Here is a 55700-nt window from a genome sequence, read left to right as displayed (position 1 = left end):
GGCTGGCGTGAAGTACTATCAGCGACCAGCTCGATACCCCATAACAGGCCTGTGCCACGCACATGACCGACCCAGTCGTAGCGCTCGGCAAGCTGCCGCAACCCGGCTTCCAACTGCGCACCGCGCTGGCGGGTATTTTGCAGTAGGTTGTCGCGTATAATGGCCTCGATCACTGCCAGACCGGTGGCACAGGCCAATGGATTGCCAGCATAGGTGTGGCCGTGTAGGAAGCCTCCGCTGGCCATAACTGCCGCGACGATAGAGCTACGGGCGAGCATCGCGCCAATCGGGTAGTAGCCAGCGCCCAATCCTTTCGCAGTGACCAGAATGTCCGGCACCACATCGTAATGCTGGCAGGCGAACCAAGTGCCTGTACGACCAATGCCAGTGAGGACTTCATCGGCAATCAGCAGGCAACCAAATTCATCGCACAGGGCACGGATGCCCTGCAGGTAACGCTTTCCTAACAACCGTGCGCCCGTGCTGGCACCACCTATCGGCTCCAGTACAAAACCAATCAGAGATTCAGGCCCGGCGGATTCCATGGCTGCGCGGGTTTCTGCCAGCACACGGTCGACGTGGGTATCGTCATTACTATCCTGATGACGATAGTAATCTGGTCCCGGCACTTTGATGGAAGCGTGTGTCATGCTGGTGAAAGGCGCTTCCAAGGGGTGATAGCCGGTCATGCCCAGTGCTCCCATGGTGCTGCCGTGGTAAGAAGGGCGCAGCGAAACGAACCGCTGGCGCTGGGGCTGGCCCAAAGCGAAAAAGTATTGCCGCGCCAGTTTGATAGCAGACTCCACCGCCTCGGAGCCGCTGGAGATGAAAAACACTTTGCCCAGTTCAGCGTCAAACAGCTCGACCAGTTGGTTGCCAAGCGCAATGGCGGGGGGGCTCTCAAACTGAGTGCGATAGGTGAAGGCTACCTTGCCCATCTGGGCGAGCATGGCATCACGAATATCCTGACGGCCATGACCCAGGTTGCAAGAGATGGCCCCGGAACAGCCATCCAGATAATCGTTGCCCTGGGTATCCCAGAGCATGACGCCATCAGCATGGCTGACCTCCGGCAGGACAGGGCCTGCCTGGTAGAACAGCGGAGAGTCGGTCATCAGGTTTTCCGTCTTTATGGTGTGGTGAAAAATCGCTCTTGCAGTCTAGGTAGGCTTGTTACTATATTTCAATATATGATCGTTTTTCTAATATCAATGAGTAAAAATCATGCCTGAGGTAACCATTAACTCGTTGAAAGCATTAGCAACTTTTAAGACACTGTACGAAGTGGGGAGCGCTTCAGGTACTGCACGCCTTCTCGGCATGACGCAATCGGGGGTGAGTCGCTCGCTGGCACAGCTTGAAGAGAATCTGGGGATTCAACTCTTTCTGCGTGAAAAGAACCGTTTGCTAGCAACGCCTGAAGCACGCGAGCTATACGATGAAATTCTAAGGCTGATGGGAAATATTGAAGAGTTGCGCCATAGCGTGCTGGCGCTTAAGGAGTTCGGCACATCACGTTTGAGGATTGCAGCGATTCCTGGGCTATGTTTCGGTTTTGTGCCTCAGGTGGTGGCAGCATTACTGGCTGACAATAGCCGGATAAGTATTAGCCTGGATATGATGTCGAGCCACGATGTGCAGAGCGCGGTGGAGTCAAGCCATGCTGATATTGGCTTTATCACGTTGCCAGCCACTTCGCCCCAGCTGTTCACAGAAACGCTGCTGGTAACAGAAGCGGTGGCGCTAGTGCCAGAAAAGCTTGAGTTAGCCAAACATGACATCATTGAAGTCAGCGACTTGCGTGGTCAGCATTTGGTTATCAGCAATCAGCCAAGTATCAGCACGAATCCGCTGCTGGAACTGGTGGCCGAGCACGGTGTAAAAATTGCCGGTAAAACGGAAGCCAATATCGGTACTATCAGTGCGTTGGTGGCCAACGATGTCGGCGTAACAGTGATTAACCCCATTACTGCGAAAGATCAGCTTTCTCAATACAGCCGTGTCAAGGTGCTTCCGTTCGTTCCTGCATTGTCGTTTGGTTTTGGAATTGTGTATCGCCCAGAGTGGCATGAGTCTAAAGTGTTGGCTTCTCTTAAGCGAAAAGCGAAAGAGACGCTGATGAATTACTGACGTTTAAAAATCATTTTAAGCGATTAGCAGGTATAGTATGAGCTAGGCGTTTCGGTGCAGCGCAGCTGGCAAAAGGTGACAGTTATCTCAAAATCGGGCAGTCTTACGTCCTTTTCGCTTAGTGTCACCCTCGGGTGCGCTCGCTCAATTATTAACCGCTCAGCATGGAGTGCAGTTTGGCCGTTTACGGCGGTATTCAGGCGCATGAATTGGAGCGTTGGTTAAATGCATTAACCAACGCGGCCTACGATCGACGCTGTCCACTTTCCAAGGTGCACGGTGGGAATGCCCGTGCTCGCACCGCCCGCCAGAATTTATTACTGCTCGCCCACGACTTTCGTGGTGGCCAGCTAACCCGTGAAGAGAGCGCCGCTGCCCTTGGCCACTGGTGCCAGCACTGTCTCACAGAAGCGGAATGGTATCTGCTGGCTGGCACGCGTCAAGTGCCCGTTCAGCCTCAAAATGAAGAAGAAAGGGGCTTTACCGTGCTAAAGCAGCATCGGGTGGGATAGGTGATGGGGTTACTTCGATAGTCAGTCATCGTCATGAAATAGCGGAATAAAAAAACTCCCTTCCCTATAGGGAGTTTTTTGTGTCCAGCATAATTGCCCGTGCGTCAAAAACTATATCGGCAGTAGAGATGAGTGGGCGCTGATTAATGATGGGTTGACAAAAGTCGAACATGATAAGTAGTTTGAATCGACCCGCTATACAACACGACTAATGGTTTAGGCAGGCTCTAGGCAGCAAGCTTCAAGCATAAAGAGAACGCTGCCCATAAGTAGGGAGCATGGCAACTTGTGACAACGACACCCGCGCTATCAGTTCGCTCCTTGAGCGTTAACTTTGGTTCCAATCGAGTGGTTAAGAACCTCAGTTTTGAGGTTTATCCGGGAAAAACAACGGCTATTGTCGGTGAGTCCGGTTCGGGTAAATCGGTGACTTCTCTGGCCATCATGCGCTTGGTTGAGTACATGAACGCTGAGATTACCGAGGGATCAATTCTTTTCCACCGCGATGCCCATGGCGATGTGCAAGATCTTACCCAGCTTTCTGATAAGGCGATGCGCAAGATACGTGGTAAGGATATTGCCATGATCTTTCAGGAGCCGATGACCTCGCTAAATCCCGTTTATACGATCGGCGATCAGATCACTGAAGTGCTGGTGTTACACGAAAAGCACACTCAGGCTTCGGCCCGAGCTGAAGCAGTAAAACTGTTGAAGCTGGTGCGCCTGGCCGATGCTGAAGCGCTATTAAAACGCTACCCTCACCAGTTGTCAGGCGGCATGCGCCAGCGGGTGATGATTGCCATGGCGCTGGCGTGCCGTCCTAAGGTGCTAGTAGCGGATGAGCCCACGACGGCGCTCGACGTAACAATCCAGGCCCAAATTCTCACCATCATGCGCGACCTGCAGCAGGAACTGGGGATGGCGGTTATCTTCATCACCCATGATATGGGGGTGGTAGCCGAAATGGCTGATCAAGTGGTAGTCATGCGCCATGGCGAAAAGGTTGAGGAAGCAGCGGTAGAGGAGATATTCGCCCGCCCCCAGCATCCCTATACTCAAGCGCTGTTAGCGGCGGTGCCTAAGCTTGGGAGTATGCAGGGTGAAGATCTGCCTCGTATGGAGCCTTTAGTCGAACTGAAGGGTGATATTACACATACGCGTGGTGAAAGCCGACGGCAGGATACCGCCAAACTTGATGTCACTCCCGTTGTAGAAGTAGAAAACCTGGTCACTCGTTTCGATATCCGTAAAGGCTTTTTTGGCGGCATCAGTCATCGCGTACATGCGGTTGAGAACGTTAGTTTTACTATTTTTCCCGGTGAAACCTTGGCGCTGGTGGGGGAGTCCGGCTCTGGAAAATCAACTATTGGACGCACCATTCAACAGCTTCAGGAAAGCACCAGCGGTACGGTACGTTTTGGTGGTAAGGCTGTTGCTGATATGTCGCGGGCAGAAAAGATGCGCCTGCGTCAAGAGATTCAGTACATCTTTCAAGACCCGTTTGCCTCGCTGGATCCACGCAAGACGGTCGGGTTTTCGATAGCTGAGCCTATCCGCACGCATGGTCTGCTGCACGGTTCCAAGGCGATACGGCAACGTATTGATCAACTGTTGGAGCGTGTTGGCTTAAGCGCGGATCAGGCTGAACGTTACCCCCATGAGTTTTCCGGAGGCCAGCGCCAGCGCATCTGTATCGCTCGCGCTTTGGCATCTAAGCCCAAGTTAATCATTGCCGATGAAGCGTTATCGGCACTTGATGTCTCTATTCAGGCACAGATCATTCATCTATTGATGGAGCTGCAACAGGACGAAGGTTTAGCCTATCTGTTCATTAGCCACGACATGGCAGTAGTGGAAAAAATGAGCCACCGCGTGGCGGTTTTACACCTTGGCCAAGTGGTAGAGCTGGGCTCGCGTCGAGCGGTGTTTGATACTCCTCACCATGCTTACACCCGGAAGCTTTTGAGTGCGGTGCCCGTGGCTGACCCCTCCCAGCGGCGAGAGCGTGTATTGCTACAGGGCGATATTCTTAGCCCCATTCGTAAAGTGGGTGACGAGCCCGAGCATTTGTTGTTAAAGCAGGTGGCTGAAGGGCATTTTGCCGCCCAAGAGGCCAGCGGGCATCGTTTGGTGTCGTAACCGATTGCCTAACCAATAGCACTATGTGACTCAAAAGCGCCTTGCTCATCATCCGATAGCAAGGCTGGTGATAAAAAACAGGAGTGAACACCCATGCAAAGAACCAAACGTGTGCTCAGTGGTGCCATCGCAGGGTTGGCTCTGAGCGTTGCCTTCTCCACCTCCGCCCAGGCTGGTTCGTTAACGATCGCCTCACCCCAGGACCCGGGTAGCTGGGACCCTATCGATACGTTCCTGGTCAACTGGGCTGCCGTGGCCACCAATATTTTTGATGGCTTGACCTATCGCGGCCCTGATATGGAGTTGGTGCCCGGTCTTGCCACTGAGTGGGAGGAGTTGGATGACGGTACGCGGATTCGTTTTATCCTGCGCGAGGGGGTTACCTTTCACAACGGAGAGGCTTTTAATGCCGAGGCGGTCAAGTTCACGTTTGATCGGTTGTTAGGTGATGCTGGTGCCCAAGGTCCGCAGCGCTCAAACTACACGGCTATCGACAGTGTCGAAGTCATTGATGATTATACTGTCGATTTCCATCTTAGCGAGCCTGACCCGGTGCTACTGACAAAGCTGGCGGGTTATGGTGCGATGATTGTGCCGCCGGAGTATCTGGCCGAGCATGGCGATGAACACTTCAATACGCATCCGGTAGGCACTGGACCCTTCAGAGTAGTGGCCTATACTCCTCGTGAGAATGTAAAGCTGGAAGCATATGCTGACCATTGGGGAGGCGCGCCAAAGCTTGACGAAGTCACGTACCGCTTTATCTCCGAACCCTCCACCGCGGTGGCTGAATTGCAGGCTGGGCGTGTCGATATCGTTATCCCTCCGACGATTCCCATTGGCATGATCGACACGATTAATAATCACGCCCATGCTAGCGTTGTTAGTGTGCCTTCCCCGACCGTTGAAGCGATTCGCTTTAACACCCAGTCAGGCATTACCGCCGATGAGCGGGTCAGAAAAGCACTGATTATGGCGGTGGATCGCCAAGCCATTATCGACTCCATTCTGGCTGGAGAGGGCGAAATGATCGCCAGCTTCCAGGGAGCCCAGTCGTTTGGCAATGACCCGGATATGCAACCGTTGCCCTTTGATCCTCAGCAGGCTCGCCAATTGCTGGACGAGGCTGGTATTGGGCCAGGAGCCACGGTACAGATTGATGTGCGCGGCAATGATTCCACCTTCGGTGAAGTCGCCCAGGTAGTCGCGTCTTACCTGCAAGGGGTCGGTATTACGGTCTCTATCCAGCCTTATGAAACCAATGTGCTGCTCAATGACATCATTCCGGCGGGGCGTACCGGGGAGATGTTTCAGCAGAAATGGGGAGGCTGGACATTTGATTTCGATAATACCGCCTATCTGATGTATCACACTGGCGAACGCTGGAATCCCTACGACAGTGATGCAGAGCTTGATGAGATGCTCCAGGCCCAGCGTAGCATTACCGATCCAGATGAGCGCGAAGCGCTGCTCCAGGCCATTGCGCGTTATACCCAGGATCGCGCTCTGGAAATGCCGCTATATAGCATTAATGCCCTGTATGGTGTACGTGACCGAGTGCAGAACTTTGAGCCCGCCCCGGATAACCGGATGCGCTTAACCGACGTGGATGTTACTGACTGACAGCCGTGTAATCCGGCCGCTTGAACACATAGCGGCTGGAGCTTCATATCAGCGTTACAGGCTGAAGAGCGAAGAGGTCATCGTGGCAAAGTTTCTTCTATATCGAGTTCTGCAAGCCATCTTTGTGGTGATAGCCGTAACGCTGATTGTCTCCTTTGCGATCCGGCTAACCGGTGATCCCGCGGTGATGCTTGCTCAAGGAGCGGGCAGTATTACTGAAGCGGATCTAAACAGGATTCGTGAAGCGCTAGGCTTGAATCAATCGTTTTTGGCCCAGTACATCGGCTTCCTGCGTGGCTTGGTGGTAGGTGATTTTGGCCGTAGTTTTATGGGTGGTACTCCGGTGAGCGATCTGATTGGACGCGCTTTACCAGCCACCTTGGCGTTAGCTTTCGCCTCGCTATTTGTATCTATCGTCGTATCGATACCACTGGGTATTAAGGCGGCCGTATCGCGGGGCAGGTGGCCAGATCAAATGATTAGGGTTTTTTCTCTGATTGGCCTCTCTTTTCCTAATTTTTGGCTGGCTATTATGCTGGTGCTGCTACTTTCAATCACTTTCAATTTATTGCCGCCGAGTGGTATGGAGGGGTTCTCCAGCTTTATTATGCCCGCCGCCACAATGGGGATTATCCTAACCGCGACGAACGTGCGCTTAGTGCGAACCACCATGTTGGACACCTTACGCTCGCAGTACATTATGGTGGCACGAGCAAAAGGTCTTTCCAACACTGTTGTACTTTACAAGCACGCACTGCGTAACTGCTCTATTCCATTGATTACTTATTTCGGTTTGCAGTTTGGTGGATTGCTTGGCGGCATCGTCGTTGTGGAGCGAGTATTTAATTGGCCTGGTTTAGGCACCTTGGCGTTTGAAGCCGTGTCGGCACGGGACTATCCCGTCTTGCAGGGCGTTATCACCGTGCTCTCGTTAATGATCATCTCTATCAACCTTCTCGTTGATATCGCTTATGGCTTGGTCGACCCCAGAGTGCGCAAGGAATAACCATGACGGCAGCTATCAAAACCAATAAGTTGAAACGCTTCAAAAACCTGGAATTCATCCTGGGTGTACTGCTCATCGGCGGTATCGGCCTGGCCGTCATCTTCTCTGGCTGGCTGTTTCCTGGCGGTGGGTCTGAGCTGAACTTGGCCTACCGGCTAACGCCACCCCTGGTAGAGCCCAGTTTTCCACTGGGGACTGATCCGCTGGGCCGCGATGTTCTGGCCCGGGTCATTATTGGCGGGGAGATCTCATTAAAAGTGGGGGTTTACTCAGCCCTGGGAGCGGTCGTCATTGGCATCTTTATGGGCTTGGTGGCCGGCTATTATGGTGGATTCCTGGATATGATCGTTATGCGTTTTGCCGATGTGCAGCTCGCGCTCCCCTTTATCCTGCTGGCCATCACCTTTATCGCTGTGATTGGTGGCGGCCTGACCAATATGATTATCCTGCTGATTATTTCCCAGTGGGTGCAGTACGCACGATTGGTCAGGGGGTCGGTACTTTCATTGCGTGATCGTGAGTTCATTCTGGCGGCCAAAGCGATCGGGGTAAAGGATGTGCGTATCCTCTTCCAACACCTGTTGCCTAACTTAATTGGTCCGGTCATCGTGCTAATGACCTTGAATGTGGCCAACAATATTCTATTGGAAAGCAGTCTGACGTTTCTGGGGCTTGGCGTAGATCCTGTGATTCCCAGCTGGGGTGGTATGCTGGCAGAGGGGCGGACTTATCTGCAAACAGCATGGTGGGTCAGTGTCTTTCCTGGCCTGGCCATTCTATTAACCGTGCTGGGGTTGAACCTGCTCGGTGACTGGTTACGCGATGTTCTTGATCCTACTGGACGCACTTCCTTATGAGTATCATGAACCCTTCCCAAGGTGAGACGCTGCTAGAGCGCTCCTTCCCGCGCACCACCCGCACCCTACTGGATACCTACGCCACCTCGAACTATCAGGGCTACCAGTTGGAGGCGTGGGTATTTGATGATCAAGCCGAGCGCCAGGCAACGGAAGTGGCCTTCGAAGCCGTGGGTATCAGCGCGCGCATACGCAGTGCCTATAAGCCTCTGGTGCATTTCTTCTTAGAGGAGTTTGACTGGACCTCTTTGCAGTCGTTGGTGATTGAGTACCCGGTGCCACCGCTGGCGCCGCGCCGTTTTCTCCTTGAGGCTTATCCGCTGGCGGCGCTGCTGCCCGAAGGCGTGACGCTTCACTGGGAGGGCATCGCGTCTCCTACCTTCGAGCCTAGCCATGATCCCTGCCACTATCGCGTCCGGGTGGAGCGCAGTACAGGGCAGAGGGAGAACTATGTCGTGGTGGCGCCTAACCGACATCACCAGGATCATGTGGGCGAGGCACAGTTCTCACCCTGCGGTTGGCTGAGGCTGATCTCCACCCAGGGGGAGGTCAGTGAGTCGAAGGTCGAGACGGACTATGAAGCGCTTTTCCAGGCTGCCATGGACACAGTATCTTCAGCGTCGTGGCCGCCAGCATCGCCCTATTTTGAAGAGCTCAATGTCAGTGTCACTCTGCCTTGCGCTGATCGCCGCTTGGCATGGGATGACGAGCACATCAGCCTTGCCGAAGCGCTCCATGAGGAACTCTATTTCTCCACCCTGGAGTATTTCCAGCACCGTGAGGGTTTAGCGCTGGGTGATCGTTCGATTCAGCCGGGGCAGATTGTGCCGGAAGTGTTAACCCAGGGCGATGAGCCACATATCAAAATAGGCATGCGGGCTTTGAGTGTGCAGCAGCCTCAACGCGCACAGGTTACCCTGGATGCCGCCCAACAGGCGATAGATGTTGCGCAAATAGAGCAGTTGCTGGCCCAACTGGGCGGGCAAGCGCTACACGCCACCACCCGGGCGGGAAGAGTGGTAGAGGCACGCTATCTGAGCGGCTGTGATCGTGCAGTGATTATCAGCGCCGGCCAGCATGCCAACGAAACATCGGGTGTGGTCGGTGCCCTGCGCGCTGCCCAAACACTCAGCTGCCAGCCAGAAGCTCACTTTGTCATCTCACCGCTTGAGAACCCGGATGGCTACGCGCTGCAGGGTAGACTAGTCACTACTCAGCCGCGACATATGCATCATGCGGCACGCTATACCGCCTTTGGCAATGACCTGCAGAGTCAGCCCCTGGGCCAACCTTTCGAACACGCCATACGTGAACAGGCTTTTGCGGCCAGCAATGCCGGGTTACATATCAATTTACATGGTTATCCGGCCCATGAATGGACACGGCCCTTAAACGGCTACGTGCCCCGTGGCTTTGAAATGTGGACGATTCCCAAAGGCTTCTTTTTGATCTTAAGGCATCAGCCAGGTTGGGAGGCAGCAGCCGTGCAACTGGTCGAGGCCGTTACCCAGCAGCTGGCCCAAGTGCCAGGACTGGTCGCATTCAACGATGCTCAAATCGCGCTATTTGAAACCCATGCAGGGGCACTGACCTTCCCGGTGTTGAACGGTTTCCCCTATCTGATCTTGGAAGATGCCAGCCAGCTAACGCCACTGATGTTGATTACCGAATACCCAGATGAAACGGTAACCGGTGATGCATTTTTACAAGCGCATACTGCTCAAAGGGCAACAGTAATAGCGGCCTATAACGCCTTTCAAACGCTTACCCTGGATAGTTAAACACACATGACGTCTGCACTGATGCACTGTTATAATGGATAAATGAACAGTGCTTATGAAACACCTACCGCCTCCCTGGATGATCCTTTCTATTACCTGACGAATTTTCGTTATGTATTGGCGTGGGTAGAAGCCCGCCACGGTGACCTGCTAAGTGCTGAAGAGCGTGACTTTATCCGTCACTTCGAGATGTTATCGCGCGCTTCCCAGGCACTACTGGTGCGTATGGTGATGCGTAAAGGTGAGCTGTTTCGACTGGATAAACTGACGTATGGGGAGATTGGTGGTGCCGAGCAGGCTTTGGCACCTCTGGTTGCGCTTTGCTGGGTAGATAGCGCGCCGTTGTTAAGCCGTCGTGAGCTATTTCGCCTATTGCGGCTAAGTGAGCTGCGCCAGGCGTTGGCAGACGAAATCAGCAACGCTGGCCTAACGATCAACAGCACTAAAGCTGCGCTTCAAGTGGCACTGGAGGAATCGTTAAAAGAGTCAGTGGCCCTTCAGCAGTGGTGGCCAACGGCCACCACGCAAATTGTACGACTAACAGTGATGGAGATCTGTGATCGCCTGAGACTGATGTTTTTTGGCAACCTACGCCAGGACTGGGCAGAGTTTGTGTTGACCGAGCTTGGCCTGCAACGTTTTGAACAGGTGCCGCTAACCGCTGAGTCGCGGGCGTTTCAGCAGCGTGACGAGGTAGATACCTATATGGTGCTACACCGCTTGCGAGAACGCCTGGACGATGGCGAACCCCTGCAGGCGCTGTATGCCCAGTTGCCGCCTGCTTCACCAAACCGTTGGCTAGACGCCCGGCGAGCACGGCTGGTGCTGGCCATGGCAAGAGACGCTGAGCGGAGTGGAGAAGCAGAGCTGGCGTTAACCCTTTATGCGGCCGCTGACAGCAGCGAGGCTCGTATTCGCCGGTTGCGACTGCTGGAGCGTATGGGGGATTACCAAACGGCGTACCACCTTGCGCATAAGGCCCTGGCAGCAGGGCCATGCGAGAGTGAAGCGCAGGCCCTGGCGCGGTTGCTACCGCGCATGGAGAGGAGGCTCGGGCTGCCCCTTGCGGCACGGGAAAAACCAGCCGAGGCTCCCAGCCAGGTGCTGATGTTACCCGGCCCGCGACCGGTAGAGTGCGCAGCTGCCGAGCACCTTGCGACCCCCGCTGCACCGGTCTTCTATGTTGAAAACAGCCTGTTGACCAGCCTTTTTGGTTTGCTCTTCTGGCCCGCTATTTTCAAACCGCTACCGGGAGCATTTTTTCATCCGTTTCACAGTGGGCCTGCGGATCTATTCCGTGAGGATTTTGTGCACCGGCGCCAAGCCGATATTGATGCTTGTCTGCTGCAGTTGGAGAACGGTCGTTATCGTCATTCGATACAAGCCACCTGGCACGCCAAACAGGGCATCACGTCGCCATTTGTACATTGGGGAATCGTCAGTGAAGAACTCCTGTTACTGGCCCTGGAGTGTCTGCCACCTGCGCATTTGCGCGCCTGTTTTGAGCGGCTACTGGCAGATCTGAAACAGAACCGTGCGGGGTTGCCGGACCTGATCCAATTCATGCCAGATGCGCCTCCCGGTAAGCCCCGCTACCGGATGATTGAGGTTAAAGGACCTGGCGACCGTCTACAGGATAACCAGCGCCGCTGGATCGCGTTTTTCGCCCACCACCAAATGCCTGTTGAGGTGTGTTATGTGCGCTGGCAGTCAGTAGAGGGTATATGAACCGCTATCGGGTGGCGGTGCGTACGCTGTGCGACTTCACCGCGCGGGAGGGGGACCTTGACTATCGGTTCACCCCCGCTCCCAGTGCTCAGGAAGGGATGGAAGGGCACGCTCTGGTGGCCAGCCGACGTGGTGGGGGCTATCTAACGGAGCTGCCACTATCAGGTGTCTATAAACATCTTGATGTGGTGGGGCGGGCCGATGGTTTTGCGCCAGAGGCCAACTGCCTTGAAGAGGTGAAAACCCACCGGGGCAGCCTTGACCGCATGGCGGCGAACCAACGGGCGCTGCACTGGGCGCAGGTAAAGGTGTACGGTGCACTGCTGTGTGCCGAGCGCGGCCTGCAGCGGCTGACGCTGGTGCTGGTTTATCTGGAGATAGCCAGTGGCCAGGAAACCCTGCTGACCCAGGAAATAAGCGCCGCTGAGCTACAGGCGTTTTTTGCGGATCAGTGCGAGCGCTTTTTGGCCTGGGCGGACCAGGAAACTCACCATCGCCAGCGGCGCGATGACGCTTTGACCGACTTGATATTTCCCTATCCTGATTTTCGCCCTGGGCAGCGGACGCTGGCCGAGGATGTGTACAAAACGGCCAGTACCGGACGTTGTTTGCTTGCCCAGGCACCTACAGGCATAGGGAAGACCCTGGGAACGCTGTTTCCCATGCTCTCCGCGATGCCCCGCCAGCGACTCGACCGGGTGGCCTTCCTGACCATGAAGACCCCAGGCCGTCGTCTGGCCCTGAGTGCGCTGGAAAGCCTGGATACGCAACGTAGGCCGCTGCGGGTGCTGGAGCTTGTCGCGCGTGATAAGGCCTGCGAATACCCAGGAACTGCCTGCCAGGGTGAAACCTGTCCCCTTGCCGCCGGATTTTACGACCGCCTGTCAGCCGCCCGGCAGGCAGCGGTGGAGTGTGGTTGGCTTGACCGTGAAGCGCTGCGTGAGGTGGCGTTGACGCATCAGGTTTGCCCCTACTATTTAGGCCAGGAGCTGGCTCGCTGGGCGGATGTGGTGGTGGGTGATGTGAACCACTGGTTTGATAGCCATGCGTTACTACACGGTCTGACCCAGGCTAATGATTGGCGGGTAGGCCTATTGGTAGATGAGGCGCATAACCTGGTAGAGCGGGCACGGGGTATGTACAGCGCCGAGCTGCACCAGCAGCGCTTAAATCGTCTGCGCCGTAATGCCCCGTCTGCGCTTGCCAAGCCGCTGGCAGCGCTAGGCAGGCAGTGGCAGTTGCTCAATAAAGAGGTGCCGACCAGCACGGCGCCAGACCATTACCACCTGCTCGATAGGTTGCCCACCAAACTGGTATCTGCGCTGCACAATGTCTCTGTAGCCATTACCAATTACCTGGTGGAGCATCCTCAGGCGGCCAGCCTGGAGCTTCAAGAGCAACTGTTTGAAGCCCTGGCGTTCTGCCGCTTGGCGGAGCGGTTTGGTGAGCATTCCCTCTGTGACCTGGCCTGCCCACGCCGGGGGCAGTCGGTGTTGGGAATACGCAACGTTATCCCGGCTGACTTTATTGGGCCACGCTTTAAGGCTGCGCATAGCACCGTACTGTTTTCGGCAACCTTAACTCCCGCGCACTATTACGGCGACTTGCTGGGCCTGCCAGACAACGGCGTATGGCGGGAAGTGGCATCGCCCTTTGCTGCACGGCAGTTGGAGGTGAGGGTCTGTACGGATATTTCCACGCGCTATCATCATCGCCAGGCCTCAATTAGACCGATCGTGGCGGTGTTGGCTAACCAGTATCAGGCTAGGCCGGGCCACTATCTGGCCTTTTTCAGTAGTTTTGCCTACCTGGAATCAGTGCTGGAGCAGTTTCAGCAATCACACCCCGAGGTGCCGGTCTTTGCACAAACTCGGGGCATGCAGGAGCAAGAGCGCGATGCATTTCTGGCCCGCTTCATCCCCGGCGGAAAAGGTATTGGCTTTGCGGTATTGGGAGGTGCCTTTGCTGAGGGGATCGACCTGCCTGGTGATCGACTGATAGGGGCGTTTATCGCCACGCTGGGTTTACCGCCGTTCAACGCCTTTAATGAAGCATTGAAGGTTCGCATGGAAGCCCGTTTCGGTCAGGGAGATGCCTACACCTACCGCATTCCAGGAATGATCAAAGTGGTTCAAGCCGCCGGACGGGTAATCCGAAGCCCCGAAGACGAAGGGGTTGTGGTATTAATGGATGACCGTTTTGCCCAGGCCAAGGTACGTGCATTGCTGCCAAGCTGGTGGGCCTTGGGCAGCCTCACCCAACAATAAGGACCTGCAAGCGAGCCAATGACGGATCTACTCTGGTACCAGTATCTTCTTATCGGGCTAATCTTTGCCTGGAGCGGCTTTGTCAGAACCAGTTTGGGGTTTGGTGGCGCGGTGCTGGCGTTACCTTTCCTGCTGTTGGTAGCCAACGAGCCGCTTGTCTTCCTGCCCATTATTGCCATTCACCTGCTGATTTTTTCCAGCTGGATAGCCTGGAATGGACACCGCCAACTGCAGAGAGAGGGCGGTGGAAGTTCCCAGATTGAGAGCAATATCGATTGGGGCTATCTGTTTAAAGCCCTGAAAATAATGATTATTCCCAAGCTGATCGGTGTGGTGGGGTTGCTAACGTTGCCCGCTACCGTGATGACCAGCATTATTTTCGGCATTGTCATCATCTACGCTATTAGTTATGTGCTTAACAAGCCCTTTAGAAGCAAAAACAAGTACATTGATTACGTACTGCTGGCGCTGGGAGGTTATGTTAGCGGCACCTCGTTAATCGGTGCGCCGCTTATTGTCGCGGTGTTTGCTGCCCACGTGGCCAAAGAGCAGTTGCGGGATACCATGTTTGTGCTGTGGTTTATCCTGGTGGTGATCAAGATGGTCTCTTTCGTCATCGCCGGTGTTGACCTCCAGCTTATTCACCAGCTATGGCTGCTGCCCTGTGCATTTATCGGTCATTTACTGGGCGAAAAAGCCCACCGCTACATGCTGAAAGCGGATACCGGGCTGTTTTTCCGTGCCCTAGGGGTGGTGCTTATTCTGGTGAGTGTGGTGGGGCTAATTCATCCTCCTGGGTGAGGGGTTACAAACAAAAAACGGCCACTAGCTGATTTAGACTTAGCTAAGTGGCCGTTTTAATGAATTCTTGGTCGGAATAGCAGGATTCGAACCTACGACCTCTGCCTCCCGAAGGCAGCGCTCTACCAAGCTGAGCTATATTCCGAAGCGTGCTGAGTTGGTGCCCAACAACGGGTCGCATCATACTCAGATGATGCGTTTTTTTCAAGCCTCTTTTTGGCCTTTACGCTGTTGTAGCGTAAGGAATTACGCTTGGCGATCAACCGCTAAGCGGGCCAATTGAGCCATGCTGTCGCGGTAGGGGCTGGGTGGCAATAGATCCAGTTCGGCGAGTGCTTTATCGGCCATTTCCATTGCCCGTGCCCGGGTATACTCCAGCGCGCCGGTGGCGTTGATGATATCCAGCACTGCGTCAAGCTGTTCCAGGCCACCTTTACGAATCACCTGTCGGATCAATTTGGCCTGCTCTGGCGTACCGCGCTCCATGGCATGGATCAGAGGCAGGGTGGGCTTGCCTTCGGCGAGGTCGTCACCGACGTTTTTGCCCATCGCCTCGGCATCGCCCTGGTAATCCAACAGATCGTCGATTAACTGAAACGCTAATCCCAGGTAACGGCCATAGTGTTGCAATGCGCGCTCCTGCTCGGCAGTGGCATCCGCCAGCACCGCACCGCTATGGGAGGCCGCTTCAAACAGCATGGCGGTTTTACCTTGAATGGTTTCGAAATAGTCCGCTTCCGAAATATTGGGGTTACCGATATTGGTTAGCTGAAGGACTTCCCCTTCAGCGATGACGCAGGTGGCGCCGGACAGAATTGCCATGATGCGCATCGAGCCCACGTCCACCATCATCTGAAACGAGCGGGAGTAAAGAAAGTCACCCACCAGCACCGAAGGCGCATTGCCCCAGGCATCGTTGGCGGTTTTTTTGCCCCGCCGCATGTGGGATTCATCCACCACATCATCGTGCAGCAGGGTGGAGGTGTGCATAAATTCGATCAGCGTGGCCAGGGTAATATGTTTGTCGCCCGCATAGTCCAGGGATCGGGCAGCCAGCAGCACCAGTAATGGGCGCAGGCGCTTGCCACCGCTTTCAATAATGTATTGGCCGATGGTTTCCACCAGCGGCACCTTGGAGTTCAGTTGCTCCACAATCGTGTGGTTAACGGCGGCAAAGTCATCCGCCACCACGGCGTGCAGCGGTGAAGGCGTTGGGCTGGCAGGCTGGGCTGGGGAGACGTTGGCTGTCATGGGTTCCGTTCATCGCGGCAGGTGAAAGTGGCAGTGACCACCCTAAGTTTGGGTCATGCTATGGGGCTGCCTGTGAGGCGTCAAGACGCAGGTAGGCGTTCAGTGTTTCAATCGGCAATTGACAATACCCTATGCCCTTGTGGTAAGCGACGATAGTCGTTATAATCCGCGACCCACTCATCATGCTCCCTGTCAGATGGCTGCCAAAAGGGGCGCCACTCGCAGCAGGTCGATAAGAGCGGAAGGCGATGAGCGTTGGTTACGCGGGGCGTAACCGGCATTAACGACAAGTCCGGAGAGCGACATGTACGCAGTTATTAAAAGCGGTGGTAAGCAGTACCGCGTTCAAGAAGGTCAAACCCTCAAGCTCGAAAAAATCGAAGTCGCTACCGGCGAAACGATTGAGTTTGATGAAGTGCTGCTGGTAGCAGACGGCGATGATGTAAACGTTGGCGCCCCCCTGGTAAGTGGTGCCAAAGTTTCCGCGGAAGTCGTTTCCCACGGTCGTGGCGACAAAGTAACTATCATTAAATTCCGTCGCCGGAAGCACCACATGAAGCGTCAGGGCCACCGCCAGTGGTTCACTGAAGTCAAAATTACCGGAATTTCCGCGTAAGCGGCCAAATTCCCTTAAGGAGGATTTTGCAATGGCACATAAAAAGGCAGCCGGCTCCACGCGTAACGGTCGCGATTCCGAATCCAAACGCCTTGGTGTGAAACTCTACGGTGGCCAGGCGGCGACTGCGGGTAGCATCATTGTTCGTCAGCGTGGCACACGTTTCCATGCGGGCACTGGTGTTGGCCTGGGTCGCGACCACACGCTGTTCGCATTGAACGATGGCGTCGTGAAATTCGAGACCAAAGGTCCGAAGAACCGTAAATTCGTTAGCATCGTTTCTGCCTAAGCAACTGCTGTTGTTGCGCAGGACGAAGGTGACGAAAGAAAAAGCCCCGCCATGGCGGGGCTTTTTTGTCTTTTCGATCCCTTTTACCCGTTATCAACGGGTGGGATATTGCAGTTAGGGCGGCGGAAGCGGCCGGGAGAATCCAATGCAGTTCGTCGATGAAGCCTCGATTATTGTTGAGGCAGGTAAGGGCGGCAATGGCTGTCTGAGCTTTCGCCGCGAAAAATATGTGCCCAAAGGTGGCCCCGATGGTGGCGATGGTGGCCATGGGGGCAGTGTTTACCTGATTGGTGACGATGCGCTCAATACGCTGATCGACTTTAAGTACCAGCGTTTTTACAAGGCGGAAAATGGCCAGGGCGGCATGGGACGCCAAATGAGCGGTAAGGCCGGTGAAGACCTGCACGTTAAAGTGCCGGTGGGTACCACGGTGATTGATGAGGATACCCTTGAGGTGATCGCGGATGTCACCGATATTGGTCAGGTCGTACTGGTGGCAGAAGGTGGTCGCCGTGGACTGGGGAATATCCACTTTAAGTCCTCCACCAACCGCGCGCCCCGGCGTACTACGCCGGGTACCGAGGGCGACCGCCGTAATCTGCGCCTGGAAATGAAGGTGATGGCCGATGTAGGGCTGTTGGGCATGCCGAATGCGGGCAAGTCCACTCTGATTCGTTCTGTATCAGCGGCAAAGCCGAAAGTGGCGAACTACCCGTTTACTACCCTGGTGCCCAACCTGGGCGTTGTGAAGCTCGGTATGCATGAGCACTTTGTGATGGCCGATGTGCCGGGGCTAATTGAAGGCGCTTCCGATGGGGCTGGCCTGGGGCTGCGTTTCTTAAAGCACCTTACCCGCACACGGTTGCTGTTCCATGTCGTTGATGTGGCGCCGTTTGATGAATCCGATCCGGTAGAGGCCGCTCAGGCAATTATTCATGAGCTTGGCCAGTTCTCTCCCGCGCTTTCCGAGCGGCCACGTTGGTTGGTGCTGAATAAGTTCGACCTGCTGCCGGCAGATGAGCGCGAAGCGCGCGCCCAGGCAATTATCGATGCCTTAAACTGGGATGGCCCGGTGTTTCGTATTGCGGCCATTAGCAGCGAAGGCACCGACAAGCTGGTGCAGGCAGCGTACCGCTGGCTCACCGAGCAGCAGCGCCTGGAAAATGAAGATGAAGAAGCCCATGCCCGCGAGCAGGAAATGCGCCGTCGCATGGAAGAGGAGTCGGTGGCTCGTACCGAAGCCCGGCTTGGCCGTCGTCGTAAGCGTGATGACGAGGATGATGACGACTTCGACGATGATGATTATGACGTTGAAGTGGAGTACGCCCCGTAACAGGGGAACGGTTCAAGGCCACACTGCAGGGTTTATCAGGATCGCTTAGGAGAATAGCGACGTGGAAAGCAATGAGCAGCTGCCCGGTAGAGAGGTGCTAAGTAACGTCCGCCGGGTAGTGGTGAAAATCGGTAGCGCGCTGCTCACTAACGATGGCCGTGGGCTGGACGAGGGAGCCATTGGCGGTTGGGTGGATCAGATTGCCACCCTGCATCAGCAGGGCAAAGAGGTCGTATTGGTCTCTTCTGGGGCGGTTGCCGCCGGTATGGTGCGTCTGGGGTGGCAGGCGCGTCCCAGCGCCGTTCACCAACTGCAGGCAGCCGCAGCGGTAGGGCAAAATGGACTTACCCAGTGCTATGAGCAACATTTTGCTCGCCACGGCATGCTGACCGCGCAAATTTTGCTAACCCACGATGACCTTTCCAACCGTAAGCGCTACCTCAATGCATTGTCGGCATTGCGTACACTGGTTGAAATGCGCGTCGTGCCCGTCATCAATGAAAATGATACCGTGGTTACCGATGAGATTCGCTTTGGTGATAACGACACCCTGGGGGCACTGGTCGCTAACCTGCTGGAGGCGGATGCACTGCTGCTGCTGACTGACCAGGAGGGGCTCTTTGATGCTGACCCACGGCACAACCCCAATGCCACATTAATTACTGAGGGGCGCGCTGATGATCCACGGCTGGCAGCTGTAGCCGGGAGTGGAGGCGCGCTGGGCCGGGGGGGAATGAGCACCAAGGTGAGAGCCGCGCGGCTTGCAGCACGCTCCGGGGCGGTCACGGTGATTGCCAGTGGCCGACAGCCAGAGGTGATTACCCGCATCATGGCGGGTGAGGCGTTGGGCACTTTGCTACGCCCTGATCAGGCGCCCATTGCTGCGCGTAAGCGTTGGCTGGCAGGTCAGCTACAGGTGCGCGGTACCTTGGTGCTGGATCCGGGGGCGGTCAATGTGCTGCGCGTCAAAGGCTCCAGCCTGCTGGCTGTGGGGGTGCGTGAGGTGCAGGGTAGCTTTAAACGCGGTGATATGGTGCTGTGTGTGGACGAGCAAGGTGCTCGGGTTGCTAAAGGCCTGGTCAACTATGGTGCCGAGGAAGCCCGTCAACTGGTTGGCCAGCCCAGCCATCAGATTGAAGCAATCCTGGGCTATGTGGAAGCCCATGAACTGATTCATCGCGATAATCTGGTGGTGATATAGTACCTGCCTAATGGTTTGCAGGGGGTAGTGGCACCTGGCGTGGCCAGTCATCGGGCACAATGCAGAGCCGCTCCACCAGGCGTTCTCCTGAATGTGCTGTCTGCGGGCTATAGAGCATGACCAGCTGCGGCCTGCGTTGTTGTTGCATCTGACGCCTGATTATTGGCATCAGCTCGCCAGCGGGGTAAAACGCGTCGTTGCGCGGCGGTGCCAACCAGTGGGGCTTTTCCAGCCAGGCCAGCTGTAGCGCCGTGCCTTTTTCAGCAGCCAGCGTTGGCCAATCCCTCATATAACACCACTGACCACGCCGGTGGGCGGCGGTTGCCCCCTCCGGCGGCGGTAGGGCGCCATGCCAGGGGTAAAATAGCACCCCTGGCATGGCGAGCCGCTGGGTGAGCTGCTGTATGGATGTTGGTGAGCCCAAGTCCCTGGGTGCCAGCCAATGGGCTAACGTGGCCAGCGCCAGAGATGTATTGGAAAGTGGCAACTGGTGGTGGCGTAAGTGGCTACATTTTAGCGCCAGGCTGTCCAGCCCGCCGGGGCCAATCCAGCGGCTTTGGCTGGTAGCTGCCCCAGGCCCATCCGGTAACCCCAGGTAGAATTTGATCGCCACTTCCAAATGTATCGGCGCTGGGTTATTCCGGGTTCGGTAGAGCATATCCAACTCACCCAGCGTGTTGCGCTTATAAGTGATGCGCACGTTATGGGCCAGCAGTCGCGTATTGGGTGCATGGCCCAGCAGCAGATGCCACAGCCGCTCATGGTAGTGGCCCATGCGCGTGGCTAACTTACCATCCAGCGCGGTAACCACCGGTGCGAGTTGTGCCAGCCACTTATCCTCTCCTTCGGTTAGCCCAAGCTCCTGGCGCGTTGGCCGCCCTGCGCTGGGAATTGGTCCTGGCAGTTCAACAAGATCAGGTGTCGCCAGTAACCACGCGATGTCACGCAGTACTGCATGCTCCAAATGGTCACTTACGCCTTCGGCAGAGGTAGACGGGGGCACCGGTATCTCCCTATGGGCACAGCCCAGAATGGATAAGTAACGGCTACGCTGTAACACATTACAACGTGAAGCCAGGGGAATCACGACGCAACCACCTATCGACAGGCAGTCTACCGTCAGGAGATAGAGCGTATTGCTGAGGCTATTATGACGCGGGGGCTATTAGGATTGTAGTTGGCAAAAAAGCGGACTCTCCAAAGAGAGTCCGCAGACTAGCTGGATAAACAGGCGGTTAGTCACGATCAATGGAGCTAACCTGATCGGTGCCCTGGCGCAGGCTGATCTCCAGTTCGCGGCCATTGGCATCACGGCCTTCGATATCAATCATGCCGCTTTTATCAATATCGATATCTTCGAACTCTGTCATACCTTCCTGACTGGCGACATTAAGCGCCTGGCGGATATCATCTTCGCTCATGCCCCATGCACCTGTAATTAAACGCTTACGCTCTTCTTTTAAGGTTTCGCCATTATCAATAGAGAATTCAACGTCTGCGTACCACTCATCATCAAGCCAGCCTTCTACTTCGGCGCGGCCACGGCTTTTGATACTGATCTCTTCATACTGGATGAACCCGTAGTCGGAAGCGTGGGTTAATACATCGTCAATCCGGTCCATGGGTAGATAGTCTGCTTGAACGCTACCGGCAGCGGCGGTGAGCAGCAGGGCAGAGGTCGGGATCAACAGCAGTTTTTTCATGGCGTTCATAGCAAATTCCTTCTTCGTAGGGTGAATGGCATTGCGTGGTGAATGTCACTCAGCGAATGCGACAGAGTATTTATAGCACTACTGTTCTGTCTTTAAGCTGACAATGCCGTTCATCTACCGTTCATGTTGCTTTTGGCACTCTTATCGCTATGAAAACGACGACCTGTTCACTTTCACGCTTGTGTTATTGCCACCGCTTTATGCGGCAGCTACTGCTGGGCGCCATACTGGTGACGGTATTGTCAGGAAGTGCGATAGGTGATCAGCCCTGGGAACCGCTGCATGGTGAAGTGAGGCGGGGGGACGTTGTGCCCTTGGAAACGATCCTCGACTGGCTGGAGGAGAACTATCATGGCGATGTGCTGGAGGTGGAAATAGAGCGTGAAAATGGTCTGGTAGAGTACGAAATCAAACTGCTTGGACCACAGGGGCAAGTAGTTGAGTTTGAGTTTGATGGACACAGTGGTCAGTTGATGAAAATCGAGGGGGTACGCATCAACGAGATGCGGCGCCAGTGAACAATACGCTGATAAACTCCGCACTAAGGTGGTAAACCATGAAGTGTTTGCTGGTAGAGGATGACCAGGCGCTTGCCCGTGAGCTAAGCCAGGCGCTACGGGATAGTGATTGGATTGTCGAGCACGCAGAAAATGGGCAGGAAGCTGATTTCCTGGTGCGAACGGAAGCCTACGATACGCTGATACTGGATGTGGGGCTGCCCGACGGCGATGGTACCCGCTGGCTTTCCGCATGGCGTGAGGACGGTATCGATTTGCCTGTGCTGATTTTAACCGCCCGTGAGCGCTGGGCGGATAAGGCGGCGGGCTTTACTGCCGGTGCGGATGACTATGTCACCAAGCCTTTTGAATCGGCGGAGGTGTTGTTTCGGTTGCGTGCCCTGGTGCGCCGCAGCCACGGGCATGCTCATCCGGTATTAAAAGTCGGGGAGTTAAATCTGGATACCCACACCCAGCATGTCACGTTGGCGGGCAGGCCGGTTAGTTTAACCGCCCAGGAAACTCGTCTGCTTAGCTACTTAATGCATGCTGCTCCCCGGGTGGTCAACCGCAGTGAGCTTGCCGAGCATGTTTATGACCGCGACCATGAGCCTGACTCTAATGTTATTGATGTCCAGGTCAGCCGCCTGCGTCGTAAGCTGGGCGCATGGCGGATAGCCACATTACGGGGCCAGGGGTATCGGCTGTTAGCTGACGAGCCCAGTGACCCATGAGCATTATGACCTCATGGAGCGAGCGTTGCTCCGTCAGCGCTCGCCTACTGCTGGCGGCACTGCTTATCGTGCTGTTAGCCCTGCCGGTCGCTGGCTGGCTATTGTCCCATCACTACCGTAGCGCTGCGATACACGCTTTCGATGCGCGTTTGGAAGCAACACTTAACGTTATTATCGCAGGGGTGACCTATGACCCGCTTCTTCAGCAGCTCAGCTACGACCGCGCTCTGGGTGATCCGCGCTTTGAACATGTTTACTCAGGCTGGTATTGGCAAATTACTGATCAAGGCAACCACACGTTAACATCCCGCTCTTTATGGGATCAGCGCCTGCCAGTCACCGAGAGTGAGGCCATCAGTGCCCGTTCTGTGTCCGGGCCAAGAGGTCAGTCGCTTCGCGTGGTTGAGCGTGATATTCACCTGGCGCCGCTGGCATCGCCGTTACATGTCAGTGTTGCCGCCCAAGAGGATGCGCTGCGTGATGATATTCAACAATTTCAGACTGTGCTGTGGCTGGGCTTGCTGGGCCTGGGCGTGCTACTGCTCAGTGTGCTGGCGCTGCAAGTACACTGGGGGCTGGCACCATTGCGCCGCATGAATGCTAATTTGCGTGAGGTGGAGCAGGGCCGGGCAGCACAACTGGATACCCGGCTACCGGGAGAACTGGCGGCACTGGCTATTTCAATGAATGCCGTTCTGGCCCGGGACCAGCGCTTGATCGAACGCGGCCGGCATACGGCGGGTAACCTTGCCCATGCGCTTAAAACGCCTCTAAGCGTTATGCGTCTGCTGGTGAGGCAGTTGCCCAAGGAGAGTCGGGACAACTGGGAGGTGGAGCTTTCCCGGGTCGATAGCGCTGTGCGTCACCATCTGGCGCGGGCATCCGCTGCCGGTGAAGGGGCACGGCTCGCGCCGATTGAACTTCATGAAACCTTATCCGCACTGATTTCCGGGCTGGCGCGTTTGGCTCAGCGGCGCCAGCTTAGCTTGCGTCAAACCTGGGAGAGCGATGTGTATGCCCATATGGATAAACAGGATATCCAGGAGTTGGTGGGCAACCTGCTGGATAACGCACTGCGCTGGGCGGAGCATGATGTGCATATCGCTATTCAGGTCAATGGCCAGACACTCGTTATCAGCGTCAGCGATGATGGCCCTGGGATGACACCAGAGGAGTGTCAGGCAGCAGTGCAGCGAGGCAAGCGGTTGGATGAGCAGCGCTCAGGCAGTGGACTGGGGTTGGCTATCGTCGCTGATCTGGTCACGCTTTATCATGGGCAACTGCGCTTGCAGCGAGCGGGTGCTGGAGGTTTAGAGGTCATTGTGGAGTTGCCTGTTGTGTCGCAGCAGTAGGGGCGCACTTAGCCCTGTGCTATTACAGCGATCAACGTTGATGGGCATTGTAGGCGTGGTGTCACTGATTTGTCACCGACACGTCACTTGGTTGTCATGGGAGTGACCCGCTGCTGTCATGGAGCCTTGGCAGCATGGCTTCATCTATGAACAAACCCGTTTAGGTGAAGCATGCAAACTCTGTCTATCTCCCGTACGTTGATTAGTGTCGTTGTCACCAGCATGTTTGCGCTGACAGCGGTTAGCGCCTCTGCTGACCTTTCATCCCGCTATGTGGATAACGATGGTGATATGGTTGCCGACGTTCCCAGCGACGAGTCCCAGTGGGTAGACCCGGATACGCTCGTGTTTGCTTACACTCCAGTTGAAGATCCCGCCGTTTATGCCGATGTGTGGGCAGGCTTTCTGGACCATCTGAGCGAAGCTACCGGCAAGCGCGTGCAGTTCTTCCCGGTACAGTCGAATGCGGCCCAGCAGGAAGCACTGCGCGCGGGTCGCCTGCACGTTGCCGGCTTCAATACCGGTGGTGTGCCGATTGCGGTTAACTGCGGTGGTTTCCGCCCGTTTGCCATCATGGCCGCTGACGATGGCAGCTACGGCTATGAGATGGAGATCATCACCTACCCGGGTAGCGGTATAGAGAGCATGGAAGACCTGCAGGGTCGCCAGTTGGCCTTTACTTCGGAAACGTCCAACTCGGGCTTCCGCGCACCTTCCGCGCTGCTGCGCTCCGAGTATGGGCTGGAAGCGGGTGAAGATTTCGAGACTGCCTTCTCCGGCTCTCATGACAACTCTATCCTGGGTGTGATCAACAAGGATTACGATGCTGCCGCCATTGCCAATTCCGTGGCTCATCGCATGATTTCCCGTGGTGTGGTCAACGAGGGCGACTACGAGGTGATCTACACCTCTGAAACCTTCCCCACCACGGCCTACGGCACCGCGCATAACCTGACCCCTGAGCTGCAACAGCAGATCCAGGATGCGTTCTTCAGCTACGACTGGGAAGGTAGCGCGTTACAGGCGGAGTTTGAAAATTCAGGTGAAGCGCAGTTCATCCCCATCACCTATGAAGAGCACTGGTCAGTTATCCGCACGATTGCCGATGCCAACGGCGTTACCTACGACTGCGATTAATGCATTAGTAGTTCCATAACCCATCGGCCAGGAGGGCAACCTTCTGGCCGAACCGCTATGTAGATGAGGCACCCCCATGTTGACACTCACTGGCGTTGGTAAGCGTTACCCCACTGGGGATCGTGCGCTTGACGATATACAGCTGTCGCTACCGAAAGGTCAGGTAATGGCGTTGATTGGGCCATCTGGTGCAGGAAAAAGCACGCTGATCCGCTGTGTAAACCGCCTGGTAGAACCTACCCAGGGTAGCATTCGGCTGGAAGGTACGGAGCTGACGACACTGTCCGGCAACCGCCTGCGACATGCCCGCCGCTCCATGGGAATGATCTTCCAGGAGTATGCGCTGGTTGACCGTTTAACCGTGATGGAGAATGTGCTTTCCGGCCAGTTGGGGTATGTCGGGTTCTGGCGCAGTTTTTTACGCCGTTACCCAACAGAGGCTGTTGCTGAAGCATTCCGCTTGCTGGAGCGCGTTGGTTTGCCCCATGCCATTGATAAACGCGCCGATGCCCTCTCCGGGGGGCAGCGTCAGCGGGTGGGGATCGCCCGGGCGCTGTTGCAAAGCCCTAAGCTGTTGCTGGTGGATGAGCCGACGGCCAGCCTTGATCCCAAAACCTCACGGCAGATTATGCGGTTGATTCGTGAGCTGTGCGCCGAGCGTGAGTTGGCGGCCATTATCAATATTCACGATGTGGCACTCGCCCAGCAATTTGCTGACCGAATTGTAGGGCTGCGCGCCGGGCAAATCGTCTTTGATGGCCAGCCCAGCGAATTAACCAGCGATATTCTGACCACTATTTATGGTGAGGAGGAGTGGGATACCAGTCCAGAGCCAGTTGAAGAGGTAGAGAGCATTGAAGAGATTGGTCATCATCATGGTCAGCGCCCCTATGCCACCCCGCGCCCACTAACAGGTCTTGCCAGTGGAGGCGCGCGATGAGCCGTACCGATACGTTGGCGCGTCAGCAGGCTGCGCGCCAGGGACAGTGGCGCAGGCTGCCGCTGATTGAAAGTTCCCGCTTGCGCTGGGCGCTGGTGTTAAGCGGTGTGGTGTATCTGGCATTGGCGCTGGCTTCCGTGGAAGTGAACTGGGCGCGGGTGGCCGAAGGTTCTGGGCGGGCGATCAACTTTCTCGGTGCCTTTATGCAACCGGATTTTGTAAGCCGCCAGAGCGATATTTGGGCAGGCTTACTGGAAAGTCTCACCATGACGCTCACCTCTACGGTGATCGGCGTATTACTCGCCATTCCTGTGGGATTGGGGGCAGCACGCAATATCGCTCCGTTGCCGGTCTATACGGTCTGTCGTGCCATTATTGCCGTGTCGCGCACCTTCCAGGAAATCATTATTGCGATTCTTTTTGTGGTGATGTTCGGCTTTGGGCCGTTTGCAGGGATGATCACGCTCGCGTTTGCCACTATCGGCTTTATGGCCAAGCTTTTGGCGGAGGATATTGAAGACCTCGACTGGAGGCAGGTAGAAGCGGTACGCGCCACCGGAGCGGGATGGTGGCAAACCATGAACCATGCCATTCAGCCACAGGTGATGCCGCGCTTGATCGGGCTTTCCATGTACCGGCTGGATATCAATTTCCGCGAGTCATCGGTGATTGGCATTGTGGGGGCGGGTGGTATTGGCGCAACGCTGAACACTTCACTAAGCCGCTATGAGTATGGCACCTCTGCCGCCATTCTATTGATTATTATCGCTATTGTGCTGTTGAGTGAGTACCTCTCCAGCTATGTACGCCGTTGGACTCAATAAGAGCACACCGCAGGTTATAAGAGGAAATGTGATGCCAGTTTCAACTTCCCCTCAGGGCACACCGCTGTGGCAGCGTCGGACTACGCGTGCCCAGTGGTTGCAGTATGCTGCCTGGATGATGGGTATGAGTCTGTTTCTGCTCTGCTGGAAGGTGATTTCCGACAACACCATGTGGGTGTTTGTGGAAGACGCCGGGCGCCAGGGCAGCGATCTGATTAGCCGCATGTTACCTCCGCGCTGGGAGTACGCCAGTGTACTCTGGAAACCCATGTGGGATACGCTGAATATTGCCACTCTGGGTACTGCACTGGGCATAATGATGGCATTTCCCGTGGCCTTCTTAGCGGCGCGTAATACCACGCCACACCCACTGGTGCGCAGTGTGGCACTGACCATTATTGTCTCATCACGCTCTATCAATTCACTGATTTGGGCCATGCTACTGGTCACGATACTCGGCCCTGGTGTGCTTGCGGGTATTATCGCCATTGCCCTGCGCTCCATTGGTTTTGTGGGCAAGTTGTTATATGAGGCCATTGAAGAGATCCACCCCACCCCGGTAGAAGCCATTAGTGCCACTGGTGCCAGCCGTTTGCAGATAATGAACTACGGTGTGCTGCCCCAGGTGATGCCCGCTTTTGCCGGTATCAGCGTCTACCGCTGGGATATCAATATCCGCGAATCCACGGTGTTGGGGCTGGTGGGGGCGGGCGGAATTGGTTTACAGCTAAATGCCTCCATTAACAGTCTCGCCTGGAACCAGGTTAGCGTTATCTTTGTGATGATTTTTGTAACGGTGCTGGTGTCGGAGTGGGTGTCCGCCCGTGTGCGCCATGCCATTATTTAGTCCGGTTGAGCAGGATAAGGAGTCACCATGCGTTTTCCCAATGCGGAGATCATGACGATTGATATTATGCGCCACGGTGAGCCAGTAGGCGGGCGTATGCTACGGGGAAGTACCGATCATCCGCTCAGCGAAACAGGCTGGCAGCAAGTGACCGATGCGGTGATGAGGCATAGCAAGGATGGTCGACCGCCCTACGAAGCCATTGTGAGTTCTCCATTGCTGCGTTGCCGGGAGTTTGCGCTTTGGCTGGGTGAAGAGTTTGATGTGCCAGTGCAGGTCGAGGATGACCTGGCCGAGCTTCACTTGGGGCGTTGGGAGGGCAAAACCCATGCCCAGGTGTTTGAAGAAGAGAGTGCTGGGCCGATGAGTGCATTTTGGTACAACCCCTCTCAGGCTACTCCACCAAGTGGTGAAACTCTAGCGGCTCTGAATGCACGAGTGAGTGAAGTATGGCAGCAGTTGCTCGCCAATCCACCGGGCAAACACGTGCTGATTATTGCTCACTTGTTTGTATGCAATGCGTTGCTGCGCCAAGTGCTGGAACAACCTCTCCAGAATGGATTGGTAATGGACCTGCCATATGCCGCCATGAGTCGATTACGTCATGAGAAACATGGGCTGGGTGAGAGTACCTTTATTGAGTGGATTGGGCGCTAATACCCAACGGGGAGCCACGTCATCTGGCGATGGACGTTTGATTTCCGGCTACTAGGTCGATGATCCAGTGGCAGGCATGTGATGCTTAAGCCATGATAAAAGGTGCTTTGCCCGCTAATTTATTGGAGCCACCTTACATGACGAGTGCTTATGCCTCTCCACTCACCGGTTTGCTGCGACTGTGCAGCGTAATGGGTCTGCTGCTGTTAGCGGGTTGCGCCGGTAAGGAAATAGTAACTGCTCCCGAGACAGGCCCTCAGGCAGGGGTTTCCATGGAGCGAGCACTTATTCTTTCTCATGCCCAGCAGGCCATTGGTACACCTTACCGCTTTGGTGGTAATTCCCCTGATGGTTTGGATTGCTCCGGTCTGGTGGAAATGACCTATCGCGCGGCAGGTATTCGTGTACCACGCACCACTGATGAGCAGTTTCGCGCGCTACCCTCAACCGATACTCCCCGCCCTGGTGATCTTTTATTCTTCGGCAGCGGCTCCAAAGCCACTCACGTAGGCATCTACCGTGGTAGTCGGCAGATGATTCACGCCCCTGGCAGTGGCCGGGCAGTTGTTAGTGTACCGCTGGATATCGATTACTGGGAACAGCGCTTTCTAGGTGCCGCTGCGCCAGCACCGTAACTCGCTGAAGCAATGTGTTTTAAGGGCCTCTAGCTGTTCAGGGGGCCATGGCTCTGAGCGTTTTTTTTGCTTTTTCTTGATCTTCATCGCGTTGATTAAGCGCTGTTTCTTGTAAAACACCGTGTAGGTGGACGGTGGTAGTATGTCCGCAGAGCCTATATACCGTGATAATAGACGAGGAGAGCAGAGACGCATGTGCACGCCCTTGAATCTGCCTAAGGAGCAGTCTTTGCCTCAGCAAGCCATGCAGGTAGTTCCTTTTCAGCGCAGTGCTGCGGCCATGGCATTGGTCTCAGCACAGTTGGCACCCGCTGAGGCGGTGTTTTGCCATGCCAATGAGGCGATCATCATTACTGACGCTGACAACTGTGTGGTGGATGTTAATCCTGCGTTTTGCGAGCTCACCGGCTTAACCCTGGAGGCTGTGCGTGGTAAGACGCCGGAGGCGTTCAGCGTGTTACCCCTTGATGATGACCGCACGACGCGCCTTATGCGTGATGAGATACAATTGCGTGACCGCAGCAAAAGCCAGGTTAGCTACCGTAGCCACGACGGTAAGTTTTACCCGGGTATGATGTCGATTCACCGTGTTCGTAATGAGCTGGGGCGCGTTGATCACCATGTCATTGTGCTATCTGACCTTTCAACGATTCCTTCCCATGCACGCCATCTGAACCGGGAAGTCTATTTTGATGCCTTAACGGGGCTACCTAACCTGCAACTTCTGACTCAACTGATCCAGGAGTCAATTCAACATGCGGAGACTAAACAGCTACCGCTGGCAATCTGTGCTCTGGATATTGACTATTTTCAGGCGATTAATGAACGTTTAGGCCCCCATATCGGCGATATTTTGCTGTCCACGTTCGCCCAGCGTATTAGCCACTTGCTGTTTGGTGATGATGTTTTGGCACGGGTCGGAGGGGATGAGTTTGTGCTGCTGCTGCACCATGGCGTGGATGAGGGGTTTTTTGAAAAATTACTGGTTTCAATCCGCCAGCCACTGGTGATTGATGGCCAAAGTATCCACCTTACCGCCAGCCTTGGGGTCACTCATTATCCCAGTGACCATGTTCAGGGAGATGTGCTGCTTCGCCATGCTAACCAGGCCATGTACCGTGCCAAGCAGCGAGGGCGGAACACCTACCATTTTTTCGACCCTACCCAGGACCGCCTGTTGCAAGTGCGTCACGAGCAGCGACAGCGTTTTATGGATGCTCTTGATCACGGTGAATTGCGGCTCTTTTATCAACCTCAGGTGAATATGCGCAGCGGTAAAGTGGTGGGCGTGGAAGCACTGATTCGCTGGCAGCACCCTGATGAAGGACTGTTGTCGCCTGGACAATTCCTCTCGATTATCGATGCCACACCGCTGGAAGTTGACCTGGGGGAGTGGGTCATTAAGCAAGCATTGCAACAACTGGTCGAATGGCAAACAATCGGTATTACCCTGCCTGTCAACGTCAATATAAGCCCCGCCCATTTATTGGTTAAAGATTTTAGCCAGCGGTTAGCGGAACTGCTGGCCGGTTATCCCAGGGTGGCTCCTGAAATGCTGAAGCTGGAGGTGCTGGAGAGTGCTGCGATGCATGATGTTGAGGCGGCGCTGAAAAACATGGCACGTTGCCAGGCATTGGGGGTGGGGTTTGCTATTGATGATTTTGGTACGGGATTCTCTTCGCTTACCCACCTGCGTCAGCTGCCCGTCAATCTGATCAAAATCGACCAGAGTTTTGTACGCGATATGCTAAGCGATCAGGACGACATGGCGATTGTGGAAAGTGTCATTTACATGGCCAATCGTTTCAAGCGTTCCATGTTGGCAGAGGGGGTTGAAACCCTTGACCATGCAAAAGCGTTAATGGAGCTGGGCTGCGAGCTTGCTCAGGGCTATGGCATTGCACGTCCTATGCCCGCAGAGGAGCTGCCTGCCTGGCTTGTGCAATGGCCGGAACGCAGTGACTGGCGTCTATTAACAGCGCTATAGCAGCCGGAGGGCAGGCACCGCTCTCGCTAGGCGGCTTCCCCAGGTTCGCTGGTTGCCGCCGGGGAGCTGCGTGCCTGGTTCATCTCGCTCTGTTCACGAGCCGCTTCCAGCTTGGCTTCCAGCAGATATTGTCGTGCCTGGGCCGCAACCTGCAGGTCTTTGGGGGATGGGTCTGCGGGGGCCAGAGCCGCCGCGATGACCGTTTGCATCTTTTCTATCGTGGCGTGGGGGTCGCCGGGTATCGGGCCGTAATCAATCGGTACCTCGCCTGCCACCGCGTAGCGTTTACCGTCTGGGCCAACCTCGTACTCGTAGCTAACGCCACCGGTATAAGGGCCGCCTGCTGTTTGGTGAGCCATCTCATGTTGCCGCACGGCACGGTCTGTTTGTTTCAGCTGCTCTAGTTGCTGTATCTCTTCCGGCGTTAGGGGGGTACCGTCGGGCCGCGTCGGACCCACGGCTGTTTCGCTGGAGACTTCCTCTTCTTCATTCGTCTGACCCGAGTCGCTGGTGTTGATGTCAGTCTGTTCGTCAGGTCTGGAGCGCTCCTGAGTAGTTGTGACGGTGGGCGGTGTTAACCAACCAATAGCCGCAGGGGATGCGGAAAGCGCATTAAGTGAAGTGATATCCATAAGCAGTTACCGGGGCATAGGGCTGTTCAGTTAGTATTGAGTATCAGCGAGCTAATCCAGATGCGCAATTTTTACTGGCCACTTTAACTAAGAACGCCTTTAATAAACACTACTCTATGCATAAATACTCTATTACTATCCTCTCAATTAAGTGTGATGCTATTAAGAGTGTTTATGCCTTCTATTGATGTTGTCATTCATCTCTCTCAAAGCGAGTGCCTGGCGCATTATGCAGGCCACTACTCGACTGTACGCACGCGCAGTGTAGATGGTCGCTGGGTGGTTTTTCCTGCTGAGGCACTACGACGAGTGGTGGGGCGAGACGGGGTACATGGTATTTTCCGCCTGGAGTTTTCGGACCAGGGCCGCTTTATCAGTATTCAGCCTCAATCCAGCAGGTGAAGTGGTGAGTGGCATATTAAATGCACCAACATGAAGCGCTAACACGTGCGGAGTAGTTGCTGGTGATTTAGATGCTGCCAGAAAGCCGCAAAATGGCTCATTTATCTACCTAATGGCATCAACATTGCTTGTATAATGTGGCACACGCTTCGGGCTTACCCGCCCAATAGTAAACAGCACGCCTATCCGGCAAACGCTGTCGATATATTAGGAGATATACCATGTCTGCCTCACCTGTCACATTAATGGTGGCCCGCCGTGTGGCGAATGGCCGCTATCAGGATTTCAATGGCTGGTTGAATGAAGGTCGCGAACTGGCGGCTGATTTCCCCGGTTATCTTGGGTCGGGTGTTCTTGCGCCACCCCAAAATGATGATGAATATCAGATTATCTTCCGCTTTAGCAGCAGCGATACGCTCCATGCCTGGGAGCATTCGGCATCACGCAATGCGTGGCTGCAGCGGGGGAAAGGGCTATATGACGCTCCCCATGAGCATCGTGCCACAGGGCTGGATACCTGGTTTCAGGTTAGTCCAGGGGCGACTCCCCCGCGTTGGAAGCAGGCGGTCGCCGTGTGGCTGGCATTTTTTCCCATCTCGCTTATGTTTCAATGGATCTTCGGTGGAGTCCTGGCGGATTGGGCATTAATCCCCAAGGTGCTGACCAGTACCTTGATGCTGACGCCGGTAATGGTGTTTGTGTTCATTCCTCTCTCCATGCGCATACTTGCGCCCTGGCTACAGGGTAAATGGTCCCCGTTGGATCTGTTGGCGAAAAGGCGACACGAGCACCGACTGTAAAGGGGCACAAGGCGTACGCAACAGCCGAGTGTGGAAACGCTTGCTTAAAACGTGCAACCCAATGCTTTTTTTAAAAAAAGTATTGGAGCACTCCTCCATAGGGCGCAATACTGCAATAGTGCTAAGCTGAATGTGCTAGCAGTAAAGGATAGCTTTCGCTGGTCTTTCGCCAGTGTGCCAAGTCGCCCCATGGAGTATCTATGATCCACGTTCATCATCTGGAAAAATCGCGCTCGCACCGCATTTTATGGCTGCTTGAAACGCTGGGGGTTGAGTACGAAGTCCAGGTATATCAGCGTGATAATAAAACTCAACTGGCGCCTGATGCCCTGAAAAGGGTTCATCCGCTAGGCAAGTCTCCTGTCATTACCGATGGTGAGCTGACCATAGCAGAGTCAGGAGCCATCATTGATTACCTCATCAACCGTTATGGTGATGGGCGTATGCAGCCCTCTCCAGATGATCTTAATGAGTGGGTGGATTATCGATACTGGCTGCATTATGCCGAGGGCTCGTTAATGCCACTCTTGGTAATGGGGTTGGTATTTAGTCAGATTCCCAAGCAATCTCCCTGGTTTATTAAGCCCCTGACCAAGGGGATCAGCTCAACAGTGCGTCAGCGCGTTATTCAGCCCCAGGTAAATCAGCATCTGGGTTTTATTGAGTCACATTTAAGTAAAAGGGCTAATTTTGCAGGTCATTGGCCCAGTGGCGCTGATATCCAGATGAGCTTTCCTCTCCAGGCGGTGGCGGCTACCCAGCGGTTGGAAAAATACCCAGGTATTGCTGCGTTTATTGAGCGTATTGAAAGTGATCCGGCATGGCAGCAGGTGGTTGAGCGAGCCGGCCCCTTAACGATGCCCGGTGAGTAGGGCCTGCTATGTCGTGCATGTTGGGCACGCTCGGCATCCGTTTACTGCCTGTTCGTCGTGCAGCATTACGTTCGTCTTTTCGCTGGTTCGCCGGAACAATACTGCTTGGTGCCTGGCTATGGGCACCTGTCTCATTGGCCAGTGAAACGTTGCTGGTCGGGGTCTATCACAATCCACCTAAGCTGTTCGCGGATGAGCATGGCAGGTTACGAGGCATTCTGGGCGAGTTGCTAACGGTCATTGCGGATGAGGAACAGTGGCATTTAGAGAGCCTGCCATGTGAGTTTCAGCACTGCTTGGCGTTATTAGAGCAAGGGGAGATTGACCTGCTGCCAGACGTTGCCTGGAGTGAAGAGCGTGCCCAGCGGGTTGCATTCCATCGCGAGCCGGTGATGCACAGTTGGTCCCAGCTTTATCAGCGCGATGACATGAATGTTGAAGCGATCCTTGACCTTGAGCAGATGCGGGTTGCGGTTGTGAAGGGGACGGTGCAGCAGGACTATTTGGCAGCCGTTACCGAGCGCTTTGATATTTCAGTAACCTGGGTGCTGGTGAACAGCTTCTCAGAGGGTTTTCAGGCGGTTAATAATGGCGAAGCAGATCTTATGACATCTAATCACCTGTTTGGTGAGTGGCGTGCCCGCGATTATGGCCTGCGTGAAACCCCCGTTATTTTTCAGCCGATCCGGCTTTTTTATGCCGCTTCACCACAGCTTTCTGAAAATGTTCTGGATCGTATAGATACGATTATCAGGGAGTGGAAACGGGATGCAGATTCGATTTATTTCGATATCTTGCGTGCCTGGCGAGCCCAGCCCCTCTCAGTCCCGCTAAGCGCCACTTGGGTATGGTGGAGCGTGGGGTTGCTGACGCTTTTACTCATACTGGCGCTGGGTGGCAATGTGCTGCTAAAGCGCAGGGTCAACCTTAATAAGGAACAGCTATCCACCAATGAGACTTTGTTAGCCACTATTCTGGATAGCGTGGATGCGCATGTTTATATCAAATCGCCCACCCTGGAATATCGCTATGTTAATCGTCAGCTCAGTGAACTATTTGGCCTGTCGGTTGATGAAATTATCGGTAAACGTGATGAGGCATTTTTCGACTCTGCCAGTGCTGCAGAAATAAGCCAGGTTGATCGGGAAGTCTTGTCAACGGGCCAGAAAATAACCGTCGAAGAGCACAACGTATTGCAGGGCGACGAACGGGTGAGAACGTTTTTGTCCATTAAAATGCCGCTTGTAATGGGTAAGGAGAAAACCCCTAGCTTATGCGGTATTTCAACCGAACTGACGGACTATCTGGAGATGCAGTCGCGCACGTATCACCTGGCCTTTTATGATGCGTTAACAGGGTTGCCCAATCGCCGTTTGCTGATGGAGTCCTTGGTGACAGTGGCTGAACAGAAGGATAGTGAGCGCACGTTCAGCGCCGTTTTAATTATTGACTTGGATAACTTCAGCCTGGTCAACGATATCCAGGGCCATGAGAGCGGTGACCAATTACTGATCAATGTGGCGCAGCAGTTGCAGCAGTGCATCTCCAAAGAGGCCATTGTTGCGCGCTTCAGTAGCGATGAGTTTGTCGTATTACTGAATGTGTTAGGTGAGCAGCAGAGCGAGGCAGCCCTGTGTGCTGAACGAGTCGCCCGTCAGTTGCTTGAAACGGTTTCCCTTTTACGTAATGACCGAGCCTTGCCAATCAGTGCCAGTATCGGTGTGGCACTATTTGACGGCACTGGCCATAGTATGAACAGTGTGTTGCAGCAGGCCGATATGGCGCTTCAGCATGCCAAAGCAGCGGGTGGTAATACGCTGCGCTTCTTTAACATGGATATGCAAACCAGTGTTTTGGAGCGGGCAAATTTGGAAGGCGATCTGCATCAGGCGCTGGCGCGTAATGAGTTGGCGTTACACTATCAAGTGCAGGTGGATCACCAAGGCGTGACGGTTGGCGTAGAGGCCCTACTACGCTGGTACCATCCTCAGCGTGGCTGGGTACCACCCAGTACCTTTATTCCCCTTGCTGAAGAGAATGGTCTGATTGTGCCGATCGGCTATTGGGTGCTTCAATCCGCCTGTGGGCAGTTGGCGAAGTGGGTAAATCAGCCAGCCTACTCATCGCTGACGATTTCAGTGAACGTTAGCTCGGTGCAGTTTCAGCAACCAGAGTTCGTGCGTGATTTAGAAGGGCTGTTAGCCCAAACCCAGGCACCACCGGGGCGTCTGGTTCTGGAGGTGACGGAAAGTTTGCTAATGCGTGAGCCAACAAGGGTGCGTAATACCATGCTCAAATTGCGTGCCCAGGGTATTCGCTTTGCACTGGATGACTTTGGAACAGGCTATTCATCGCTCAGTTATTTGAAGCGGTTGCCCCTGGATGAGCTGAAAATTGATCAATCGTTTATTCGTGAACTGCTGACCGATAAAACCGATGCTGCCATAGTGGATACAACGATCCTACTGGCAGTGAGTCTGGGCTTAACCGTGGTGGCGGAGGGAGTAGAGAAAAAAGAGCAGCTGGATTGGCTGAAAGGCCATGGTTGTTACCGTTATCAGGGGTATTTGTTTGGCAGGCCAACGCCGATTGAATACTTGTTTGAAGCTTATTAACCACCGGGCACAAGCCCTGGAAAATCGCAGTGCATACGCCCGGTGATATGTTTGCTTTAGCCAAATACTGTGAAGCTATCCGCATTTAGCCACAGGTGTACGATGATGCTGGCAATATAGCCAAGTAATATCACCGGTGACCAGCGTAAGTGGCCCATAAAGGTATAAGACCCCCGTGCCTGCCCCATGACCGCAACACCTGCTGCCGAGCCAATAGAGAGTAAGCTGCCTCCCACACCCGCGGTTAAGGTAATGAGCAGCCAATGCCCATGGGACATATCGGGTTGCATGGTTAGTACAGCGAACATAACAGGAATGTTATCCACAACGGCTGAGACTATCCCAAGCACGATATTGGCCCAGGTGGCATCCCATCCTGTATAGAGTGCCTCAGAAAGTAGCCCAAGATAGCCCATAAAGCCAAGGCCGCCAACGCACATAACGACGCCATAGAAAAATAACAGCGTATCCCACTCAGCTCGTGCGACACGGTTGAAAACATCAAAAGGTACGACACTACCTAGTTGCTCAAGCTTCTTGTTATCGCCTCGGCGGCTATAACGCTCACGTTTGCGCTCCAAGGAGCGAGGCAGGCTGCGGCGTAGGTAGTAGCCAAAGAACTGCAGATAACCAAGCCCGGTCATCATGCCAAGTACGGGGGGCAGGTGCAGCACCGTATGGCAGACCACGGCGGTGGTAATCGTCAGCAGGAAAAGCGCGATAATCCTGCGGGCGCCACGTTTGAGCCAAACATCCTCGTAAACACTGCCAGGTTTTTCATCTTTGATGAAGGCGCTCATAATGATCGCAGGTATCAGGAAGTTGACCAGGGAAGGGATAAACAGAATAAAGAATTCCTGGAAGGCGACCATCCCTGCTTGCCAAACCATCAGGGTGGTAATATCGCCAAAGGGGCTAAAGGCGCCCCCTGCATTTGCGGCTACCACCACATTAATACAAGCCAAATTGATAAAGCGCTTATCCCCTTCCGCAACTTTGGTAATCACAGCACACATCAACAGTGCGGTGGTTAAGTTATCTGCAATAGGGGAAAGTACAAAGGCAAGCCCGCCGGTCAGCCAAAATAGCGTACGGTAATTAAACCCTTTGCGTAACATCCATGAGCGTAGGGCATCGAATACCCGACGCTCCTCCATGGCATTGATATAGGTCATTGCCACCAGCAGGAACAGCATTAGCTCGGTAAACTCCAGCAGTGTCACGCGAAACGCATACTCTGACGTTTCTGACATGCCGTTTTGAACATACACCCAGCCAATGATCCCCCAGATAATTCCCGCTGCCACCAATACAGGCTTGGATTTGCGCATATGGATTTTCTCTTCAGCCATGACCAGCGAATAGGCCAAAACGAAAACCGCAACAGCAAAGAATCCAATGGCGGATGACGTTAAGTCGATCTCTCCGGTCACAGCGAAGGCTGCTGGACTAAAACATAGTAGTAAGGCGGCTAACAAAAAAAGCCAGCGACGAGTCACTCGTGGCTGGCCAGGGTCATGGTGCAACGTTAGCATAGTGTATTTATCCTAATAATGGTTAAAAGGAGGGGTAATAATCGGGGTCAGTTTAACAATCTATATTGCGATGCAATACGGAATAAAACCGAATGAATTACTTAAATAAACAAGCTATTACGTCTTTTTTTAGTAAATTATCCGTTTATCTAATAGAAACGGTAAGTATTTGATGTAATACCTCAGTTTTTATATAAGCAGTTCGTCGGTATGTATTCACTAACGTGTATTCAACTAACGTAGTGATTAATGAGAGGGGAGAGGTAACACCGTCTTGCTACAGCGCGGTAGCTAAGCCAGTATCGGCTGGCGTCCACGATGTGCCGGTCTTAGCCCGGGCGTGGTATGGTTGATAGGGCTGGGCAGCCGCCTGGCGCTATTCATTAGCCTATAAAAATGAGGCCATCCAGTCGGCCATTGGACACGTTAAGGACTTTAGATGCGTTACCCACTTCGCTCCCTTCGCCGCGCCTTTGGTGTGTCGGCGACAACGCTTGCATTTGCCGCTACTGCTCTGGCAGTACAGGCTGAAACCCGTGTTACCTATAAGTCGGCTTCGGCAGGCACCGCCTATTATCAGATGGGCGTGGAACTTTCCGAGGCAATTCGCCAGGGCACAGATGATGCTATTATTCTGACGCTTGAAGAGAGCCAGGGCTCCGTACAAAACGTCATGGAAGTTATGGCGCGCCAGGGTAACTATGTGTTTACCGCGCCGCCTGCCCTGGTGGAACAAGCCAGGGCGGGGGAGGGGCCATTCGCTGAGCGCCAGCATCCGCGCTTTCAGGATATCCGCGGGCTGTTTCCGATCCCCTCTATCACTATGCACTTTGTTATTGCCAGCGATGATGGCGTAGCCGATGTGTCGGCCCTTGAGGGCAAGCATGTACTCATTGGCCGGGGTACCTATGGTGCCCGTGAGGCTGCACGCTACCTTGAGTTGTTTGGTTTGGCAGATAAAGTGCGCGTTGCCGATGCATCGATAGGCAGTGGCCCCGATGCGCTCAAAAACGGCCAGATTGATGCCTTTGTCACTGCCAGCTCATTCCCGACCCCCAATGTTATCGAAACCGCTGCAAGTATGCCGGTCACGTTGGTGAGCCTTACCGATGAACAGATAGAACTCACTGGCTCCACGCGGCAGACTATTCCGGGCGGCACCTATCCAGGGGTGGACCAGGATGTGGAAACCACCTCGTTACCGGTTATTGTCTACACCTCCTCCCATATGGATGATGATACCGCTTATACACTGACGAAAACCTTCTGGGAGCGGCGGGAAGCCATGTCTGATGAAACTGCCTGGTGGAATAGCATCACTCCAGAGATGCTCAATCACATGACCGGTGAGTTGCATCCAGGCGCGCTGCGTTACTACGACGAAGCCGGTATCGACGTTCCTGATCACCTGCGCTAGCGCTCTTCTTTCGTTTTTGTCGCAACGGCTGTTTGGCCGTTGCGTCGTTTTGTATGGATAGACAACTCGGTATGCATGCTCTTACTTCGTCTCACACCGTTGGTGCGTCGGCTGCAAGTAGGCCACTTTCATCTGGTTGGGTTGCCTTGGGGATGGTCAGCGTTGCCTTCCACCTTGGGCTGATTTTCTATGGCTTAACACCTGCGCTGGTAAGCAGGCCGCTGCATATGGCGTTGCTCTTGCCATGGGTGCTGGTGTATATGGCAAAAACACCGTATCAGCGCGTCAGTGGTTGGGTGCTAACGCTGCTGGGTATAGCCGCATGCGGGTATATAGCATTTAACGAAGCCGCTCTGGCTAATCAATACGGCTTTATCGATAACCATCTGCAACTGACGCTTGGTCTTTTCCTGATCGCGTTAGCATTAGAGGCGGCACGGCGGGCTATCGGCTGGCCGCTGCCCTTAGTGGCTCTCATCGCGCTACTTTATGGTGCTTTTGGTCAGTATGTGCCAGGGGCATTTGGGCATCCTGGCCTACCGCTACAAAGCATGGTGGGAACCTTAACGATTGCTGAAGGTGGGCTCTGGGGGTCGTTAACCGGGGTAAGCGTGGGCGTGGTGGCTATCTTCGTCATTTTCGGCGCGGTGCTTAATGCCGGAGAAGCAGGCCAGGGCTTTATGAACTTGGCAAGTGCAGTCGCCGGGCGTCTGACTGGCGGTGCAGCAAAAGTATCGGTGATTTCGTCTGCATTGATGGGCTCTATCTCTGGCTCGGCTTCGGCCAATGTTGCGTCGACCGGAGCCATTACCATTCCCTCTATGGTGCGCTTGCGCTACCCCCGCTCTTTTGCAGGCGCAGTAGAGGCGGTGGCCTCTTCTGGCGGGCAAATCATGCCGCCGCTGATGGGGGCGGGCGCCTTCGTTATGGTAGAGCTGACCGGTACACCCTATACCCAGATTATGGCGGCGGCCACTCTGCCAGCCGTACTCTACTTTTTGACGGTATGGGTCGGCATTAATGCGTATGCAACCCGACATGATTTACAGCCGGTGGATGCCAGTGAGCGGCCTGACGGAAAAGAGGTGCTGATTACGTCGCTATTTTTTGCTGTGCCTTTTGTACTGCTGCTGGAGCGGATTTTTAACGGCGGCTATACCCCTCAATATGCGGCCAGTGTTGCGATTTTTGCTGGTATCGTACTGCTGTTATTTGATGTGACGCTACGCTTTTCACTGCGTGGTTTTGGGGTGCGCTTAGCTGATGCTGCTGTTACCGCAGGGCGGCAGATTGCGGTGATTGGAGCAATTATCATATGTGCATCGCTGGTGATAGGTGTGCTCTCGTTAACTGGCCTTGGCGTTAAAATCACCTCCGGCATCCTCTCTCTTTCCAATGACATGCTATGGCCTGCGTTACTGTTAACCGCGCTTGCCTGCTTGATTCTGGGCATGGAAGTCCCCACCACTGCGGCATACGTGATCTGCGTTTCTGTAGCGGGCCCTGCACTGATCTCACTGGGCCTGGAACCGTTGCTGGCGCATCTGTTTGTATTCTGGTTTGCCTTGCTGTCTACCATCACTCCCCCGGTGTGTGGCGGTGTATTTATAGCGGCGGGTATGGTCGGTGAAAACTGGTTAAAGGTGGCGCTAAAAGCAATGGCTCTTGGGATTGGGCTTTACATTATCCCGCTGGCGATGGTGGCGAACCCAGATGTGATCAGGTTGGCGTTTAACCCTGTGGGGGCGGTGGTAGATGCGCTAAAAATAGCTGTCGGCTTAACGGCTATTTCCTACGGGATAATTGCACGTAAAACACTGTGGTTACGACTGGCGTTAACCGTATTAGGCGCTGCCGTTATTTTTATTGCTTAGCAAGCATTTCCGTTCAATAAGAGTGGTGACGATGTAGATAGCGGGGTGGTGGCATATACCACCCAGGCATCCATGGCAGGCCCGAGTGGTCTTAACAGTTCCAGTGCCTCAGGTGCTTGCTGAACAGTCTCTTCGGCACAAATGCCGGCTTCAAATATGCCCGCCAGCAGCCCTTCTGCCACCGCCACGGTGGTGGGGGCTTCGACGATATCGCTAAAGCGGCTCAGATCGGTGTAATAGCGGGTGGCGGGCTGAATAGCCACTTGGCGAGGGTTGTGGACTCCCTTCCGAGCGATAAGGGCTAATGGCTTGCTGCCAGCGATAAATGTATCCACTGGATAAGCGCGGTGCATATAACGCCCCACACAGTCACTATGGGCAAAGTGAGCGGTGCATTGCAGCACATGGCTCACGTTCCCAGCCATTAACGCCTCAAATGCATCGCTGAACTGTTCAAATAGCTGAAGTTGGTTAGCGGCCTGTCCATGTTTGGCTAAATAGCGAAGAGCAATAAGCTCATGATTATTGCCGTGAGGCCCAAGCGTGGCGATGCGCACAGTATGTTCCTTTTGAATTTAGCTATACCTAAATATAGTTTTTGTACATATGACGATATGAAAGGGAATGACGCTCAGAATAAGGAAAAGTGGCTAGCTGTGGAATAGCCGCCATAAGGATTTCAAGGATGCGAAGAACCTCCGTACTCATCATGTTCTTCAATATGGCCTAAGGGCGCCGAGTAGGAGAATAACGCTTTAACGTTTGCCCTGGTGGCACCGCTGTATCAGCGCCTAGGTTAACGTATAGATGAGCAAGTGTCTGGGTGCTCAACCAAATACGCAGAAACAAAAAAAGCACCCGTAGGTGCTTGATTTGTCGGGGTGTCTGGTGGCGGCGGCGTTTGAACTGGTTTATTAAACATCTGTTATTAAATGGTTTTTGTTTTTATTCCTCAGTTAGGCATACACCAGGGCATACACGGTGCTGGCTGCTAGGGTGCTTTCAACGGTGGTTCGGTGGAGAAAGTGGGAATCGAATTGACAGAATCACAGCCTTTTTTAAGTCGGGGGAAGTGTGGGAAAGCTAGCACTACGAAACTTTCGTAATACCCGGCATTGGGGGGATTAGATCGAGTAACCTCCTCACATTAGGACAGAGTGTCTTTAAGCGACTCTGTTAGTGCCTGTGCAATCGGCTAGGTTCCAAGCCCATTAGCGTTACCCAATAAACGGACATCGCCGGGAACGCCAATTTGGCCGTCTGGGGGTGGTCAGCTTGGCCACGGCTTGAAGTGACTCAGGCTCACAACTAAAAGATGGGAATCCCCACCTTTTCCGGTTTCAAACCGACAAATTCCCGCGCTTTTCCTCAGACTGAGTAAATACCAGATTTTCTGGTAATTCACTGCCTCCATTTCAAATGGCAGAAGCCCCAGCGTTAGCCAGGGCTTCGGTTCCTGTTTTACACCTGTATGCAGGCTAGTCGTCTGTGATCTGCACCATGACGACAACGCTTCTAGGGTCTCTCCCCGGTCGCGCCTGCATGGTAGCCAAGGCACGGTCTGCTAGATCGTCGTCGCTTTCGTTGGCCTGCCGGAATACTTCGATAGGCTCTCTGGTGGAGCTTTCACGCCACCCCAAAATGGGGGACGGGTTGCCTTCAGAATCCACTCGGGCAATGCGTATGCAGCTCGGCATATCCTCATCTGGGCGCAGGCGATGCTCTATAGCTTCCAAGCGCTTCATTAACTGACTAGGCATTGCTGCCCCCTTCAAGCACGTCAATAAGCGACTCGGATGGCCTTGGGGAGTCATCCCCGGCAGCTTTGGCACTTAGCTCGTCCATAATCGCGCTGATTTGAGCCACAACGGTTTTGTTTTCGGTTTCCGCTACTCGGCGCTCCAGTGCCTCCAATCGGCTGTCTGCTCGCTTCATCGTGTACCCCCTTGGGCATCCATCCCGAAGGCAACAACGACGCCTCTATGACGATTGGCAGCGGCGGACGCTCTAGCCTCCAAGGCCTCGTCTGACTCGTCATCTTCCCGCCATATATCCGCGCTGCCGCCTTTGGACATTGGGACGATCTGCCAGCCAGCTAGACCATTCTCGGGCGGGTCTATCCAGATAACGGCGCGTGTCGTCGCTTCCTTCTCCAATGCTTCGATACGTTTAAGCAGGGGCTTCATGACTTCTCTCCTCAAGCTCAGCCAGACGCCGGGCGATTTCGTCCAGCTCCACGACTCTGGTAAGGCTCGCTATTCCATCCAGCAGGGCGCGGCCTTGATCGGGGGGAAGCTCCCCCCTTGAAACGGCAACCAGCACTTGCTTTGCTTGATCGGCCAGCGGTGCGTCTGGATCAAGCTCAAATATCACGGCGGGGTAAACCGGGCGCTGGGTAGGAACGCAGCGTTCAAGTACCAGGCGGGCGGCCCCCATATCGCCAGCGGCAGCAGCCTCTAGTACCTTTTCAGCCACCTTGCTGGCATCACCCTCCAGCAACCTTCTAAGCTCGTCTGACTTGGCGGGGCGGCCATTAGGATTACCAGACGCCCCTTTAGCAAAACGGCCTTGTTTATCGCGGCTCATTGTCGCTTACTCCCTCTGTCTCCTCGCCTTCTTCTTCCTTGGAAACGCGCTTATGAATACGTTCGGCTGATTCTTCAGTAAGATTTCGCTCTAGGGCGTCGGCAGTGGCGGGGTCTCCCGCCGCTTTTACGCGCTCATCAAGCTCAACGCCTGAACTTGCCTCAATCCAAGCCTGCCCGACTACCTCAGCGGCATCTTGAAGGGCTTGGCGTAGCTCCTCGATCTCGATGGCCTCTTTGGGATGGTTCTGCTCAAGAGCTTGGCGCTCCAGTTCGGCGTACTTCTCGACAGGCACGCCAGTTAAGGCGCTAGGCAGCCTCAATATGGCATCCCGCAAGCGTAAGTCACCTACCTGACTCAAGGCGGCGGCGCGCTGGCTGGGCTTCATGCTTTGCAGGTGCTGCGCCAAGGCCAAGTCAATCGCTACGGTTGAATGGTCGCCGTCGCGGTATGGCGTCACGGCTTTGAGGCTGGCCGCTCGGGCGTTCAGCTTGTCCGATTCGATTTGTAGTTGGCGGCGCATTCCAGCCAGTTTCGGCAGTGCCTGAGCTGACGTTTTCGCGCTGTCTTCCTTTTTGGCTAGGTCGCTGAGGCGCGGATTGCTGGCAATCATGCCTTGACGTACCCATATCCCATTTAGCTCGTTTGCGGCGGCCTGGGCAATCTGAAGCGCCAAGCCATCGTGGTTGGTTTTCCAAATACCTAAAATCTTGCTGTTACCGTTATAGGCGGCGTTAATAGTGCGCTTGCTCATAGTGTGGTTCCTTTCTTTGTGGTTGGTCGTTGCTTCAAACATGGAGGGGTTCTCCTTTTAGCTTTGTGATAATCAGGTTGGCAGCACGACGACCAGCGTTGTCGCGCTTATGGTAGGTGGGTTCATCGTCGGCAGCGGCCCGCCAGGTTTCCACATAGCGTTCAGCCAGGCGTTGCTGCATTCGTGGGTGAAGGCGTAGAAGGCCAGTCGCCACATGGCGGCGGTCTTCCGGCACCAGGGGGCAGCGTTCAGCGATCCATTCCAGCCAATCGGGTACTTCCTCGCTGTAGGTAAAGCCTTCCGCAACTTGCGCAACTTTTGCCCCCTGAATACCCCCCGAAAGTTGCGCCGTTTTTGGGGCTTCGGTTGCGTCATGGTTGCGTTGCTGGTTGCGCTCTTTCCTCTGCAAGTAGCTGTTAGCAAGGGATTTTAAGTCTCCGGTTGCGTTGGAAGTTGCGCTGGCATCTGCAAAAGTTGCGCTTCCTTCCTGTGAAAGTTGCGGGTTGCGTTGCCTAGGGGGTGCAACGCGCAACTTTGGTTCACTGGGCATCATTGTTTAGCCTCCCGCTTGGACGTTTTAGGCTTGGTGTACAGCCCTTCGCGCTCGGCTTTTTTCGCGTGGCGGTTTACGTTGGATTTGTTAATTTCCAACTCTCGCGCAATCTCTACCTGGGTAAGTCCTTCGTTTAGCAGGGCCACGACACGCTGGTACGTGCTGTCTTGTAGGGATTGGTAAGCCCAAGAAATACGGCCATCAGAACCGCTCACTAGCTCTATTTCACGGCTCTTGGCATCGTCGCCATAGAAGCCCCGGTTCTTTTCAAAATGAAGCTCAAACTTGGCCCCCTGGGTATCCTCCTCTCCCTTGGGGTAGCGTAGGGCTATGACGGTATCGAGTACGTCTTCCCGGCGGCTGGTGCCGCGTTGCTGGCCTCCCTTGCCACTATGGTGAACAAACAGCACGGTTTTACCCTGGGCGCGCATCCGTAGCGCCCACTCTTGAACGCCCATCCATGATTCACCTTCGTTCTCTTTTCCGCTTCGGCATAACGTGGCGATGTTATCCACCACTATCAGCTTGGCGGGATCGGTGAAGGGTTCTAACGCAAGCTGGCCTTCTAAGCTGGCTAAGTCAGGCATACCGCGCTTCTGTAGGTCAGGCGTGAGGATTTGCAGGTTATCGGGTGGGGCTTGGTAGGGCGCGCTCTGTACGACACTTACAAAGCGTTCCTGAAGCGCCACAGCGGGCATCTCTCCGTCGATATAAAGCACCGTGATTGGCTCGGGTGCTTCCCATCCAAGAAACTCACCGCCTGAAGCGCTAGAGTAGGCAACGCCCATTGCAAACCACGTCTTACCTAGTCCGCGTGGCGCATAGACCATTGCCAAGCCACTGGATGGCAGCCAAGGGGCTAATAGCATGGTTCGCTCTGGCAATTCCATGCCAATCAGCCCTGCCAGGCTAACGGCGTTCAACCGCATTTCGTTGACTGTTTCCTGTACGGCTTCAGTCACTTTTCTAAGGTCGGTGGCTGCTGTCATAGCGTTACCCCACCACCTAGCCGCGCCAGGTCATTAAAGTCAGAGACGCCCTCTTGAGTCTCTGGCCACACGCATCGCCCCCTAATGACTGAGGCGGCCTCCTTACCCTTGGTTACGCCGGGATTGCCCGGTGTGCCGTGGTCGTTATCAGCGCAGACGATAATGGGTTGGCTGGGGTAGCGTTCGCGTAGGGTTTTCGCCACGGGTAGCAGGTTGCCTGCATTCATGGCAGCGGCTACCGCGTAGCCTGTCGCCTCGTGGAGCGTGGCAGCGGTTGCCCATCCTTCAGCGATCAAAAGCGGTTGGTGCGGCTCAATACTCCCCATTGGGGAATAGCAGCCTTTAACCTTGCCGCCTGTCTTGAAGTATTTAGCTCCATCCGCCGCGATAGTCTGCCAGTTAATCAAGCGCTGCCCATCGGTAAGTGGAACTACCAGCAGGTCGCGCATTTGGCGCAGGTTGTGGGGCTGCACTCCCTTGGCGGTCAGGTAGGTATGGGTAGCGCTTGCAGGTAGCAGCAGCGGCCACTCTCGGCGCGTCTGGCTGGCTACAAGGGCATACCCACGTTCACGCTCTGCCTGTCGCTCAGAACGGCGCTTGTCAGCTTCCTTTTTGGCTTTCTCGGCTGCCTTGGGGTCGGGGGTGTCGCTGGTGAATACGCTGTGCTGTTCCCCGGTGGCCCAATCGCCATGCACACCAAAGTCATGGTGCAGCACGTACCAAAGGCGGTTGTTGCCCTTGCGGCCTTCGGGGTGGTCGTGTCGGTGAATCTCGCCATCACCAATAGGGCTGACACTGAGGCCATAGTGGGCGATAATACTTTCAGCCAGTTTGTTCTCTATGGCGATCTGTTCAGAAACGACCTTTGATAGCGCCCATGCCCCCCCAAGGCTGGGCGTTTTTATTGCTCCTCGCATACAAAGCCCTCCTCTTGAAGCCATTCGCGGCGCTCCTCAAAGGTGCTGGATAGCAGCCACAGCGTTTCAATCAGCGCCTCACGCTTCAGGCCATCAAGGTCATGGTCATTAAGCAGCATCGCCACGCCTGCAAGGATTTTTGACGCCTGCTCCATCTGGCGAACGTCACCCGTAAGGGCGGCTTTCAGCAGGTAGGTTTGATCTTGAGGTGTCATAGACCTGTCTCCTTGCTAAATGCCTGGGCTTCGCGCTGAATCTCCTCGAACTCAAGGCGATTGACTAAACCGCTAGCAAGCGCCTGCTCGGCTGTTAAGAAGCGATCCGGATTGGTGAAGTGAAAGCGAATAGTTCGGGTGCGTAGGTCGCAGTTAATGGCTACGGGCATCATTGGGCCACCTCCAGAGAATCCAGGTAGGCAACAGCGCCAGCCAGTGCGCTCTCTACGGTATGGGCACCGATACCATGCGGCACATCGGCGTCAAACCAAGCAGCCACCGGGACAACGGTCTTTTCGTGGTGGGTAATGTGGCAAGCGTCACTACGGCCAGTTTGGCGCACAGCTTCACGCCAATCGGTGGCTTCAATGACGGTTTCTTGACCAGTGCGGGCGAAGGTGATCTTGAATAGGCTCATTGGCTCACCTCCGCGTTTTCAGCGCGTAAGGTGTCGTAAGCCTTCATCAGACGGCTGCGACGAATATGGACTTGCTCGGCCTCTAGGGCGCGGGCTTTTTCAATATGGTGGTTGTAGCGCCTGATCCGGACGGCGGCGCTTGAGTCTGAAAACAGCGCAGATTTCGCCATTGCTCGATGAGCGGCGGCGCGTGCAGACGGATTTCGGGTAGGGAATAGCTTCATGGGTAAGGCTCCTTTGTGTTTGGAGCCACCGTTATCCGTTCCACGGGATTTGGGTGGCGAGACGTGCCAGGGTGGAACCGGGACACCACAGCCACAAAGGAAACTGAAGGCCCGCCCAACACGCCCCGCCATAATAGACGGACGCAAAAAAAGCGCCTGTCGAATGGTGGGCGCTGGTGCGCCTTTGTGAGTAGCTGCCGGGTTCCACGCCGGACGGGCTGACGATTTTGCGCCAGCCCTTGAAGCATATAACGGCATTGGTGAGCGTTGCAAGGTCATTATGCTGCACCTCGCATAGCCAGCTTGGCATCCAGCCAGGCGTTAACCTCGGCAATAGGGAAGTAGCATTGTGCTTGCTGGCTGTCGCTGAACTTTAGCGGGCGGGGAAAGCTGGGGTCGTTTTTCAGCAGCTTGTCGATGCCGCTACGGGTCATATCCATAGCGCGGCATAGATTGGGCTTGGTGATTAGCTTCTGGTCTTGCGGTAGGGCTTCGATATTCATAGGTATGCACTCGTCGTGGGTACATACCCTATTCTTCATATGCAGATAGTTTTCAGAATATACACTACGCGCAGCGGCTGTCCTCTGCGCGTACAGGCTAGGACGGGTCTTTGGTGTTGCGTAAAGCTTTTCTCGCTGCGGAAAAAGATTTGTAGCCTACTGCTGCCCATTCTTCTTCAGCGCATATATCACGAGAGCTGTATTTTCCTGTAGCCCATATGGAGCGAATTTTTTCCTTTAGATCTCGACTTCCGCCGGGTTTGTTGTGTCTTGCATTTACTGCCTTTCTGGCCAATTCGCTAATCAATTTTCTTTCGAACTCCTTGCCAGAGTCATTGCTCGAAGTGATAAGCGCTAGCCTCGTGGCTTGTGTGCCCAAAATATACATTCTGACCAAGGATTCACGAGCACTCTTGGCTAGGTCAGGATCAATGCCGCTATCAGTGTCTGCCCATCTGCTTTCAAGAAAAGTGGTTGCGACCATGTTCATAATAGCGAGCGCATCCTCTTGGAGCGCTTCATTTCCTTCGCTCTCTTCAATGATCTTTTCGGCTTGCCTTCCACATGACTTCAGAAGATCATCAGGGTTTTCTAACGGCGCTTCACAATAACCGTCTTTTGCCCACTGGAACGGTTCAAATTCTGTTTTTTTCATGCCCATTTCATCTCCACCACGTTTCCGCGCTGCAAGTTGTCTAGGTGATCGGCGTACCACTGCATCATCACGCGGCGCTGCTCGATGTACTGCGCTTTGTTATAGACGCCTGCCACACCGTCTTTAACGTGGGATAGCTGGGCCTCTATGTGGTCAGCGTTATAGCCGTGCTCATTCAAGATCGTGCTAGCGATGTGTCGGAAGCCGTGCCCGGTCTGGCGTCCCTCATAGCCAAGGCGGCGTAGTGCCATGATGAATACCGTGTTCGACCGTGGCGCTGTCTTGTCGCTGCGGCCAGGGAAAAGCAGGGGTTGGTATCCGGTCAGTTGGTGAAGGCTCTGAAGGGCTTCAATGGCCTGCTTAGGCAGTGGAACAGTATGCTCACGGCGGCGCTTCATCCGTTGGGCGGGGATCGTCCATAGCGCTTTGTCTAGGTCGAACTCTTCCCAGCGTGCCTCTCTTAGCTCTGAGGGGCGCACGGCTAGGCGGGAAAGCAGGAATAGGCCAAGGCGTACATCTTCAGCGTGAGGGTAAGAGCCAATGGCACGCAGTAGGGCGGGCAGCTCGTCTTGGCTAACGTGGGAATAGTTGGTTGCTCGGCGTGTGGTCAGGTGCCTGTGTAAGCCCTCTAGCGGGTTGTACGTGACACGCTTACTCACTAGCGCCATGTCGTACACTTCCCGGCAGATAGCGCGTATGCGGCTTGCCTGCTCAATGATTCCGGTCTTTTCCAAGTCGCGCAGGAGTTCCAACCACTCCATGGGCGTTATGTCGGTGAAAGCGCGCTTGCCAAACTTGGGGAATACGTGCTTTTGCAGCGAGCCAATGACGCGGGTAGAGGTGCCGTCCGTCCAGTTCTGGCGCTTGTTGGTGTGCCACTCCCTCGCCAGTGCTTCAAACGTGCTGTTAGCAGCCTCTAGGGCTTCTACTTCCCTTGTCCGTTTGGCGACGATGGGGTTTTCTCCATTGGCCGCGTCTGCCCTAAGCTGGTCGGCTTTCTTGCGTGCCAGGCTACCGCTGGTTTCTGGATAGCCGCCTAAGCCAATCCACGACCATTTGCCGTCTGGCTTCTTATAGCGAAGCTGCCACGACTTGGAGCCGTTAGGCTTTACGCGAAAGTGCAGCCCATTATTGTCGTCTTTCTCCCGGTACTCTTTTGTCTCGGGTTCCAGTGTCGCCAATACCGTGTCAGCCAGCGGGCGGCGCTTAATCTGGGAGCGTTTCATTCTTGTATCCCTCTGGTTCAATATATCGAAAAGGATACACGCAGGGATACACGGTGCGCAATGCTGTATGGGTATATTGGAAAGCATACAGGCACAAAAAAACCCGCACGGGGCGGGCTTTTCTGATCATTCAGACCTATGTGGAAGCATCTGAATTTAGGTAGGTGGTGGAGGCGGCGGGAATTGAACCCGCGTCCGTCAGCACTCGCCCATTGGCTCTACATGCTTAGATTTCGTCATTTGATTTAACGCGACTGACTCCGACGATCAGGATTCAGCAACGCGAGCCTTCTAAAGTTTGACGGTTGACGAGAAGACACCGCCAACCGCGGTCCTATCAGCTTTAGCTCATATCCCCTCAGCGATGAATAGGCACATCACCTTGGGGCCAGACAAGAAGCTAGCAGGGTTTAAGCTGCCAGCGCGCCTTGAGCGTAGTTTTCGTCGTTTGCGACTATTTTTCGTGATGTGGTATTTACGAGATACATCACGCTCTCGGCATGCACCGCAGGGTTTGTCACCGGCGTCGAAACCATGTCGCCCCCTTTACAACAGAGCCGCATTCTAACGTGCTCACCGTCAATTGACCAGTTATGCCTTGTTATGTTCCCGCATAATTCGCCCTTTTTGACGATTCCAGTCGCGGTCTTTCTCCGTGGCGCGTTTATCGTGAATTTTCTTACCGGTCACCAGCGCCAGTTCGCACTTCACCTTGTTGCGTTTCCAGTACAGTTTAAGCGGTACACAGGTGTGGCCTTTGTCCTGAGTAACCGAGAAGATCTTGGCGATCTCTTTACGGTGCAGCAGTAGTTTGCGCGTGCGGGTAGGGTCAGCAATTTCATGGGTGCTCGCGGTGTTGAGCGGCATAATATGGCTGCCCAGCAGAAACGCTTCGCCATTGCGAATTAAAATATAGGTGTCGGTAAGCTGTGCCTTACCGGCACGCAGGCTTTTGACTTCCCAGCCCGCGAGTGCCAGGCCTGCTTCGAAGGTTTCGTTAATATGGTACTCAAACCGAGCCTTCTTATTCTGGGCAATAACACTGCTGCTGGGCCCCTTACTGTTACCTTTCTTAGTGGCCATGGAACCTCATGTTTAATCTGTCAGTAGCACCCCCTTCGTTATATGGGGAGGCGTGATACCATTCAAGGTCTGAAAAAATGTTTCCCATGATACGCTTTGGGCACTGTGAAGTCAGCGGAGAGGTCAATGCCAACCGTTAATCGTACCGCCTTGGTGCGGCACACCCCCCAACAAATGTTCGATTTGGTCAATGACTTCGAACGCTATCCCGAGTTCCTGCCGGGGTGCCGCCGTGCACGCCTGGTAGAGCGCGATGATGCCCATCTGGTCGGTGAGATGACCCTTGGGCGTGCGGGCGTGGAACAAACGATCACTACCCATAACGACTTGTATGCCCCCGAACGCATAGAGCTTTCGCTGGTGAAAGGACCATTTAAACGACTGAAAGGTCGCTGGCTGTTCACTCCTATGGGGACGGATGCCTGTAAAGTGAGCCTGGAAATGGAGTTCGAGTTCGCCAACCGCTTGCTCAGTCTGGCGTTTGGCAAACTGTTTCAACAGATTGCAGGGCAGTTGGTCGATGCCTTCACCAAACGCGCCAACGAGCTTTATGGTCGCTGAAACCTTTATGGTTGAGGTGGCCTTTGCGTTGCCGCACAAACAGCGTGTGGTGGCCGTTGAGGTGCGCCAGGGCACTACTGCACGACAGGCGGTGGCTTTGGCCGACCTTCCTCAACTATTTCCAGAAGTACCCAGTAGCACCTTTGAACAAGCGCCACTGGGCATTTTCAGCAAGGTGCTACGCCAGCCTGACACGGAAACGCTGCGCGAGGGCGATCGTGTTGAAGTCTATCGCCCGTTGCAAATTGATCCTAAAGCCGCCCGCCTGGAGCGCGCCAGGCGGCAAGCGAGCGGCCAGTAAAGGCCTTACTCAGTCATTATCACCGGCTGGGACTCCGGAGTGCGTTCAAGCATGGGAGTAGGCTGGCCGGAGCTGGGTAGCGCATCCAGTGGGTCCGTGCCTTCAACGGCTGGCCCTACGCCGCCATCCGTACTAACCGGCAGTTCCCGGGATAAATCGCCCTGTTGCTCAAGGTTTATCAGGCGCCCTGTGTCATCGAAGGTCAGGGTGACGCGGCGTTGCTCCACGCCACCATAGGCCTTGTCGAGGCGGTAGACGTAGTCCCATTGCCGGGAATCGAAAGGTGCTTCCAGTAGTGGGCGACCCATCACATAGGTGACCTGTTCCTGGGTCATACCCGGCTGGAGTTGACTAACCATCTCCTGGGTAACCAGGTTGCCCTGGGGGATGTCGCGTTTGTAAACACCAACGTAACTGCAGCCGCTAACAACGGTCAGGGCAACGGAAAGAGTAATGATTCGAGTCAATTTTTGCATTTGGGCCTGTTCTTCACTATCGTGGTTTCGGTCGATCATACCCGACCTAACCTGTTACTGCGAAGAGCAACCATGGCCGATCAGAACCATGAACTACGCAAAGCCGGGCTGAAAGTGACCCTGCCGCGCGTCAAGATCCTGCAGATTCTCGAAAATGCTTCGGGTCAACACCACCTTAGCGCAGAAGAAGTGTATAAAACACTGATAGATGCGGGCGAGGATGTTGGCTTGGCAACCGTATACCGTGTGCTGACTCAATTTGAGTCAGCGGGCTTGGTAATTCGTCATAATTTTGACGGTGGCCATGCGGTATTCGAGATGACCCAAGAAGACCACCATGACCATATGGTGTGCTTGGAAAGCGGAGAAATCATCGAATTTGTCGATGATATTATCGAGCGTCGCCAGCAAGAAATTGCTGAAGAGCACGGCTACGAGCTAATGGACCATGCTTTGGTACTGTACGTACGCCCTCGAGGGTCGGACGTAACGCGCCAGGACAGCGGCCCTGCAAATAAGAAATAGCGCTTAGCGGCTCTTAGGCAACGCCCCTAGGGTGCGAGTGAGTTTCACTGGCGCCCTAGGGGCGTTTTTGTTGATTGCACCACAGGCGCGCCGTGGTGCAAGTATACAATGGGGTTTAATGCGGCAAACGCTGGCTAGCGTGGAGCATTTCGCGTGCATGGGCCAGGGTTTGGTCGGAAAGGGTCACACCGCCCAGCATACGGGCCAGTTCGCTGATACGCCCCCGCTCATCCAGTAGTGCCATATGGGTCAGGGTGGTATCCCGCTTGGCGCGTTTTTCAATATGCAGGTGCTGGTGGGCCTGGGCGGCAACTTGCGGCAGGTGCGTAACGGTCATTACCTGGCCATTTTCGCCCAGCTTGCGCAGCAGTTGGCCTACGATTTCGGCCGTTGCTCCAGAGATACCCACATCCACTTCATCAAATACTAAGCTGGGGATAGTGGAGTGAGAGGCGGCCACTACTTGAATGGCAAGACTAATGCGCGACAGTTCACCGCCAGAGGCTACTTTGGTTAATGGCCGAGCGGGTTGACCCGGATTAGCGCTAATTAAAAACTGGATATGGTCCAGTCCTTCAGGTACAGGCGTTTCGCGAGGCGTAACATCCACCTCAAAACGCGCTTTGCCCATGGCAAGAAAGGCCAACTGCTGCTGGACCTCTTTGCCCAAGCGCGCTGCGGCTTTTTGACGCGCCTCACTCAGTTGCTTGGCACCACTACGGTAGCGTTCACGGTACGCAGCTACCTGGTTGCTCAGGGCTTCCAGGTCATCATCGCTGGCTTCCAGCTGTGCCACTTCCTGGCTAAGCCGGGTGTGAAGCGCGCAAATCTCTTCAGGAGCAACATGATGCTTGCGGGCAATGCGGTGTACGTCGCTCAAACGCTCTTCCACCCATGCCAGGCGTGCTGGATCAAGCTCCGTGGTGCTGGTCAGGTGGTTAAGTTCGCTGGATGCTTCCTCTACCTGAATACGTGCGTCGCTCAGCATGGCCAGGGTGTTTGCCAGCGTCCCCTTGTCGCTGCCCGGCAGGGCGCTTAAGTGGGCATAGGCCTGGTTGAGCAGTGACAGTGCGCCGCCTTCATCACTGGCGCAGCAGTCGGCAGCAAACTGCGTTTCCCGCAGGGTTTCTTCTGCGTGGGCCAGGGTGTGTTGCTCTTCCTCAAGGGTTTGCAGTTCACCCTCTGCCAAACCAAGCTGATCAAGCTCTTCCACCTGATAGCGAAGCAACTGGCGCTTGGCTTCAACCTCGCTGCCCTCTTCACTGAGCTTTTTCAGCCGCCGCCGGGCACTGCGCCACTCCCGATATGTTTCAGCCAGTTGCTGGCTGTGCTCACGCAGCCCTGCATAATCATCCAGCAGGGCTAAATGGGTCTCTTCGCGCAATAGTGCTTGATGGGCGTGCTGGCCATGAATTTGGATCAATTGCTCGCCCAGAGATTTCAGGTCTGCGATGGTGGCGGGGTGGCCGTTGATCCATGCTTTGGAGCGCCCACTGGCAGTAACCACCCGGCGCAGCAAACACTCTTCTGTTGGCAACTCGCGGGTTTCCAGCCATTCGATGGCAGCAGGAAGGTGTTGAATATCAAAGCGGGCGGAAAGGTCGGTGCGCTCGCAGCCATGGCGTACACTGCCAGCATCGGCGCGTTCGCCCAGGCAGAGGCCAAGAGCACCGAGCAGTATCGATTTGCCTGCCCCGGTTTCCCCGGTAATGGCTGTCATGCCGCGGCTTAAATCGAGTTCAAGGCGGTCAACGATAGCGTAGTCCTGGATCGCAAGCTGAGTAAGCATAAGGCCTCCTGAGGCGGTGCGGCACAGAAGCTGGATACTTATCCAATAATTGTTGTTTTATACAGTAGTCGATAACTCACTTCAATGCTCCTCTTGAGATGACTTTTATGGCCCCCATATAGCCCCCATACGTGGTTAATACTTCCTACTTGACCAAGGTGGCCGCTATGGTCACCGCTGCTTATTTCAGGAGCAAGGCATGGCAAAAGAACCGCAAACCCCGTTGGAAGATGAGCTGGCTCGCCAAGAGCAAGAGGCGGAAGTGACTGAGCAGTCTGCCGAGGAGCGCCTGAGAGAGGGCGAGTTGGAAGGGCTGCTGGATGACGAAGAGGCACTGGAAGGCAGCGTGGGCAACCCTGAAGCCGATGTGCTGGCCGCCCAGGTAGAAGAGTTGGAACAGAGCCTGGCAGAAGCCAGGGATCAGGCCCTGCGTGCGGCTGCCGAAGCTCAAAACGTACGTCGCCGGGCCGAGCAGGAAGCCGAGAAGGCGCGCAAGTTTGCCCTTGAAAGGTTTGTCAAAGAGCTGCTGCCTGTTGTGGACAGCCTGGAAAAAGCGTTGGAAAGCATGCAGGACGGCGCTTCAGATGTTCACCGCGAAGGCGTGTCGATGACACTGAAGATGCAACTGGACGTGCTGACCAAGTTTGGTGTGGAAAACGTTGACCCCCAGGGTGAACCCTTCGACCCTCAGGTGCACGAAGCGATGGCCATGGTGCCGAATCCCGAGCTTGAGCCTAATACCGTTATGGACGTAATGCAGAAGGGCTATCTGCTTAACGGTCGCCTGGTGCGTCCGGCGATGGTCGTGGTCAGCCAAAAAGCGAATTAAGAAAAGGTTGGCGCAATGCAGAAAAAAGCCCTTGAAATGCTGCAAGCGGCCCCCAAATAAAGGGCAACCCGCGGGAAAGCCCGCAAGATTTAA

At 54.8% G+C, this 55700-nt stretch carries 59 protein-coding genes, 1 tRNA gene and 1 other RNA gene (1 of these 61 only partly in view); 34 read left to right on the top strand and 27 right to left on the bottom strand.

From position 1 onward, the window contains the following. On the bottom strand, nt 1-1115 hold the 5' portion of the coding sequence (locus HP566_RS00625) for an aspartate aminotransferase family protein (protein ID WP_249975310.1). It extends 247 nt beyond the left edge of the window; the window shows 1115 of its 1362 coding nt (coding positions 1-1115); its start codon is at nt 1113-1115; the stop codon falls past the left edge of the window. A gap of 109 nt (nt 1116-1224) precedes the next feature. Between HP566_RS00625 and HP566_RS00620 the strand changes: the two genes are divergently transcribed. The 10 genes from HP566_RS00620 to HP566_RS00575 all read left to right on the top strand — a co-directional run bounded on the left by HP566_RS00620 (nt 1225) and on the right by HP566_RS00575 (nt 14844). Beyond that, complete coding sequence (locus HP566_RS00620) at nt 1225-2130, top strand: LysR family transcriptional regulator (protein WP_249975309.1); 906 nt, start codon at nt 1225-1227, stop codon at nt 2128-2130. Nucleotides 2131-2306: 176 nt separating this feature from the next. Beyond that, nucleotides 2307-2642 carry a hypothetical protein gene (locus tag HP566_RS00615; protein ID WP_249975308.1) on the top strand — a complete coding sequence of 112 codons (336 nt, stop codon included), beginning with the start codon at nt 2307-2309 and terminating at the stop codon, nt 2640-2642. Between the two features lie 288 nt (nt 2643-2930). Beyond that, nucleotides 2931-4781: a dipeptide ABC transporter ATP-binding protein gene (locus tag HP566_RS00610; protein WP_249975307.1), complete on the top strand. Its 1851-nt coding sequence runs from the start codon at nt 2931-2933 to the stop codon at nt 4779-4781. 93 nt (nt 4782-4874) lie between these two features. Then, nucleotides 4875-6404, top strand: coding sequence for an ABC transporter substrate-binding protein (locus tag HP566_RS00605; RefSeq protein ID WP_249975306.1), 1530 nt, complete (start codon nt 4875-4877; stop codon nt 6402-6404). A gap of 82 nt (nt 6405-6486) precedes the next feature. Beyond that, nucleotides 6487-7410, top strand: a complete 924-nt coding sequence (locus HP566_RS00600; protein WP_249975305.1) for an ABC transporter permease — start codon at nt 6487-6489, stop codon at nt 7408-7410. A 2-nt stretch (nt 7411-7412) separates the two neighbouring features. Next, nucleotides 7413-8267 carry an ABC transporter permease gene (locus HP566_RS00595; RefSeq protein WP_249975304.1) on the top strand — a complete coding sequence of 285 codons (855 nt, stop codon included), beginning with the start codon at nt 7413-7415 and terminating at the stop codon, nt 8265-8267. Nucleotides 8268-8272: 5 nt separating this feature from the next. Beyond that, nucleotides 8273-10048, top strand: coding sequence for a peptidase M14 (locus HP566_RS00590; protein WP_249975303.1), 1776 nt, complete (start codon nt 8273-8275; stop codon nt 10046-10048). Between the two features lie 42 nt (nt 10049-10090). Beyond that, nucleotides 10091-11776, top strand: coding sequence for a VRR-NUC domain-containing protein (locus HP566_RS00585; RefSeq protein WP_249975302.1), 1686 nt, complete (start codon nt 10091-10093; stop codon nt 11774-11776). Beyond that, entirely contained in the window at nt 11773-14043 is a 2271-nt protein-coding gene (locus HP566_RS00580) for an ATP-dependent DNA helicase (RefSeq protein ID WP_249975301.1), read from the top strand. Before HP566_RS00585 ends, HP566_RS00580 begins: the two co-directional genes overlap by 4 nt. An 18-nt stretch (nt 14044-14061) precedes the next feature. Continuing rightward, the gene (locus HP566_RS00575; protein WP_249975300.1) at nt 14062-14844 is read left to right on the top strand and encodes a sulfite exporter TauE/SafE family protein; all 783 of its coding nucleotides are present in this window, start codon (nt 14062-14064) and stop codon (nt 14842-14844) included. 68 nt (nt 14845-14912) lie between these two features. On the opposite strand, the gene HP566_RS00570 is transcribed toward HP566_RS00575, so the two are convergent. Continuing rightward, nucleotides 14913-14989, bottom strand: a tRNA-Pro gene (locus HP566_RS00570). A 101-nt stretch (nt 14990-15090) separates the two neighbouring features. Next, a complete protein-coding gene (gene ispB, locus HP566_RS00565) occupies nt 15091-16095 on the bottom strand; it encodes an octaprenyl diphosphate synthase (protein ID WP_249975299.1) in 1005 nt (334 codons plus the stop codon). A gap of 304 nt (nt 16096-16399) precedes the next feature. On the opposite strand from ispB, the gene rplU reads away from it, so the two are divergent. From rplU to proB, 4 genes are all read left to right on the top strand, one after another. Continuing rightward, on the top strand, nt 16400-16711 hold the full coding sequence (gene rplU / locus HP566_RS00560; protein ID WP_139527921.1) for a 50S ribosomal protein L21: 312 nt from the start codon (nt 16400-16402) through the stop codon (nt 16709-16711). Nucleotides 16712-16742: 31 nt separating this feature from the next. Further along, the gene (gene rpmA, locus HP566_RS00555) at nt 16743-17000 is read left to right on the top strand and encodes a 50S ribosomal protein L27 (RefSeq protein WP_249975298.1); all 258 of its coding nucleotides are present in this window, start codon (nt 16743-16745) and stop codon (nt 16998-17000) included. 145 nt (nt 17001-17145) lie between these two features. Next, nucleotides 17146-18333, top strand: coding sequence for an Obg family GTPase CgtA (gene cgtA / locus HP566_RS00550; protein WP_249975297.1), 1188 nt, complete (start codon nt 17146-17148; stop codon nt 18331-18333). A gap of 61 nt (nt 18334-18394) precedes the next feature. Then, nucleotides 18395-19534: a glutamate 5-kinase gene (gene proB / locus HP566_RS00545; RefSeq protein ID WP_249975296.1), complete on the top strand. Its 1140-nt coding sequence runs from the start codon at nt 18395-18397 to the stop codon at nt 19532-19534. Between the two features lie 7 nt (nt 19535-19541). On the opposite strand, the gene HP566_RS00540 is transcribed toward proB, so the two are convergent. Both HP566_RS00540 and HP566_RS00535 read right to left on the bottom strand, forming a co-directional pair. Then, on the bottom strand, nt 19542-20537 hold the full coding sequence (locus HP566_RS00540) for a DUF1853 family protein (protein WP_249975295.1): 996 nt from the start codon (nt 20535-20537) through the stop codon (nt 19542-19544). Between the two features lie 232 nt (nt 20538-20769). Continuing rightward, on the bottom strand, nt 20770-21246 hold the full coding sequence (locus HP566_RS00535; RefSeq protein WP_249975294.1) for a PepSY domain-containing protein: 477 nt from the start codon (nt 21244-21246) through the stop codon (nt 20770-20772). Nucleotides 21247-21446: 200 nt separating this feature from the next. Here HP566_RS00535 and HP566_RS00530 point away from each other — a divergent pair, with 200 nt between their 5' ends. The 10 genes from HP566_RS00530 to HP566_RS00485 all read left to right on the top strand — a co-directional run bounded on the left by HP566_RS00530 (nt 21447) and on the right by HP566_RS00485 (nt 30856). After that, nucleotides 21447-21764 carry a PepSY domain-containing protein gene (locus HP566_RS00530; protein WP_249975352.1) on the top strand — a complete coding sequence of 106 codons (318 nt, stop codon included), beginning with the start codon at nt 21447-21449 and terminating at the stop codon, nt 21762-21764. Nucleotides 21765-21802: 38 nt separating this feature from the next. Then, nucleotides 21803-22477: a winged helix-turn-helix domain-containing protein gene (locus tag HP566_RS00525; protein ID WP_249975293.1), complete on the top strand. Its 675-nt coding sequence runs from the start codon at nt 21803-21805 to the stop codon at nt 22475-22477. Next, the gene (locus HP566_RS00520; RefSeq protein ID WP_249975292.1) at nt 22474-23829 is read left to right on the top strand and encodes a sensor histidine kinase; all 1356 of its coding nucleotides are present in this window, start codon (nt 22474-22476) and stop codon (nt 23827-23829) included. The genes HP566_RS00525 and HP566_RS00520 overlap by 4 nt, the downstream gene beginning before the upstream one ends. A gap of 171 nt (nt 23830-24000) precedes the next feature. Then, entirely contained in the window at nt 24001-24966 is a 966-nt protein-coding gene (gene phnD / locus HP566_RS00515) for a phosphate/phosphite/phosphonate ABC transporter substrate-binding protein (RefSeq protein ID WP_249975291.1), read from the top strand. A 76-nt stretch (nt 24967-25042) separates the two neighbouring features. Then, entirely contained in the window at nt 25043-25906 is an 864-nt protein-coding gene (phnC, locus tag HP566_RS00510) for a phosphonate ABC transporter ATP-binding protein (protein ID WP_249975290.1), read from the top strand. Continuing rightward, nucleotides 25903-26730 (top strand): phosphonate ABC transporter, permease protein PhnE, encoded by an 828-nt coding sequence (gene phnE / locus HP566_RS00505; protein WP_249975289.1) that lies wholly within the window; start codon nt 25903-25905, stop codon nt 26728-26730. Before phnC ends, phnE (HP566_RS00505) begins: the two co-directional genes overlap by 4 nt. Before the next feature lie 31 nt (nt 26731-26761). Then, nucleotides 26762-27577: a phosphonate ABC transporter, permease protein PhnE gene (phnE, locus tag HP566_RS00500; protein WP_249975288.1), complete on the top strand. Its 816-nt coding sequence runs from the start codon at nt 26762-26764 to the stop codon at nt 27575-27577. A gap of 27 nt (nt 27578-27604) precedes the next feature. Beyond that, nucleotides 27605-28234, top strand: a complete 630-nt coding sequence (locus tag HP566_RS00495) for a histidine phosphatase family protein (RefSeq protein ID WP_249975287.1) — start codon at nt 27605-27607, stop codon at nt 28232-28234. Between the two features lie 137 nt (nt 28235-28371). Beyond that, a complete protein-coding gene (locus HP566_RS00490; protein WP_249975286.1) occupies nt 28372-28869 on the top strand; it encodes a C40 family peptidase in 498 nt (165 codons plus the stop codon). Nucleotides 28870-29149: 280 nt separating this feature from the next. Continuing rightward, a complete protein-coding gene (locus HP566_RS00485) occupies nt 29150-30856 on the top strand; it encodes a putative bifunctional diguanylate cyclase/phosphodiesterase (protein WP_249975351.1) in 1707 nt (568 codons plus the stop codon). 26 nt (nt 30857-30882) lie between these two features. Here HP566_RS00485 and HP566_RS00480 read toward each other — a convergent pair whose 3' ends face one another. Beyond that, nucleotides 30883-31488 carry a putative metalloprotease CJM1_0395 family protein gene (locus tag HP566_RS00480; RefSeq protein ID WP_249975285.1) on the bottom strand — a complete coding sequence of 202 codons (606 nt, stop codon included), beginning with the start codon at nt 31486-31488 and terminating at the stop codon, nt 30883-30885. 174 nt (nt 31489-31662) lie between these two features. Here HP566_RS00480 and HP566_RS00475 point away from each other — a divergent pair, with 174 nt between their 5' ends. The 4 genes from HP566_RS00475 (at nt 31663) to HP566_RS00460 (ending at nt 36177) form a co-directional block, all read left to right on the top strand. Then, nucleotides 31663-31890, top strand: a complete 228-nt coding sequence (locus HP566_RS00475; protein WP_249975284.1) for a DUF2835 family protein — start codon at nt 31663-31665, stop codon at nt 31888-31890. Nucleotides 31891-32111: 221 nt separating this feature from the next. Beyond that, on the top strand, nt 32112-32690 hold the full coding sequence (locus tag HP566_RS00470; protein WP_249975283.1) for an antibiotic biosynthesis monooxygenase: 579 nt from the start codon (nt 32112-32114) through the stop codon (nt 32688-32690). Between the two features lie 200 nt (nt 32691-32890). Next, a complete protein-coding gene (locus tag HP566_RS00465) occupies nt 32891-33562 on the top strand; it encodes a glutathione S-transferase (RefSeq protein WP_249975282.1) in 672 nt (223 codons plus the stop codon). A gap of 17 nt (nt 33563-33579) precedes the next feature. Next, nucleotides 33580-36177 (top strand): EAL domain-containing protein, encoded by a 2598-nt coding sequence (locus tag HP566_RS00460; protein ID WP_425348159.1) that lies wholly within the window; start codon nt 33580-33582, stop codon nt 36175-36177. 56 nt (nt 36178-36233) lie between these two features. Here the strand turns inward: HP566_RS00460 and nhaD are convergent, their stop codons facing one another. After that, nucleotides 36234-37712: a sodium:proton antiporter NhaD gene (gene nhaD, locus HP566_RS00455; RefSeq protein WP_249975280.1), complete on the bottom strand. Its 1479-nt coding sequence runs from the start codon at nt 37710-37712 to the stop codon at nt 36234-36236. 439 nt (nt 37713-38151) lie between these two features. On the opposite strand from nhaD, the gene HP566_RS00450 reads away from it, so the two are divergent. Further along, on the top strand, nt 38152-39129 hold the full coding sequence (locus tag HP566_RS00450) for a TAXI family TRAP transporter solute-binding subunit (RefSeq protein ID WP_249975279.1): 978 nt from the start codon (nt 38152-38154) through the stop codon (nt 39127-39129). Nucleotides 39130-39200: 71 nt separating this feature from the next. Beyond that, nucleotides 39201-41003, top strand: coding sequence for a TRAP transporter permease (locus HP566_RS00445; RefSeq protein ID WP_249975350.1), 1803 nt, complete (start codon nt 39201-39203; stop codon nt 41001-41003). Here the strand turns inward: HP566_RS00445 and HP566_RS00440 are convergent. The 18 genes from HP566_RS00440 to smpB all read right to left on the bottom strand — a co-directional run bounded on the left by HP566_RS00440 (nt 41000) and on the right by smpB (nt 51126). Continuing rightward, on the bottom strand, nt 41000-41560 hold the full coding sequence (locus HP566_RS00440) for a hypothetical protein (protein ID WP_249975278.1): 561 nt from the start codon (nt 41558-41560) through the stop codon (nt 41000-41002). The genes HP566_RS00445 and HP566_RS00440 overlap by 4 nt on opposite strands. A 921-nt stretch (nt 41561-42481) precedes the next feature. After that, a complete protein-coding gene (locus HP566_RS00435; protein WP_249975277.1) occupies nt 42482-42763 on the bottom strand; it encodes a hypothetical protein in 282 nt (93 codons plus the stop codon). Beyond that, on the bottom strand, nt 42756-42938 hold the full coding sequence (locus tag HP566_RS00430; protein ID WP_249975276.1) for a hypothetical protein: 183 nt from the start codon (nt 42936-42938) through the stop codon (nt 42756-42758). Before HP566_RS00430 ends, HP566_RS00435 begins: the two co-directional genes overlap by 8 nt. Next, complete coding sequence (locus tag HP566_RS00425; RefSeq protein ID WP_249975275.1) at nt 42935-43189, bottom strand: hypothetical protein; 255 nt, start codon at nt 43187-43189, stop codon at nt 42935-42937. The genes HP566_RS00430 and HP566_RS00425 overlap by 4 nt, the downstream gene beginning before the upstream one ends. Next, a complete protein-coding gene (locus tag HP566_RS00420; protein ID WP_249975274.1) occupies nt 43173-43589 on the bottom strand; it encodes a DUF5681 domain-containing protein in 417 nt (138 codons plus the stop codon). The genes HP566_RS00425 and HP566_RS00420 overlap by 17 nt, the downstream gene beginning before the upstream one ends. Next, nucleotides 43576-44343: a hypothetical protein gene (locus tag HP566_RS00415; RefSeq protein ID WP_249975273.1), complete on the bottom strand. Its 768-nt coding sequence runs from the start codon at nt 44341-44343 to the stop codon at nt 43576-43578. Before HP566_RS00415 ends, HP566_RS00420 begins: the two co-directional genes overlap by 14 nt. Before the next feature lie 34 nt (nt 44344-44377). Beyond that, nucleotides 44378-44896, bottom strand: a complete 519-nt coding sequence (locus tag HP566_RS00410) for a hypothetical protein (protein WP_249975272.1) — start codon at nt 44894-44896, stop codon at nt 44378-44380. Next, on the bottom strand, nt 44893-45885 hold the full coding sequence (locus HP566_RS00405; protein WP_249975271.1) for an AAA family ATPase: 993 nt from the start codon (nt 45883-45885) through the stop codon (nt 44893-44895). Before HP566_RS00405 ends, HP566_RS00410 begins: the two co-directional genes overlap by 4 nt. Beyond that, nucleotides 45882-46802: a toprim domain-containing protein gene (locus tag HP566_RS00400; protein ID WP_249975270.1), complete on the bottom strand. Its 921-nt coding sequence runs from the start codon at nt 46800-46802 to the stop codon at nt 45882-45884. The genes HP566_RS00405 and HP566_RS00400 overlap by 4 nt, the downstream gene beginning before the upstream one ends. Next, entirely contained in the window at nt 46787-47017 is a 231-nt protein-coding gene (locus HP566_RS00395; protein WP_249975269.1) for a hypothetical protein, read from the bottom strand. Before HP566_RS00395 ends, HP566_RS00400 begins: the two co-directional genes overlap by 16 nt. Beyond that, nucleotides 47014-47190 carry a hypothetical protein gene (locus HP566_RS00390; protein WP_249975268.1) on the bottom strand — a complete coding sequence of 59 codons (177 nt, stop codon included), beginning with the start codon at nt 47188-47190 and terminating at the stop codon, nt 47014-47016. The genes HP566_RS00395 and HP566_RS00390 overlap by 4 nt, the downstream gene beginning before the upstream one ends. After that, a complete protein-coding gene (locus HP566_RS00385; protein ID WP_249975267.1) occupies nt 47187-47435 on the bottom strand; it encodes a hypothetical protein in 249 nt (82 codons plus the stop codon). The genes HP566_RS00390 and HP566_RS00385 overlap by 4 nt, the downstream gene beginning before the upstream one ends. Further along, a complete protein-coding gene (locus HP566_RS00380) occupies nt 47432-47659 on the bottom strand; it encodes a hypothetical protein (RefSeq protein ID WP_249975266.1) in 228 nt (75 codons plus the stop codon). The genes HP566_RS00385 and HP566_RS00380 overlap by 4 nt, the downstream gene beginning before the upstream one ends. A gap of 278 nt (nt 47660-47937) precedes the next feature. After that, nucleotides 47938-48162, bottom strand: a complete 225-nt coding sequence (locus HP566_RS00375; RefSeq protein WP_193060654.1) for a helix-turn-helix transcriptional regulator — start codon at nt 48160-48162, stop codon at nt 47938-47940. 97 nt (nt 48163-48259) lie between these two features. Further along, nucleotides 48260-48817 carry a hypothetical protein gene (locus HP566_RS00370; protein WP_249975265.1) on the bottom strand — a complete coding sequence of 186 codons (558 nt, stop codon included), beginning with the start codon at nt 48815-48817 and terminating at the stop codon, nt 48260-48262. Then, complete coding sequence (locus HP566_RS00365) at nt 48814-50043, bottom strand: tyrosine-type recombinase/integrase (protein ID WP_249975264.1); 1230 nt, start codon at nt 50041-50043, stop codon at nt 48814-48816. The genes HP566_RS00370 and HP566_RS00365 overlap by 4 nt, the downstream gene beginning before the upstream one ends. 165 nt (nt 50044-50208) lie before the next feature. After that, nucleotides 50209-50588, bottom strand: a transfer-messenger RNA (tmRNA) gene (gene ssrA / locus HP566_RS00360). Between the two features lie 46 nt (nt 50589-50634). Next, nucleotides 50635-51126, bottom strand: a complete 492-nt coding sequence (gene smpB / locus HP566_RS00355) for an SsrA-binding protein SmpB (protein WP_249975263.1) — start codon at nt 51124-51126, stop codon at nt 50635-50637. Between the two features lie 126 nt (nt 51127-51252). On the opposite strand from smpB, the gene HP566_RS00350 reads away from it, so the two are divergent. Both HP566_RS00350 and HP566_RS00345 read left to right on the top strand, forming a co-directional pair. Further along, nucleotides 51253-51687 (top strand): type II toxin-antitoxin system RatA family toxin, encoded by a 435-nt coding sequence (locus tag HP566_RS00350; RefSeq protein WP_249975262.1) that lies wholly within the window; start codon nt 51253-51255, stop codon nt 51685-51687. Next, nucleotides 51677-51988 carry an RnfH family protein gene (locus HP566_RS00345; protein WP_249975261.1) on the top strand — a complete coding sequence of 104 codons (312 nt, stop codon included), beginning with the start codon at nt 51677-51679 and terminating at the stop codon, nt 51986-51988. The genes HP566_RS00350 and HP566_RS00345 overlap by 11 nt, the downstream gene beginning before the upstream one ends. Nucleotides 51989-51993: 5 nt before the next feature. Here HP566_RS00345 and HP566_RS00340 read toward each other — a convergent pair whose 3' ends face one another. Beyond that, a complete protein-coding gene (locus HP566_RS00340; protein ID WP_249975349.1) occupies nt 51994-52464 on the bottom strand; it encodes an outer membrane protein assembly factor BamE in 471 nt (156 codons plus the stop codon). A gap of 72 nt (nt 52465-52536) precedes the next feature. Here HP566_RS00340 and fur point away from each other — a divergent pair, with 72 nt between their 5' ends. Beyond that, complete coding sequence (fur, locus tag HP566_RS00335; protein ID WP_249975260.1) at nt 52537-52989, top strand: ferric iron uptake transcriptional regulator; 453 nt, start codon at nt 52537-52539, stop codon at nt 52987-52989. Nucleotides 52990-53104: 115 nt separating this feature from the next. Here fur and recN read toward each other — a convergent pair whose 3' ends face one another. Continuing rightward, nucleotides 53105-54778 (bottom strand): DNA repair protein RecN, encoded by a 1674-nt coding sequence (gene recN / locus HP566_RS00330; RefSeq protein WP_249975259.1) that lies wholly within the window; start codon nt 54776-54778, stop codon nt 53105-53107. Nucleotides 54779-54977: 199 nt separating this feature from the next. On the opposite strand from recN, the gene grpE reads away from it, so the two are divergent. Next, nucleotides 54978-55607, top strand: coding sequence for a nucleotide exchange factor GrpE (gene grpE / locus HP566_RS00325; protein ID WP_249975258.1), 630 nt, complete (start codon nt 54978-54980; stop codon nt 55605-55607). The last annotated feature ends 93 nt before the right edge of the window (nt 55608-55700 follow it).

Origin of the sequence: Vreelandella olivaria, from assembly GCF_023507745.1 — a bacterium.
Classification (GTDB): Bacteria; Pseudomonadota; Gammaproteobacteria; order Pseudomonadales; family Halomonadaceae; genus Vreelandella; species Vreelandella olivaria_A.
Note: the sequence above shows the minus strand (reverse complement) of the source record. Positions and strands in the feature narration are given on the sequence as shown.

Coding starts and splice junctions, on each gene's coding strand:
- recN (WP_249975259.1), bottom strand. CDS start 54,778: ATGCTTACTCAGCTTGCGATCCAGGACTACGCTATCGTTGACCGCCTT.
- rpmA (WP_249975298.1), top strand. CDS start 16,743: ATGGCACATAAAAAGGCAGCCGGCTCCACGCGTAACGGTCGCGATTCC.
- HP566_RS00580 (WP_249975301.1), top strand. CDS start 11,773: ATGAACCGCTATCGGGTGGCGGTGCGTACGCTGTGCGACTTCACCGCG.
- ispB (WP_249975299.1), bottom strand. CDS start 16,095: ATGACAGCCAACGTCTCCCCAGCCCAGCCTGCCAGCCCAACGCCTTCA.
- HP566_RS00370 (WP_249975265.1), bottom strand. CDS start 48,817: ATGAAAAAAACAGAATTTGAACCGTTCCAGTGGGCAAAAGACGGTTAT.
- phnE (WP_249975288.1), top strand. CDS start 26,762: ATGCCAGTTTCAACTTCCCCTCAGGGCACACCGCTGTGGCAGCGTCGG.
- HP566_RS00585 (WP_249975302.1), top strand. CDS start 10,091: ATGAACAGTGCTTATGAAACACCTACCGCCTCCCTGGATGATCCTTTC.
- HP566_RS00350 (WP_249975262.1), top strand. CDS start 51,253: ATGCCAACCGTTAATCGTACCGCCTTGGTGCGGCACACCCCCCAACAA.
- HP566_RS00460 (WP_425348159.1), top strand. CDS start 33,580: ATGTTGGGCACGCTCGGCATCCGTTTACTGCCTGTTCGTCGTGCAGCA.
- HP566_RS00405 (WP_249975271.1), bottom strand. CDS start 45,885: ATGACAGCAGCCACCGACCTTAGAAAAGTGACTGAAGCCGTACAGGAA.
- HP566_RS00410 (WP_249975272.1), bottom strand. CDS start 44,896: ATGATGCCCAGTGAACCAAAGTTGCGCGTTGCACCCCCTAGGCAACGC.
- HP566_RS00490 (WP_249975286.1), top strand. CDS start 28,372: ATGACGAGTGCTTATGCCTCTCCACTCACCGGTTTGCTGCGACTGTGC.
- HP566_RS00380 (WP_249975266.1), bottom strand. CDS start 47,659: ATGAAGCTATTCCCTACCCGAAATCCGTCTGCACGCGCCGCCGCTCAT.
- HP566_RS00605 (WP_249975306.1), top strand. CDS start 4,875: ATGCAAAGAACCAAACGTGTGCTCAGTGGTGCCATCGCAGGGTTGGCT.
- phnC (WP_249975290.1), top strand. CDS start 25,043: ATGTTGACACTCACTGGCGTTGGTAAGCGTTACCCCACTGGGGATCGT.
- HP566_RS00445 (WP_249975350.1), top strand. CDS start 39,201: ATGCATGCTCTTACTTCGTCTCACACCGTTGGTGCGTCGGCTGCAAGT.
- HP566_RS00485 (WP_249975351.1), top strand. CDS start 29,150: ATGGCATTGGTCTCAGCACAGTTGGCACCCGCTGAGGCGGTGTTTTGC.
- HP566_RS00525 (WP_249975293.1), top strand. CDS start 21,803: ATGAAGTGTTTGCTGGTAGAGGATGACCAGGCGCTTGCCCGTGAGCTA.
- nhaD (WP_249975280.1), bottom strand. CDS start 37,712: ATGCTAACGTTGCACCATGACCCTGGCCAGCCACGAGTGACTCGTCGC.
- HP566_RS00575 (WP_249975300.1), top strand. CDS start 14,062: ATGACGGATCTACTCTGGTACCAGTATCTTCTTATCGGGCTAATCTTT.
- HP566_RS00465 (WP_249975282.1), top strand. CDS start 32,891: ATGATCCACGTTCATCATCTGGAAAAATCGCGCTCGCACCGCATTTTA.
- HP566_RS00420 (WP_249975274.1), bottom strand. CDS start 43,589: ATGAGCCGCGATAAACAAGGCCGTTTTGCTAAAGGGGCGTCTGGTAAT.
- HP566_RS00450 (WP_249975279.1), top strand. CDS start 38,152: ATGCGTTACCCACTTCGCTCCCTTCGCCGCGCCTTTGGTGTGTCGGCG.
- HP566_RS00395 (WP_249975269.1), bottom strand. CDS start 47,017: ATGACACCTCAAGATCAAACCTACCTGCTGAAAGCCGCCCTTACGGGT.
- phnD (WP_249975291.1), top strand. CDS start 24,001: ATGCAAACTCTGTCTATCTCCCGTACGTTGATTAGTGTCGTTGTCACC.
- HP566_RS00385 (WP_249975267.1), bottom strand. CDS start 47,435: ATGAGCCTATTCAAGATCACCTTCGCCCGCACTGGTCAAGAAACCGTC.
- HP566_RS00435 (WP_249975277.1), bottom strand. CDS start 42,763: ATGCCTAGTCAGTTAATGAAGCGCTTGGAAGCTATAGAGCATCGCCTG.
- cgtA (WP_249975297.1), top strand. CDS start 17,146: ATGCAGTTCGTCGATGAAGCCTCGATTATTGTTGAGGCAGGTAAGGGC.
- HP566_RS00390 (WP_249975268.1), bottom strand. CDS start 47,190: ATGATGCCCGTAGCCATTAACTGCGACCTACGCACCCGAACTATTCGC.
- HP566_RS00595 (WP_249975304.1), top strand. CDS start 7,413: ATGACGGCAGCTATCAAAACCAATAAGTTGAAACGCTTCAAAAACCTG.
- fur (WP_249975260.1), top strand. CDS start 52,537: ATGGCCGATCAGAACCATGAACTACGCAAAGCCGGGCTGAAAGTGACC.
- HP566_RS00425 (WP_249975275.1), bottom strand. CDS start 43,189: ATGAAGCCCCTGCTTAAACGTATCGAAGCATTGGAGAAGGAAGCGACG.
- HP566_RS00480 (WP_249975285.1), bottom strand. CDS start 31,488: ATGGATATCACTTCACTTAATGCGCTTTCCGCATCCCCTGCGGCTATT.
- HP566_RS00620 (WP_249975309.1), top strand. CDS start 1,225: ATGCCTGAGGTAACCATTAACTCGTTGAAAGCATTAGCAACTTTTAAG.
- HP566_RS00495 (WP_249975287.1), top strand. CDS start 27,605: ATGCGTTTTCCCAATGCGGAGATCATGACGATTGATATTATGCGCCAC.
- HP566_RS00520 (WP_249975292.1), top strand. CDS start 22,474: ATGAGCATTATGACCTCATGGAGCGAGCGTTGCTCCGTCAGCGCTCGC.
- smpB (WP_249975263.1), bottom strand. CDS start 51,126: ATGGCCACTAAGAAAGGTAACAGTAAGGGGCCCAGCAGCAGTGTTATT.
- HP566_RS00535 (WP_249975294.1), bottom strand. CDS start 21,246: ATGAACGCCATGAAAAAACTGCTGTTGATCCCGACCTCTGCCCTGCTG.
- HP566_RS00375 (WP_193060654.1), bottom strand. CDS start 48,162: ATGAATATCGAAGCCCTACCGCAAGACCAGAAGCTAATCACCAAGCCC.
- phnE (WP_249975289.1), top strand. CDS start 25,903: ATGAGCCGTACCGATACGTTGGCGCGTCAGCAGGCTGCGCGCCAGGGA.
- HP566_RS00475 (WP_249975284.1), top strand. CDS start 31,663: ATGCCTTCTATTGATGTTGTCATTCATCTCTCTCAAAGCGAGTGCCTG.
- HP566_RS00365 (WP_249975264.1), bottom strand. CDS start 50,043: ATGAAACGCTCCCAGATTAAGCGCCGCCCGCTGGCTGACACGGTATTG.
- rplU (WP_139527921.1), top strand. CDS start 16,400: ATGTACGCAGTTATTAAAAGCGGTGGTAAGCAGTACCGCGTTCAAGAA.
- HP566_RS00345 (WP_249975261.1), top strand. CDS start 51,677: ATGGTCGCTGAAACCTTTATGGTTGAGGTGGCCTTTGCGTTGCCGCAC.
- HP566_RS00430 (WP_249975276.1), bottom strand. CDS start 42,938: ATGAAGCGAGCAGACAGCCGATTGGAGGCACTGGAGCGCCGAGTAGCG.
- HP566_RS00400 (WP_249975270.1), bottom strand. CDS start 46,802: ATGCGAGGAGCAATAAAAACGCCCAGCCTTGGGGGGGCATGGGCGCTA.
- HP566_RS00590 (WP_249975303.1), top strand. CDS start 8,273: ATGAACCCTTCCCAAGGTGAGACGCTGCTAGAGCGCTCCTTCCCGCGC.
- HP566_RS00415 (WP_249975273.1), bottom strand. CDS start 44,343: ATGAGCAAGCGCACTATTAACGCCGCCTATAACGGTAACAGCAAGATT.
- HP566_RS00470 (WP_249975283.1), top strand. CDS start 32,112: ATGTCTGCCTCACCTGTCACATTAATGGTGGCCCGCCGTGTGGCGAAT.
- HP566_RS00340 (WP_249975349.1), bottom strand. CDS start 52,464: ATGCAAAAATTGACTCGAATCATTACTCTTTCCGTTGCCCTGACCGTT.
- grpE (WP_249975258.1), top strand. CDS start 54,978: ATGGCAAAAGAACCGCAAACCCCGTTGGAAGATGAGCTGGCTCGCCAA.
- HP566_RS00530 (WP_249975352.1), top strand. CDS start 21,447: ATGCGGCAGCTACTGCTGGGCGCCATACTGGTGACGGTATTGTCAGGA.